This is a genomic window from Flavobacterium adhaerens (genome assembly GCF_040045115.1).
Lineage (GTDB): Bacteria > Bacteroidota > Bacteroidia > Flavobacteriales > Flavobacteriaceae > Flavobacterium > Flavobacterium adhaerens.
Window position 1 is genome coordinate 1 of the sequence record NZ_JBDLZX010000009.1, and the last position, 57,671, is coordinate 57,671.

General features: G+C 33.8%; 40 protein-coding genes (1 of these 40 running past the window's edge). 28 read left to right on the top strand and 12 right to left on the bottom strand.

Features of this window, described 5'->3' with window-relative positions; genetic code table 11:
* Positions 1–190: 190 nt before the first annotated feature.
* Together ABEB18_RS12955 and ABEB18_RS12960 are read right to left on the bottom strand one after the other, a co-directional pair.
* Entirely contained in the window at positions 191–673 is a 483-nt protein-coding gene (locus ABEB18_RS12955; RefSeq protein WP_348799730.1) for a dihydrofolate reductase, read from the bottom strand.
* A gap of 8 nt (positions 674–681) precedes the next feature.
* The gene (locus tag ABEB18_RS12960) at positions 682–1,014 is read right to left on the bottom strand and encodes a 2TM domain-containing protein (protein WP_348799731.1); all 333 of its coding nucleotides are present in this window, start codon (positions 1,012–1,014) and stop codon (positions 682–684) included.
* A gap of 234 nt (positions 1,015–1,248) precedes the next feature.
* Between ABEB18_RS12960 and ABEB18_RS12965 the strand changes: the two genes are divergently transcribed.
* Positions 1,249–1,545 carry an isoamylase early set domain-containing protein gene (locus tag ABEB18_RS12965; protein WP_348799732.1) on the top strand — a complete coding sequence of 99 codons (297 nt, stop codon included), beginning with the start codon at positions 1,249–1,251 and terminating at the stop codon, positions 1,543–1,545.
* Positions 1,546–1,574: 29 nt separating this feature from the next.
* On the opposite strand, the gene ABEB18_RS12970 is transcribed toward ABEB18_RS12965, so the two are convergent.
* The 4 genes from ABEB18_RS12970 to ABEB18_RS12985 form a co-directional block, all read right to left on the bottom strand.
* Positions 1,575–2,426 carry a thymidylate synthase gene (locus ABEB18_RS12970; protein ID WP_348799733.1) on the bottom strand — a complete coding sequence of 284 codons (852 nt, stop codon included), beginning with the start codon at positions 2,424–2,426 and terminating at the stop codon, positions 1,575–1,577.
* Between the two features lie 53 nt (positions 2,427–2,479).
* Positions 2,480–3,097 (bottom strand): bifunctional nuclease domain-containing protein, encoded by a 618-nt coding sequence (locus tag ABEB18_RS12975; protein ID WP_348799734.1) that lies wholly within the window; start codon positions 3,095–3,097, stop codon positions 2,480–2,482.
* 165 nt (positions 3,098–3,262) lie between these two features.
* Positions 3,263–4,231: an electron transfer flavoprotein subunit alpha/FixB family protein gene (locus ABEB18_RS12980; protein WP_348799735.1), complete on the bottom strand. Its 969-nt coding sequence runs from the start codon at positions 4,229–4,231 to the stop codon at positions 3,263–3,265.
* Between the two features lie 80 nt (positions 4,232–4,311).
* Entirely contained in the window at positions 4,312–5,058 is a 747-nt protein-coding gene (locus ABEB18_RS12985) for an electron transfer flavoprotein subunit beta/FixA family protein (protein ID WP_348799736.1), read from the bottom strand.
* 200 nt (positions 5,059–5,258) lie between these two features.
* Between ABEB18_RS12985 and ABEB18_RS12990 the strand changes: the two genes are divergently transcribed.
* From ABEB18_RS12990 to ABEB18_RS13040, 11 genes are all read left to right on the top strand, one after another.
* A complete protein-coding gene (locus tag ABEB18_RS12990; protein WP_348799737.1) occupies positions 5,259–6,530 on the top strand; it encodes a hypothetical protein in 1,272 nt (423 codons plus the stop codon).
* A gap of 83 nt (positions 6,531–6,613) precedes the next feature.
* Positions 6,614–8,062 (top strand): hypothetical protein, encoded by a 1,449-nt coding sequence (locus ABEB18_RS12995; protein ID WP_348799738.1) that lies wholly within the window; start codon positions 6,614–6,616, stop codon positions 8,060–8,062.
* 70 nt (positions 8,063–8,132) lie between these two features.
* Entirely contained in the window at positions 8,133–13,022 is a 4,890-nt protein-coding gene (locus ABEB18_RS13000; protein WP_348799739.1) for a tetratricopeptide repeat protein, read from the top strand.
* A 32-nt stretch (positions 13,023–13,054) separates the two neighbouring features.
* Positions 13,055–14,740 (top strand): hypothetical protein, encoded by a 1,686-nt coding sequence (locus ABEB18_RS13005; RefSeq protein ID WP_348799740.1) that lies wholly within the window; start codon positions 13,055–13,057, stop codon positions 14,738–14,740.
* 36 nt (positions 14,741–14,776) lie between these two features.
* On the top strand, positions 14,777–15,580 hold the full coding sequence (locus tag ABEB18_RS13010) for a hypothetical protein (RefSeq protein ID WP_348799741.1): 804 nt from the start codon (positions 14,777–14,779) through the stop codon (positions 15,578–15,580).
* 41 nt (positions 15,581–15,621) lie between these two features.
* Positions 15,622–17,331 (top strand): leucine-rich repeat domain-containing protein, encoded by a 1,710-nt coding sequence (locus tag ABEB18_RS13015; protein ID WP_348799742.1) that lies wholly within the window; start codon positions 15,622–15,624, stop codon positions 17,329–17,331.
* 26 nt (positions 17,332–17,357) lie between these two features.
* Complete coding sequence (locus ABEB18_RS13020) at positions 17,358–19,271, top strand: hypothetical protein (protein WP_348799743.1); 1,914 nt, start codon at positions 17,358–17,360, stop codon at positions 19,269–19,271.
* 4 nt (positions 19,272–19,275) lie between these two features.
* Complete coding sequence (locus tag ABEB18_RS13025; protein WP_348799744.1) at positions 19,276–20,436, top strand: hypothetical protein; 1,161 nt, start codon at positions 19,276–19,278, stop codon at positions 20,434–20,436.
* A gap of 170 nt (positions 20,437–20,606) precedes the next feature.
* Complete coding sequence (locus tag ABEB18_RS13030) at positions 20,607–21,797, top strand: hypothetical protein (protein ID WP_348799745.1); 1,191 nt, start codon at positions 20,607–20,609, stop codon at positions 21,795–21,797.
* Between the two features lie 6 nt (positions 21,798–21,803).
* Entirely contained in the window at positions 21,804–22,382 is a 579-nt protein-coding gene (locus ABEB18_RS13035; RefSeq protein WP_348799746.1) for a hypothetical protein, read from the top strand.
* Positions 22,383–22,412: 30 nt separating this feature from the next.
* Complete coding sequence (locus ABEB18_RS13040) at positions 22,413–23,672, top strand: hypothetical protein (RefSeq protein WP_348799747.1); 1,260 nt, start codon at positions 22,413–22,415, stop codon at positions 23,670–23,672.
* Positions 23,673–23,789: 117 nt separating this feature from the next.
* On the opposite strand, the gene ABEB18_RS13045 is transcribed toward ABEB18_RS13040, so the two are convergent.
* Both ABEB18_RS13045 and ABEB18_RS13050 read right to left on the bottom strand, forming a co-directional pair.
* Entirely contained in the window at positions 23,790–24,575 is a 786-nt protein-coding gene (locus tag ABEB18_RS13045; protein WP_348799748.1) for a hypothetical protein, read from the bottom strand.
* Between the two features lie 81 nt (positions 24,576–24,656).
* Positions 24,657–25,025, bottom strand: a complete 369-nt coding sequence (locus ABEB18_RS13050; protein ID WP_348799749.1) for a macro domain-containing protein — start codon at positions 25,023–25,025, stop codon at positions 24,657–24,659.
* A 351-nt stretch (positions 25,026–25,376) separates the two neighbouring features.
* On the opposite strand from ABEB18_RS13050, the gene ABEB18_RS13055 reads away from it, so the two are divergent.
* From ABEB18_RS13055 to ABEB18_RS13095, 9 genes are all read left to right on the top strand, one after another.
* Positions 25,377–27,923 carry a tetratricopeptide repeat protein gene (locus tag ABEB18_RS13055; protein WP_348799750.1) on the top strand — a complete coding sequence of 849 codons (2,547 nt, stop codon included), beginning with the start codon at positions 25,377–25,379 and terminating at the stop codon, positions 27,921–27,923.
* Between the two features lie 21 nt (positions 27,924–27,944).
* Positions 27,945–28,625, top strand: a complete 681-nt coding sequence (locus ABEB18_RS13060) for a DUF1266 domain-containing protein (protein WP_348799751.1) — start codon at positions 27,945–27,947, stop codon at positions 28,623–28,625.
* Positions 28,626–29,037: 412 nt separating this feature from the next.
* The gene (locus tag ABEB18_RS13065; RefSeq protein WP_348799752.1) at positions 29,038–30,168 is read left to right on the top strand and encodes a WG repeat-containing protein; all 1,131 of its coding nucleotides are present in this window, start codon (positions 29,038–29,040) and stop codon (positions 30,166–30,168) included.
* 21 nt (positions 30,169–30,189) lie between these two features.
* On the top strand, positions 30,190–31,071 hold the full coding sequence (locus ABEB18_RS13070) for a hypothetical protein (RefSeq protein ID WP_348799753.1): 882 nt from the start codon (positions 30,190–30,192) through the stop codon (positions 31,069–31,071).
* An 85-nt stretch (positions 31,072–31,156) separates the two neighbouring features.
* Entirely contained in the window at positions 31,157–31,549 is a 393-nt protein-coding gene (locus tag ABEB18_RS13075) for a hypothetical protein (protein ID WP_348799754.1), read from the top strand.
* A 1-nt stretch (position 31,550) separates the two neighbouring features.
* Complete coding sequence (locus tag ABEB18_RS13080; protein WP_348799755.1) at positions 31,551–32,213, top strand: hypothetical protein; 663 nt, start codon at positions 31,551–31,553, stop codon at positions 32,211–32,213.
* 165 nt (positions 32,214–32,378) lie between these two features.
* Positions 32,379–33,422: a hypothetical protein gene (locus ABEB18_RS13085; protein ID WP_348799756.1), complete on the top strand. Its 1,044-nt coding sequence runs from the start codon at positions 32,379–32,381 to the stop codon at positions 33,420–33,422.
* A 175-nt stretch (positions 33,423–33,597) separates the two neighbouring features.
* Positions 33,598–40,350 carry an HYR domain-containing protein gene (locus ABEB18_RS13090; RefSeq protein ID WP_348799757.1) on the top strand — a complete coding sequence of 2,251 codons (6,753 nt, stop codon included), beginning with the start codon at positions 33,598–33,600 and terminating at the stop codon, positions 40,348–40,350.
* 3 nt (positions 40,351–40,353) lie between these two features.
* A complete protein-coding gene (locus tag ABEB18_RS13095; RefSeq protein ID WP_348799758.1) occupies positions 40,354–41,271 on the top strand; it encodes a PorP/SprF family type IX secretion system membrane protein in 918 nt (305 codons plus the stop codon).
* 100 nt (positions 41,272–41,371) lie between these two features.
* Here ABEB18_RS13095 and ABEB18_RS13100 read toward each other — a convergent pair whose 3' ends face one another.
* Complete coding sequence (locus ABEB18_RS13100; RefSeq protein WP_348799759.1) at positions 41,372–42,013, bottom strand: response regulator; 642 nt, start codon at positions 42,011–42,013, stop codon at positions 41,372–41,374.
* 35 nt (positions 42,014–42,048) lie between these two features.
* Positions 42,049–44,202 carry an ATP-binding protein gene (locus ABEB18_RS13105; protein WP_348799760.1) on the bottom strand — a complete coding sequence of 718 codons (2,154 nt, stop codon included), beginning with the start codon at positions 44,200–44,202 and terminating at the stop codon, positions 42,049–42,051.
* 309 nt (positions 44,203–44,511) lie between these two features.
* On the opposite strand from ABEB18_RS13105, the gene ABEB18_RS13110 reads away from it, so the two are divergent.
* The 5 genes from ABEB18_RS13110 to ABEB18_RS13130 all read left to right on the top strand — a co-directional run bounded on the left by ABEB18_RS13110 (position 44,512) and on the right by ABEB18_RS13130 (position 52,190).
* On the top strand, positions 44,512–45,489 hold the full coding sequence (locus ABEB18_RS13110; protein WP_348799761.1) for a pyruvate dehydrogenase complex E1 component subunit beta: 978 nt from the start codon (positions 44,512–44,514) through the stop codon (positions 45,487–45,489).
* Between the two features lie 68 nt (positions 45,490–45,557).
* A complete protein-coding gene (locus ABEB18_RS13115) occupies positions 45,558–48,059 on the top strand; it encodes a DUF5686 and carboxypeptidase-like regulatory domain-containing protein (protein WP_348799762.1) in 2,502 nt (833 codons plus the stop codon).
* Positions 48,060–48,245: 186 nt separating this feature from the next.
* Entirely contained in the window at positions 48,246–48,848 is a 603-nt protein-coding gene (locus ABEB18_RS13120; protein WP_348799763.1) for a DNA-3-methyladenine glycosylase family protein, read from the top strand.
* Positions 48,849–48,961: 113 nt separating this feature from the next.
* Positions 48,962–49,492, top strand: a complete 531-nt coding sequence (locus ABEB18_RS13125; RefSeq protein WP_348799764.1) for an inorganic diphosphatase — start codon at positions 48,962–48,964, stop codon at positions 49,490–49,492.
* 109 nt (positions 49,493–49,601) lie between these two features.
* Positions 49,602–52,190 (top strand): sodium-translocating pyrophosphatase, encoded by a 2,589-nt coding sequence (locus ABEB18_RS13130; protein WP_348799765.1) that lies wholly within the window; start codon positions 49,602–49,604, stop codon positions 52,188–52,190.
* A 69-nt stretch (positions 52,191–52,259) separates the two neighbouring features.
* On the opposite strand, the gene ABEB18_RS13135 is transcribed toward ABEB18_RS13130, so the two are convergent.
* Positions 52,260–52,874: a deoxynucleoside kinase gene (locus ABEB18_RS13135; RefSeq protein WP_348799766.1), complete on the bottom strand. Its 615-nt coding sequence runs from the start codon at positions 52,872–52,874 to the stop codon at positions 52,260–52,262.
* 564 nt (positions 52,875–53,438) lie between these two features.
* Between ABEB18_RS13135 and ABEB18_RS13140 the strand changes: the two genes are divergently transcribed.
* The gene (locus ABEB18_RS13140) at positions 53,439–54,317 is read left to right on the top strand and encodes a GLPGLI family protein (RefSeq protein WP_348799767.1); all 879 of its coding nucleotides are present in this window, start codon (positions 53,439–53,441) and stop codon (positions 54,315–54,317) included.
* A 92-nt stretch (positions 54,318–54,409) separates the two neighbouring features.
* Complete coding sequence (locus ABEB18_RS13145; protein WP_348799868.1) at positions 54,410–57,067, top strand: carboxypeptidase regulatory-like domain-containing protein; 2,658 nt, start codon at positions 54,410–54,412, stop codon at positions 57,065–57,067.
* Between the two features lie 232 nt (positions 57,068–57,299).
* Here the strand turns inward: ABEB18_RS13145 and ABEB18_RS13150 are convergent, their stop codons facing one another.
* Positions 57,300–57,671, bottom strand: partial view of a BamA/TamA family outer membrane protein gene (locus ABEB18_RS13150; RefSeq protein ID WP_348799768.1) — the end only. It continues 690 nt past the right edge of the window; 372 of the gene's 1,062 nt are visible here — the last part of the coding sequence; its start codon lies off the right edge, out of view; it ends in the stop codon at positions 57,300–57,302.

A 57,671-nucleotide genomic window follows, 5' to 3' on the forward strand; every position in this document is an offset into this window, starting at 1 on the left:
GACGGTATTTTGGAGACAAACTCTTTGACAGACTAGTAATTGCGAATATAACAGGTGCATAAACGGATAATCAGATTATGTTATCAAATTATCGTACAAGACTAGGTCATTCTGCTAATCATTAAAAAAAAGCTTCTCAATTTTGAGAAGCTTTTTTTTGTTTTGCGAATTTGTCTAAACTAACAAATCTCTATATTTTAATATATGTTTTGTAAGTATAGGCAAACTTATGATTATCGTCTGTTGGGTTAAATTCGGATTGCACTTCTTTCCATTGTTTAGGATCAATTTCCGGGAAAAAGGCATCGGCTTCAAAACTATGATGAACTTTTGTAATGTCAAGCTGATCTGCATAAGGAAGTCCTAATCTATAAATTTCTCCTCCGCCAATTATAAACGATCTTTCGTTTTTAGGACATGCGGCAATTGCTTTTTCCATGCTATCAACAACAATACAGTCTTTTGGTTGGTAGTCCTTTTGTCTGGTTATTATGATGTGAGTTCTGTTAGGTAATGGTTTAGGGAAACTTTCGAAAGTTTTTCTTCCCATAATAATATGATGTCCAGTTGTTACGGATTTGAATCGTTTAAAATCATTTGGTAAATACCAAACTAAATCATTGTCTTTCCCAAGAGCGTTGTTTTCTGCAATTGCAGCAATTATAATAAGCATAATCTGGTTTATTTAGGGTTGTTTTCCTCAATTTTAGATTGTAATTGAGCAATTTTTTTTTGTTGTAAAGCTACAAGCCTATCTATTTGATCTCTTTCCCAAGATTTGTTCATAAAGCGATCAGTAATAAAAACTTTGATGAAATGTAATATGAAAAGGAACAGCCATATCGTAATTGCCCAAATGCATAGATTGATATTTATTCCTGTTTCAAAAAAATACACAGCAATAAATAAAAAAATACTGCAAAGTGAAAAAAAAACAAAATGATAATACAATCGTTTTTTTTGTTTAATGCGTCTTCTAGCATATTCGTATTGTTCGTGTAATTCCTTTTCCATAAAAGTTGAATTTTGTTTATAAAGATAGAATTTATTTTTAAATGTTACTATTTTCACTATCCAATCTTGATTTGTAAATCCTTGAATTAAATCGAATGTATTTTTTTTTCAACTTTATTTTTTTTTACAATAAAAAAACACTCTTTTTTTTGCTAATATACTAAAAATGAGGCTGCTTGTGTAAGGGTTGAAAATATTTGCTTAACTTGTTATACCATTAAAAACGAAATAGTTATGTCTGTAAAAAAACAATTTGTAAAAACAAAGCCAGTTTGTAAAGTTACATTTTCTGTTCCGGCAAAAGAGGCTAATCAAGTTTCTGTAATTGGAGATTTTAACAATTGGAAAATTGATGAAGGTGTATTGAGTAAATTAAAAAACGGTACTTTCAAAGGGACTTTTGAAATAGGAAAAGATTCTACATACGAATATAAGTATGTGGTTGATGGGAATTATGTGAATGAACCTGAGGCTGATTCATTTAAATGGAATGATTATGCTGGTGCAGAAAACAGTGTATTGGTAGTATAGTATAAAAAAATCCGCAACTGCGGATTTTTTTATACTGCTACATTTCCTTTGATAAGGTCATGAGGTTCGTAGTTTTCTAATGTAAAATCATCAAAGTCAAAATCGAAGATGTTTTTTATATTAGGATTTAAGATCATTTTTGGTAACGGTCGAGGTTCGCGAGAGAGTTGTAATTCTAACTGCTCAAAATGATTGTTGTATATATGAGCGTCGCCAAAAGTATGTATAAACTCGCCTACATCAAGATCACAAACTTGTGCAATCATCATCGTTAGTAAAGCATACGATGCTATATTGAAAGGTACTCCCAAAAAGATATCTGCACTACGCTGGTACAATTGACATGAAAGTTTGCCTTTGGTTTCGCCTTTAGTTTCATCTGGAGATGCTACATAAAACTGAAAAAAAGCATGACATGGCGGTAGTGCAGCTTTGTTATTTGCTACATTTTCCGCAAAGGATTTTGATGTATTTGGTAAAACAGATGGATTCCACGCCGAAACTAACATTCTTCGGCTATTTGGATTTGTTTTTAATTCATTAATAAGTTCCGAAATTTGATCGATTTCTTCGCTATTCCAATTGCGCCATTGATGACCGTAAACTGGGCCTAAATCGCCATTACTATCTGCCCAAGCATCCCAAATTTTAACTCCTTTTTCTTGTAGGTATTTGATATTGGTATCGCCTTTTAAAAACCAAAGCAATTCGTAAATAATAGATTTTAGGTGTAATTTTTTGGTAGTTACCATTGGGAAACCCTCACTTAAATCAAAACGCATTTGATAGCCAAAAACACTTTTTGTCCCAGTTCCAGTTCGATCACCTTTTTGGCAACCATTTTCCATTACATGTTGTACTAAGTCAAGATATTGTTTCATAATAGTATTACTCTGTTGCTTGTTTAACCGTTTTATCGATTTAATGATTGGTATTATCTTTTAGAAATTTCATCTCGAATCTTAGCTGCTTTTTCATAGTCCTCTTGCTCTACAGCTTGTCCTAATAATTCGTTTAACTCTTGTAAGCTGTGATTAGAATAGGTGTTGCCTGATTCGTTGCTTTCGGCAGAGCCAAATGTTTCGGGATTCGAAAGGATGTCTTCTATTTCATTAGAAGGGTCGTTTTCAAGAGGATTCGCTTTTAAATATATACCTGCCTTATCTAAAATGTTTTTGTAAGTAAAAATAGGTGCGTTAAAACGTATTGCCAATGCTATTGCATCAGAAGTTCTGGCATCAATAATTTCTTCGATTTTATCTCTTTCGCAAATAATACTTGAATAAAAAACACCGTCAACAAGTTTGTGAATAATGACTTGCTTTACGATGATATCGAAACGTTCTGCAAAATTTTTGAATAAATCATGAGTCAAAGGACGAGGAGGTTTAATTTCTTTTTCTAGTGCAATTGCAATAGATTGTGCTTCGAATGCTCCGATAACAATAGGCAGTTTTCTTTCCCCTTCAACCTCATTTAGGATTAATGCATATGCACCATTTTGAGTTTGACTGTATGAAATTCCTTTTATAGATAGTTTAACTAAGCTCATGTTGGTTTGGTGAAAGTACTAAAGTACTTTATGTTATAGTGTGTCTTAATTTTGTTTGAAATATAGTGCAATTTTAATCAAAATATATGGAACAAAAAAGCTACCTAAAACAAAGATACAATTATCTTATTTTTGGGTAGCTTAATTTATTGTAGAAATTAAATTTTAGGCTTGTTGTTCTTTAAAAGCTTTGAATTTGGCTATTAATTGAGGTACAATTTCGAATGCATCTCCTACAATTCCATAATCGGCAACTTTAAAGAATGGTGCTTCAGGATCGTTATTGATAACCACTTTTACTTTTGAAGAGTTGATTCCTGCAATATGTTGAATGGCTCCAGAGATCCCGATGGCTATATACAAGTTAGTTGCAACAGGTTTTCCAGTTTGCCCTACGTGTTCACCGTGAGGTCTCCATCCTAAATCGGATACTGGTTTTGAACAAGCTGTTGCAGCACCCAATACACTTGCAAGATCTTCTATAATGCCCCAATTTTCAGGACCTTTTAGGCCACGCCCTCCCGAAACTACTATATCGGCATCGGCAATAGAAACTTTGCCAGAACCTTTTTCGACTGAGGTCACTTTTACACCAAAATCAGCGTCACTAATAGTTGGGGTAAAATCTTCTTCGGTAAGTGATGAAGGGTTTTCAAAAATACCATATGAGTTTTTTCCAATTGATAATACTTTTACATCAGTGTTGATTTCGGTGATGTTGAAAGCTTTGTTAGAAAAAGCATTTCTTTTTACTTGAAATGGAGAAGTACTAACAGGTAATCCAACAACATTTGATGCATAACCAGCTTCCAAACCAACAGCAACTAACGATGCCATATAGATACTATCTGTTGTAGAAGATAGTAAAACCACTTTTGTAGCTTCCTTTTGGGCAGCTTGTTTGATGACATCAGCGTATGCTTTGGCTGTAAAACCACTTAATTTGTCATTGCTTACTTTTAGTACTTTATCAACCCCGTATTTTGCTAATTCAGAAACATCTCCTGCATTTACGGTTACAGCTGTTACTGTAGTTCCTAAAGATTCGGCAACCTTTTTAGCATAAGAAGCTAATTCTAATGCCACTTTTTTAAATTTTCCTTCTGCTGATTCAGCGTATATTAATATTGACATGATGTTTAGGATTTAATGATGGAAAAATTGAAAGATTTAAAAAATTCAAAATTTCGTAATTCATAATTATTAATTCGTAATTAAATTACTTTTGCTTCGTTGTGTAACAAATTGATTAATTCATCAAGATTGTCAGCCGAAATTAATTTAACTGCTGATTTTGGAGCAGGTTTTTCAAACTTTACCGCTTTTGTATTTATTGATGCTGCTACAGGTTCAAGTACGGTTAGTGCTTTTGTTCTGGCAGTCATAATGCCTCTCATGTTTGGAATACGTAAGTCTTTTTCTTCAACTAATCCTTTTTGAGCTCCAATAATCAATGGCAAAGAGGTAGATACAGTTTCTTTTCCTCCATCAATTTCGCGTACTGCTGTTACATTAGTACCATCTACAGTAAGGGCTGTGCACGAATTTAAAAAGTTATAACCCAAAATTCCAGCTATCATTCCAGGAACCATTCCGCCGTTATAATCCAATGATTCTTTTCCAGCAATTACAATATCATACCCTCCATTTTTGATTACTTCTGCCAATTGTTTGGCTACAAAAAAACCATCAGTAGGGTTGGCATTTATTCGAATTGCTTCGTTGGCACCAATAGCTAATGCCTTTCTTAAAGTTGGTTCAGTATCTGATCCTCCAACATTAACTACCGTTACTGTAGCTCCTTGTTGCTCTTGAAACCAAATGGCACGTGTCAATCCGAATTCATCATTTGGATTGATTACATATTGAACTCCATTGGTGTCAAATTCAGTATCTCCGTTAGCGAAGTTAATCTTTGAGGTAGTATCTGGAACATGACTAATGCAAACTAATATTTTCATAATTATATATATTAAATTCTTTTTATCTCAGACAAATTTAAAAAATTAATCGAATAAAATATTATGCGTGCATAATATTTTATATAACTATTACGATTTCGTAATTAAAATAGTATTGTAATGTGTTTTTATTTAAAAAAATATAATTAATGAATTGAATTTTGTGAATAATAACAATTTATAAAAATTGTCGACAGAAAGTGAAATCACTATTTTTAGTGAGAAGCATTACTGTCATTGGTTTTATTTTTGAAAAAAAAGAACCCATGTTAGCACTCTCATTACAAGCAACCAATCTACAGGAAGTATTTGAAAATTCGCATCGTGTAGAAATTATGTCTGTTACAAGAACTGATACAAGTTGCCTTGCATTGTTAAATGTTTGGAAAACTGATAAATATGCTTCTATAGAACAAGAAATTGTTTGTTTTGATGGAATTGAAATTGTTGACATATTAGCTGGTATTACCGAAAAAGAAACACGCTGGCAATGTATTTACGGTCTTGAAAACAAAAAATTTTGGATAGGAAGTACTTATAAAGATTATACAAATCCTGCAAAATTATTTTTGTTCGAGAAAGAAAAACTCATAAAGTCTCTATTTTTTGACAAAGGCTATAGCACCGAAATAATAAATATTGAACCAAGTCTCGATGAATCACTTTTAATTGTAGGCAATTGGTATGAATTGGTAAAATCAGGCAGCCATGACGATTTTTGGCCTCAACGATGGGAAACTAAAATCACTAAGGAAGGGGAAGATTATATCGAAAATGAGAGACCTTCAATTTATCGAAACTATCTTCCTGATATTATTTCAGATCCAACTTCAAATACTTTTTATGCCATTGAGAACTATGGTGTTTCTAAATATACCTCAGATGAGAAATTGCTTTGGAACCAAGGTTTAGGACATGTTCAACAAGAAGGTTTGATGCCAATAAATAAAATGGCTCTCTTTTATAGGACTCAAAATGGAGAAATCTTCTCCGATGGTGTTTGGTTTTCGGGAATGGATCATACTATAATTGATCGATCAGCAAGAAACCCTTTTTTTGGGCGAGTTACAGCTGGTGGAACAATTCTATCATTCACTCATTTGTTAAATGACTTTCCTGAGATTCATAAAATACACAAAATCATATCTGGCAAGGATAATAATTGTTTATTAATTGGGGAAACCTTACATATTGGTAGAGGGAAGAGTATGTTTCTACTATATATTCAGTATTCGAATGGGGCTTTTGCTAAACAAATCAAGTATCTCAATTTTTGCACTAATGATTTACAACTTTCTATTGGAGATTTCCCTTGGTTTGAGGGGCATTATTTGGAAGTAAAACAGATTTATCCTAATAGCTCTCACCTAGAAGATTTGAAAGAGATTATCATTTTTGGGAATGTATCTCATTTGAAAAATAGAGACAAGGGAATGGTTTGGTCTGTAAAAATGAAAAGAAAATTGATTTAGCAAAAAAGTATTTTAATTTTTTGGAGTTACTTTATTTAAAAGGAAGCGCCTGTTTTTCAAAGTAATAATTGGTAAAAACATAAATGAAAAACTATAGTATTTATAAAAAGACAACACCAGTATATTTTAGTGGAGAGATTGCTTATCCACTAGGGTTTGTACTGTTGGCATCGATTGTTAGTTATGGTTTGTTCTATATTTTCGGAGTAGGGTTGGCCATTGCTTTCAATATCGTTGTTTCGTTTTGTGTCTATTTTTATCTGTTTTATTATGGAAAATCGAATACCAAGATAACCCTAGCTTTTGTCATTGGGTTTCTACTCATCCTTTCGGTATTATTGTTTGTAGATTATGGCGTTTATTTGTTGGTTTTATACCAAAAGACAGGAGTTTTTAATGACTTGTATTTTCAAATGTGGTTGGCAACCTTATTAGGAATTCCTGCTTTTTATTACGGTTTTCAGTATGGGCGCTATTATTTTTTAGAATGGCGAATGGCCGAAAATTATCTAAGAGTCTCTCTTGATATCGATTATGACCGAGAATTACTAACGTATATTGATGCTATTGAGTTTGCAAACACTTCAAAACATAGAAGATCAAATATAAAATTAGACCGACCTCCTTGTTTCTATTCGGAAACAGAATTAGCGGAAATGGAAAGTTGTAGAGTACGAAATTATAATTTAGAAAAGAGTGCTTTTAGCGAAACCATACACATTCCGTTTGCAGCCAATAGACTCAAATTGTCCTGGTATTCATTAATTGAAGATGAATATTATGATATAGAATTGGATTTCCCTTTTGAGAAATTAATACTCGAAAAACAGAAATATCCAACCAATGTTATGAGTGCATTGAGAGGAAAAAAAACCAAACCATTGACACTTCATATTTATATAAAAGGAGGAGTGCGCATTTTTAATTCTGATACCATTTTGATCGATCATTCTAAAAGCAGCCCAATTTATATTGCAGAAACAGAGCGTCATAATAAAATAGTACTGCATCGCAATTCGCATGAATTTTATAGTAATCCCGAAGCGTTTTTGAATTTGATACAAAATATTAGAAGCAGCGGTAGAATCGAAGAGCGATTTTTAATCAAAAACAAATTATTTTGTTGGGGAATGCAGGTTTCGGGTTTTGATACTGCTAATTTTTTTGAAATTTCGGATGTTTCTTGTAATGAATTTCGAAGCGAAATAAACGGTTTAGAAACTTCAGAGCCAAGATTCCTGCCTAATAAAATAGAAGTTGTTTATCCGGGCAATACTTTATTTCGTTGGCTGGTTTTGCGGATCAATTCTCAAAGACTCTTTCATTCTATCAAAGAAATGGTGAATGAAAATGAAGAAACTCCTATTCAATTTGAGTTATCGTTTTTTGAAATTTTAGGCAAAACAGAGTTGCAATTTACAATCCGTTGCAATGAAAAGGCTATAATTTTTACCGATTGGGAAATTCAAATTGACAAAGCTCGAAAACAAAGCATGAATGCTCATGTTTTGCAAAAAGGAAACGGTAACTAAGCAATTATCAGTTGGTAGAGTCGTCACTTTTTTTAGAAAAAAGAGAATATAAATTTTAGAAAATTATAGTATGCTAGAATTAAAATTACAGTCAAAAATTGAAAATGAATTAAAGGGTATTCTTCACGATGCCATAGTATCTGAGAATATCAAACCAGATTCTTTACGGATGGTAATTTTATCGTTTGATTCTTCTTTTGAAAGATTGAATGTGTATGCTTTGAACGAGTGGAAAAATTATTTTCTAGAGAAAGAACATTCAATAATTGGCACAATAAACATTGCACAATGGCTTGATGTGGCTGATTATGTTTTTGAAAATAAATATTTGATAGACTCTTCCTGTGATGAACTTTCTAAAACATTCGAAAAAAAATATTTAGAAACGCCACCAGTAATTACCTTCAAACATTTGACTACTGTTGATGAATTATATACTTCATTTTTAGTTTGCCTAAGAGAAGAGTTGTTAATTCAAATAGAGAATGCTATTGCAAACGTGGCTACTACTTTTTCGCAAGAACATTTTCGCCATGTTGTTGGGTTTTTTACTCATAATATGAGATACAATTTAGAGGATAAGATATTTCTTCAAGCCTTCAATAACCCAAATGGGAGTGGCACATTCTATAAAGTTGAACTTACGTTGCCAGATTATAAATTTTCAAATCATTATTTACATTTTATCGAAAATGGATTTCAATTATATTGTCCAGAAGGAACGTATTTTGAAAAATCAACTACAGAAACAGAAGTATATAGTTATGATGTAAATGACATTGCTTTTATATATGAAAGAGATAACGAAATACATTTAAGATTACAGGATGAATTTCAAGACTGGAAATTAGAACCTCGAGGTGGAAACATCGCGATAGGAGAAAAGTCTGTAAAAGAATTTTTGATAGCATTCAAGGAATTTTTTGAGAAGTTCCCTGAAAAGGTTTTTGATTTAAAAAATATTCCTAATCCACAAATAGACCAAGAAGCATTTGCTCGTTGGGTAAGCATCGTTTTAGAATACAATATAGCAATTCGCAACAAAGAATTTGAACAAATTTTTGCATTTGGAGAAGAATATTATACCTCTTTTTTCCAGTCACTTCCAATAACCGCCGTACAATACGAGCCAGCGTTGCGATTTCTTGTTAGTAAACTGTTTTATGTAAAACGATTTCAGGAGTCCGTAACTTTATTTGATACAATAAAAAGACCCGCAAATTTTAATAAACTAGAATACCTCTGTGCATTATTTTTATTGCATCAAAAAGAGCATTATGATAGGGTGTCTTCGACCATAGAGTTTGACTCAAAAAAAGAAATCCTTAGAGTATTAGATATTCTATGGCAGCTTCGTACACCTTTAGATGCTGAGGTTTTAGAAGGGTTTAAAAAAGAACTTAAAGAATTGTTACACGTTTCCAAAAAAAACGAAACACTTCCTTTAATCTCTGTAGCATTAACAAAAATATATACTTTACAAAATAATACATCAAAAGCTTTCTTACACCTTCAATGGGTACCTACTCACGAAACTGCTGAGCGAATTTTATTAGAAATCGAATTAGCACAGTACGATTACATTTTAAATGCATTTAAAAAACAAGCTCAAAAGGAACAGGAAAGAGTCGCTTTTGACAAACAGATTAAAAATAATTCCTTAAATACCGAAGAGAAAAAGAAAATTGTAAGAGAAAAAAAATCATATCCAGACAGCTATTATGTACAAAATAAAATCGCAATAAACGATTACAAATGGGTTTATCCGCTGGATGCCAAAAACTTTATAGCGGTTCAAAAAGGGGATGGGTATGAACTAGTTTTAGCCCAAATTAAGAATGGAACTTCTGTAGAAATACTTCAGGCTATTACACTTTCAGACACTCAAAGAGAGGCTTCTTGTGCTTATTACAATGGTGTTGTTTATATTGTTGATACAAAAGCTGGTGTTGTTACATATAGAGTTTCGGAAGAAACTATTGAACGGAATTCGCTTGTTTATAAAAACGAAAAAGCAAAATCAAATTATCAAAATCTTACCATAGCCGATGGCTATTTGTATGTTAGCAACAATAGTTATTTAGAGATTTATGATTTAAATGTGCTGGATAACAATCTTATTTCGGACTCTCTTTATGTTAATAGCGGTTATTATTTATTTGTTCGTGATAATTTACTGGTTGTTGGGGCAGGAGCAGGACTGGTAATTTTAGCTGACATATCTGATAAAACCAATCCAGTTTGTTTGTCAACCCTACAAGAAGATTCTACACCGGGCAATATGCACGTTGCCTTTATCGACAATTATATGCTGAGTCGTTCCTTGTACGATATTAGCGATCCAACAACACCTGTCTGGATCAGTGCGGTACAAGAAGATTTGGCACCAACCTATTATTTTGCTCCAAAACCTGAAGTACCTATTATAAGTACGGGTGAAGAATTTTTGTTGACAACTATACTATTTGAAAACAATCAAGCTGTTTATACCAACTGGTTTGAAAGTCTAAATAAAGACAATTGGTGCTACGAACGTGCTCTTAAAAATTTAGCAACTGCTTATTTTGATGATACACTTATCACCTATTCTTACTATGATATTGTTTTATGGGAAAAAGGGAAAAGTCCAATTCCTGAAAAAATAGATGTTCATGAGGAAATCGAAAAAATGGTACACGATTGTTTCTATTATATAGTCAAGGAGCATCCAACTTTTTGTATCGGAAAAGTAGTCTTGGAACAGGATAAAATGTATCAGCACATCAATATTTCATTTCATCAATGTTCGAGTTTGGCCATTTTAAACGATAACAATGTCTTACATGAACTGCCAATTATATCTAGCACATTTATATTAGACGATTATTGTAGGGAAGTTTTTGGGCACCATTACAGTCCAGTAAAAACGCAATTTGTTTATGATGCCAATAGTATTATCGAGCAATTACAGCATCGTAAATTCGAACAAATGGCTTCTCGTCATTTATTAATAAAGATAGATGAAAAAGTTACCTACATACAAAAACCGACTAGCCCTTGGAATCCATTTCGATTAGAATTTGTTTCTGATGAAAATCCTGAAAATGAAGATCAACAAATTACAGTTGAAAGTGTATTATTGGGTCAAGATGAAAATCTTAAACAGCAACTGGTACAAAAAATAGATCAGAATATTTCATCTTTAAATGAATTGTTGACAATTCTCAATATGCCTATTTATTTTCCAAAATGTGATGAAGATATAGCCGAAGAGTTTGAATCGGAGATGGAAAATCTAGATGTAGAGGAGGAGTGCAATGCTTTACCAGATTATATCATTGGTCCACATTGTTGGCCTCGTATCTCTAAAGAAAAAGAATATGAAGATGAGGAAGATGAGTATGAAGATGAATATGAATATGATGAAGAGTTTGATGTTCCTTCGGGATATTTGCCCAATACCAATAAAAGTTTTGAACTAAAAGCCAAAGCTCTTGAACTTCTTAGCACCCTTACCGACAAGGAACTTTTAAAAACGATTCTGCTAAATGGTATGAAATATGGATACCTGCATTACAGTTTGAAAGATATTCCCGATTATAGATTTATCAATCAAGATTTGACAGCCAAAGTAGTGCACAACACTTATGGTTTATGGGATTCAGTAGGGAAAGACAGCGAGATTACAAGTTTTTTAATGACTCATTTAGTCTATTTTGATGATGATAATTTGCAACTCAATATTGTATATAAATGCGGGCATCTCAGCCACCCTTTTGTATCCAATTTTATTCAAAATACTATAAATGAAGGAATTAATTATTATACCTACAAAGGATATAATTCGGGTATTAATTTTTATTTGTTACCAATAGAAGTGCTTAAACCATTTGAAGCACTATTATTAGAAAAATCCAACTATTTAGAAAATAGCGATGATTTTATGGTTCAATTGGAAGCGGAAGAACAGTTGGTTTACTACTATGAATTACTAACAAAAATGGGCCATGAAAAAATGCCAACATTAGTAGAGAAAAAGCTAAATAAAGCCGTAAAAGAGCATGAACAATATGGGACTATGACATCAGATGATGATGGCTACGATAGCGAAACGGATTTCTTAGTAAACTTATACAGAAATACAAAAGTCAAGAGATTACTAGAATATTATTCTGTTGATTCCACTTCATTATGGCCTTTGGAAGAACCACTTGAGCAGTTTGATGAATCCTGGCAGAAAACCATTGATACACTATTAGAAAAAGGTACTGAAACTTTTGGAAACGATTTTAGCAAGAATTATATCAAAAAACTCACGAGTCATATTACGGTTGATGAAAGTTATGCAAATGATCGAGTTCTAGCCTCTCATCTGATACAATTTGTATTTAAAAACATTCAACAAAAAACCGAAATGGCAACTTTGATAGAGCCTCTCGTACAGGTTGTTTTAGAAAATAAGAATTTATTTTCGGATCAAATAGATATCAAGACTTTGCTAAACGAAAGCAAATATACCTTATTACAAGCAGCATGGAACGATATTAAAAATCAGGATTTGGACGTGGCCGAACAAAAAGCAAATACAATACTGGCTATAGATGCTGGTATGTCTCAAGTGTATTTCCTTAAAGCACGATTGTTATGGCTGCGTAAGGGTATTTCAGCATATTTAGAGCAACAGCAATCTTTTGTTGAAAAAGTGTATCATGATGCTACCGCTGTAGCACAATTGTATAATTTGACAGGTTGCGCACTCGATGCTGAAAAACGCTACGAAGAGGCATTGTCTTATTTCAAAAAAGCAGCACAGAGTGCACCTTCCAATGCTATGTATGTTGCCAATATGGCCGAGTTGTATTATAAATTAGGAAAACCCGAAGAGGCTGTAAAATATGCCAAAACTGCTCTAGCTAACGGAAATCAAGGGGATATTTTAAAAGAGATTATAGAAAATAAAGGTCTGTTGTTACATTCATAAGTCAATTAGCTAACATTAAAAAAACAATTGCAATGTCCGAGAAATATAAAATAATAATAGAACGAGAGGGTGTAAACCATGTAAAAGTGTTTAAACATAACGGAGAAGGCTATACAAACGATTGGAATTTTCTGTTGAAAGGAGATGATGAGCCGATAGTGTTTTCAGAATTTTTTTCGGAAACAAAATTTATTCTAATCAATTGGAACGGTTGGATTCGTGTCTATGATGCCGATTCTAGGGAAACCCTTTTTGACAAAAAATTGGATGGAGATACAGATGCAAAAGCTGTTTTTTCGTTAGATAAAAAACAATTATATGTCGTATGTGTAAATGATTCTTCTCAAACCATTTTGACCATTGTTTCTTTGGATTCGTTTGCCATTCAAACAAAAGAATTGAACGTAAAATACGGTAACAATTTAGCCATTAGAAAAGACGGAAATCTACTGTTCTATAAACACGATTATAAGCGTATCGATGAGCAAAAAATATATGAGCATTTTTATTCAGTTTTGGATATGACTCGTTTTGAAGTAGAAAAATTCGAGTTGCCTTTTGCACCACCTTATTCGTATAATGAGTTCATACCAGTAGTCGATTTTGAAAACAACACCGTCATTATGCCTGCCTATGCTGATGTGCCATCTAAAACAACCGAATCTGGCGAAAGGATTTTTGAGTACCGAATCGTATTGTTCGATGCGAACACATTTGAAGTCTTAAAAGTACTATCAGTAAGAGATTTCCAAAAAAACCAATTGAGTTATTATCCCAATGATGGAGATAGAATTACCGAACTATTTCTTAACCCCGAAAGAAACAAAAAATATAGAGATGAGCAAAGAGAATTTTATGATAATCTAAATACAATTAAGTTAGTAGCCAATGGGATGTGGTTGTGTTTTAGAGGTGGAATTCTGCGAAAAGTACATACTGATTTTACAGTATCTCCATTGCTTGTAACGGCCTCATTGCGCAATTCATCTGATGGAATGTTCCAATATCCTTATTTTCATTCTCATTTGTATCAAATTGATGAAAAATCAATTGTTTTGGCAGAAGCCTTAGATTTTTATATCTCAGATATGCCCTCGCTTGTCAATGTCGATTCTAAAATTCCAATTGCATTGGCATTTGTGCCAGCCACTCAGGAGGAAATCTATAAGATGAGTTATACAGCCGAACAAGAAATCGAGCTGGAGTATCATGATTTTTTTCCGATTGAGGTTACAGATCTTTCTACCCATACTGGTTTAGAAGAAGCACTTTTTCAAATAGAGAATATTGTGTCGGATTTGGAAGCAGCAGGAGTTGGTTCTGTATTGAAATTTATTTTTAAAGACGCATCAGGAAATACAATTCACGAACCCGATTTTTTTGAAAAAACTACTCCACAAAATCCTGCAATAGTACAAAAACTAATAGAAAAGTTGATTCAGAATCCGAAGCTGAAATATGTTTATAGAAATGCTGAAGAAACAGCTTTATGTTATGCCGTATATGAATTGGCCAAGCAAGACGAGTCTTACCTAACAACCATTATCAAATACCTTTCGGCTATAGATATGGATCATGATGTGTTTAATAGAGAAAATCTACTTCCGCTGTTAGAAGAAAGATATACCCATAAAGTTCTTTCTGAAAAAATTAAAGTTGTTTCCTCAAAGTTTGCTGAATGGTATGGCTATTATTGCGAAGAAATGTACGAGGGATAAAAGTTCAATACTAAAAAAATAATAATACAGATAAATATGAATCAGGATTTTATGGAAATAGCGGTTATGCTCATCATTTGTGTACTCATCATTGCTGGTGTACAATGGTTTTTATTACGATTTACGCATTGGTCTGTAGCGTTGGGAGCAACAATTTTTATATCTCTTTTAATAAGCGGTTTGTACGTAGGTTATAGTAACGCTACACCCAATGGAGGCAACAGACAAATTCCTATTTCGGAGTATATCAATCCAATGTTGGTTGTTTTTATTTCTTTACTCCTAGGGCTGCTTGTTGTGGCTTATCTATCCAAAACGGTAATGCCAAAAGCGGTGTTTTTGTATGTAGTAGCTATAACTGCTTTTTTTGTAGTTACAAGATTTGTTTATCAGTATATCGATAGTGCGACCGTTTATCAAAGAATTTTTAGCATATCTACGATTACAGTTGAGAATAATTCAGAGGAGCAATTGATAACGGAAATTGTTTTTAAAAACACTTCAAGCTCTCTCGTAAGTTGCTTTAATCCAAAGGATAGCCAACCACCTTCTTCAAACATTCCCAGAGGGACAGATCAAATTTTATTTAGAGGATATTCAAAAACTAAAGGGATGTTTTATCATGAATTCCCTTTTGATTACAGTTTATGTAAAGAAAAAAATGGTGGTATCATAGGACTTTGTTTCTGGCTCCGCTACAAGGTGATTTTACCAATTAAGATAGTAATTCATCCTCATAATAAAATTGATTTGTATATTGATAATCAATTGGTGAATCAATATAAGTTAAAATCTGATGGCTTGTCAGATTTGATAAAGCACAAAGGTAAGTACCAATGATTATGAATAAGTGATTTGATATTTTTTTTTAAGTGATAAGAATGCTAAAGTTATATATATTCATTCCAGTTTTATTGGTAGGTTTTTTCCTTTTGGCGCAAACCCCAAAAAAGTCTAAATACAAACATATATTTCGAAACAGCCTATTAAGTCAGTCCACCAAATACGAGCTGGCTCCAATATTTCGTGGGCGAGTATATTACCCAAGGTATTTTTTTATTCCATCATTAAAGCAATATTTGGTTTATTCTAGTGTAGATGTAACGGGTGATTATAACATATATGCAAACGCCATATCAAATGGTCTTACCTATGCGATTATAGACGAAAAGGGTATCAAACGCTCGTCATTCGAAACCAGTTTGCGTTTTTCATCTCGAAGTGGCTGTTTTTATGGGCCTCATACCTATATCCCTTTTTTGGAGACAGGCAAAATCGATGCTATTTCGTATGATTTTATTCATAATAAAAATTTGGATTTAAGCGAAATTGAATTCGAAAAAATATTTAAAGAATTGTATGCAACTGCTGATTATGTAGAGTTTATAAATCTCCGTGCTTCACAAGATAATATTCACCAAGCGGGAGTTATTTTTAAAGGTAATGGGAAAGTCGGAATTTTGCTTTCGGGTTTGCAAGAAAGTTGTAATATGTCCAGAAACTCGAATGAAGATCCTAAAACCAATACGTATTATGAAGATTATTATCTGCCCAAAATACGGGAGTACCAAAAGTTTCCACAATCCCCTGCATCTATAGAAATGATTCCGCTCGAAACGAAAAACACGAAACCGTTTCGATTCGTTAGAACTAGATTTAATAGCGAATTTTCAATAAAAAAATATCAAAAAGAAAGTGCAACGGGTTGGAATGGTATTATGGAATTAGGACCAATTCCTATTTATGTTCCGGGTGAAAGTTCTGGTACTACTTATGTCGATTTTAAAACCAAAGGCGAAATTTTCAAATTAAAATTTTTAGACATCATCAAAGCCGATTTTCAGCCTGTGTATTCCCTGGGATTGCACACTTTTGAATTGCCCGAAAAATCAGGCACCGAAAACTCATTGGTTTTTTTGGAGTATGTTCAAGATGCTGGCGGAAACAAGTTGGGCGGCGGAGTATATGTAGTGCGTCCTGCCACTACAAATAATCCATCGGCCGATATTCCAGCCGATATGACTGAGGAAAAATTCAATACTTTGCCTGTTTCGTTACAAGTAGCATTGTTAGACCCGGAACATGCCACTCTTTTGACATTTAATGAGCCCAATTGTTCTATTTGGGTTTCAGAAATAGAACGACTAAAGAATCTTACGGATCTTAGGTTAGCTTCAGCTATGACCGAAATTCCAGATAACATCGCAAATTTTACCAAATTAGAATCCTTGAACATGGCCGAAAATAAGGTTCAAACCATTTCCCCAAAAATAGCCGAACTCCAAGAATTAAAAGACTTAAACCTCTCTTCAAATAAATTAACTGAATTTCCAAAGGTTATTTTGGAACTTAAAAATTTAAAAAGATTGAATATTAACTTTAATACAATTTCAAGCTTGCCTGATGAAATGAATCAATTATCGCAGTTGCAAAATTTGGATATGATTAGTACCAATATTACTTCATTACCCAGTTCGATGATTGAAATGGAACAGCTTTACATTTATGATGGTCGTGTACTGGAAAATAAATTACCGTCCGAGTACAAGCATTTATTTGATTATAAAAAAACAATTCCAAATGAGAATTAATTTTAATTGCAAAGAAATCAGATCCTATGTATATTGTAAAAATAAATAAAGAGACCGAAACCTGGATTGTAGCCATTTGCCAGATTGAAGAAGATGCGATTAACTATCTCAAAACACTTCCTGACGAAATACAATTAGCTGCAACTTTGTTTGAAATTCCTATTGAATATTATCCATTTATTCTTATTGAGAACACACAACTCTCACACGATCAAGAATCTTATTTTGAATATTGTGATTTCGAAAAACTTCAAAATCGCTTGGAGGTTGCACGAAAGAATAGACAAGTTTCGGAAGAACATATTTATTTCAAATATTTTTATATAGCCGAACCGTATGGTCAAATGGTTTCGGATAAAAATTTCATGCAATATCTAAACCCTACTTCGGTTACTAATTTTGAATTGGATGAGCCCTATCCGATCGATTTTTTTCATGAAGAAATTAAGCGAAATGTTCGCCATTATGATATTGATAAATTAGATCAACTTTTTGAACATACCAAGACCAACTTCAATTCTGATCTCGAAAAAAAGGATCTTGCCTTAAATGGTTATGACGGTCTATTTTGGGAAATGAATTACGATTATGCTTGCGGAAAACTTACTGATTCCGGGATAAGTTTTTTGATTCCGATGATCGAAAAGATGGAAATTTTATTGGGTGAAAAAAAGTGGCAGCATCGCAGTTTTGCCCAACATATTTTGCTGGAACAGGCGTGCCAGAAAGAATCCAAAACAGCTAAGGCAGTCCTAAAAGATACTGTCGAAGCGTTCGAGAATTACGTAACGGTTCATCCTGAAGAAAAATTAGAAATTCATCGTTTGCTTTCGTTGGCCTATCGATGGATGATGCCTGTTGAACCCAAAAATGGTTTATTGTATTGGGAGTTGGCTATTTCTGAAATGAAAAAAGCAATCAATTTTTCGCCAGAAAAAGCCTCCTGGTCTTCATTACTGGAATTGATGTTTATTGATCTTGCCGATGACGGAAAATTAACCGGCGAACAAATAGCGTTGCAAACCGAAATGCAAACCGAAATGCAAACTTTAGAAAATCAATTCGCAATCGAGTATCCCATTGCAAAAGCCTATCAAGAACTCAAAGAATTCTTGGAGTGGAATGCTATCGAGTATCGTTTTCCTACCGAACAGGCTTTGTATTGGGCAGAAAAAAGTTTGGCCTACACTCCCATAGAGGCAAACCGAATTGATTTGCTCGAAAGTGCCGAATTTTTTCACAAAATAGGCTTGCAAACCAAACGTTTTGATTTTCTAGAAAAGGCAGTTTCAATTTACCAATATAGTATAGAATATACAGAAGACGGGGCACTAGAGGTGCATTTAATAAGCAATATTTTAAAACAGATTGCCGAAATGCATTTGCAAAATGGAGCTCGAGAAGTAGCTAATAGTTCTATAGAAAAGGCAAGAGAGATTTATGAAAAAAATTTAGCAGCAATCAAATCTAATAAATCTTCCTTTATACATTATACTGAGTTTTTAGAATTTTGTTATGCATCTGGAGAGTACTATATAAAGCCAACAATACAAGAGCTAAAAAAACTTGCTCTAGAATTAGAAATAGAATCTGAAGGGGTCATTAGCTATCCGTATGTGTTATTGATGCGAATTGCACTTGATGAAAATAATGAGCAACAGGCTATTGTAGAACTTACAAAAATGTTGATTTTATTTGAATTATGTGTCGATGCGGAGTTTGAATCTTTGATTGAAGAATTGAAAAATTCGAACCATAATCAAGTAAAAGCTTTTTTAAGAGAGTCAAACTTGTTCATGAATGAAGTAAGCGAGAATTATTATTATGATCCTAAAATCGAGTGGAAAAAATTGAGAACAATGTCTTCAGATGAACTGTTACAGTATTGGAAAAATAGAAAAGTTGCAATAAAAAACAGACCCTCTTTTGAAATAGAATAACATTATGAAGGATTCTTTATTCGCCAAAATACAGGAGGAATTTAACGCAATTGCTGAAAATTTTGACCAAAAAGCCAAAACCGTTTTATCAAATGAAGAGTTAATCACGATTCAATCCAAATACAATTTGTTCGAGATTCAACCTTATTTTTCGCATTTAGTCAATCAAGTTTTAACATCGGATCTAAAATTGACAATCGACTCCGACGAAGATTTTAATCCCGAAATGGATACTTTGATCGAATATAAAATCAATTTAGCCAACAGAAAAGCCCATTTTAAAAGAGAATATTTAGGTGGCGAAAATTTCTATTCTACCATTTATGAATACACAGAGGCGTATCACAAAAGTTTTTCGGTTTACCAAAGTAACGGAACAGCAAGGGAAATAAACCTGAGTTATCTTTATTTTAAAAACGGACTTCCGCATCAGTTTATAGAATGCACACCGTATGGAATTTCGCTAAAAACCTATATTTGCGAAGGCGATTTTATAAAAAAATACAAGTTAGAATGGCCTAATTATAATCATCATTGTATTGGCGAATTGGTTTTTGATACCGAAAATAACTTACAAACCATTACCGAAACTGCATCTGATGGTCGAGTTCGGCTTTTATTCGATGCCCGTAATGCTGCTAAAAACGTAACAAACGTTTTGGCCGAAATAGAAGATTTTTTGGTAGAAAACATAACCGATCAAATTCTGGATAAAATAAAAATAGAGGAATCTGTTTATTGTTTGTTGTTTGAGTACAGTATGCACGAACCTTTTCCGCCAACTTTAGGTTTTGGAGTAGAGTCGGACTTAGAGGCTAATGTTGAAGATTATGAATTGTGGGAGCTATATTCCGCAGCAGATATGCGCTATTTTTCAGAAAATGATGCTCCTAATCCAATTACTATTGATTTTTATCCAATCGAAATACAATCTAATTATTTGATGGTGAGTTCCTACGGAAAAAAAATTCCATGGCAGGATGAAGAAGCCAATAACAAATGGAAGCAACAAATATTTGATACTTATCTAAGGGTTTGCAAGCGACTGATGCATTTCGATTTTTCAAAATCATTTACAAAATCAGAAAAGTTTTTGGTAATGGCTCGTGATTATGAAGAATGTAATGAAGAGGAATTCTATAAAAACATCTTAGAATATAAATAATTCATCAACAGAAATCATGCTTCTTTGTGCCTATTAGAGGTATTCTCCAGCTTGATCTTTTATAAAAGCTTCCTGCTCAGGAATGAGATTTATTAAACTAAAAAATTGGAATGGATTTAACGGAGAAAAGTAAATCTCTGTTTCATTTTTAATTATAATTAACGCCTTTCATGAATAAAAGAGTTAAGGAACGAATTAAACAGATCCAGGAGGAATACGAAAATTTTCATGCTGTTTTTGATAACATGAAAAATGCTGTATTACAAAAAGAAAACCTCATTACCCGCAAGGCAAGGCATCCGTTGTTTGAAATTGAACCTTTTGAAGCATTGATAAGAAACGAGTTCATTACAGAAGACGAACGTTATGCATTATTTCTTCAGGAAACAGATCAGATTAATCCAGAATCTGAGAAGCTGTATACTTTTGTCATTGATCCTGAAAACAATCAGATAGTGCATCGCATTCGCTACGATGAAAACAACAATTGTTATGAAACTATTTTCTGGTATGAAGACAACTGCCACAAAAGTATGCAACGGTATATTCATACTAAACATCCTTATCATCATGGTATTATCTGTTACACATTTTTCAAAAATGGATTGCCTGATTTGTATCTGAAATGCCAATATTCTAAAGTTCTTTCTAAGAAATATAAAATTGAAGATGGCCGCATTACGGGTTATCGGCAACAGCATACTTTTTTTTCATACACCAGCGATGTAACTTTCAAATATGACGCTTCGGGTGCTATTGATGTTATAAAAGAATCTGGAAAAGATGCAGGTATTCTAAGAGAAAGACCTGAAATTTTATTTAAGCGGCCAGAGCACAATCAGACAATTGAAAACACTTTTAAGAGAATAGAAGATTTTTTGTTTCAACGCATATCCAGACAAATACTGAAGCAGGTACAAATTGAAGAGAAAGTCTATTGTCTGATGCTGGAATATACTATGCCCGAAGCTTTTCCTCCCGAACTGGCTATTGGCGTTTCCAAAGATCCTGAAGATTCTAATGAAACTTTAAAATCGCACCAGTGGTACACTACTAATCTGCGGTATTTGTATGACGAGTATACGATTGATTTGCACGATGAACAGATGCAGTATATTTATCTGTTTTATTACCGTGCGTACGATTTTAAAGAACATAAAAGAGAAACTTTTGAATATTGGAATGACCAGATTAGGCAGGTATATGTAAATGTCTGCAGACGGCTTATGGATGTAGATTTTTCAACATGTTTCAATATATCTGAAGATTATCTGGTCATCGCCCGTGGTGACGTTTATGATGATTCCGAGTACTATTATAAGCAGATGAAAGAATATAAAAACGTTAAAAAAACACTCTAAAATTTTATGGGTCAGTACGCTCCAATAATATTAGGCGAAATAGAAGGATTAAAAATTGGTTTAGACACTGATAGCGATCTATGGCAACTAACCCAAAATCTGGATTATGACAAACTCGAAGGAGAATGGCTGATTGGTTTTGGTGTTGGATTTACTAAAAGCAAAAGTCTTAGAAATCAAATCCGAAAAAATGCTTTGCCAGAAGTTTTTTCAGAAAGAATACATGCAGTTTTGAGATTTCTTGAAGTAAAGTGTTATTCGGTTTTCACCTCTTCAATAGACTCCTACATTGCACATATTGACAACTGGAATTATAAAAATTTGCCATATACAGTTGTTCTAAAAACGGAGATACTATTAGAATCAAATAAAATTCAGCAGGCGTTGCAGACAATTATAGAATATTATGAAAAGAACTTTGTACTGATTGATTTAATGAATTTTGAAAAAATAGCCGACGAGCTGAAAAAATTAAGAAGAAACAAACAACAGAAACGGATAACAGCAATACAGCACAATGATAAAAAACAACAAATTGCAACGGATTTAAAACACTGGATTGATCTGCGTGCTGACAAGCAATAAATCGATATCTGAATTAAACAAAATATAAATATGCCAAATAAAAAATATTCGTTTCCGGCTGAAAACACAAATGGGAATGTAGCAATTGCTGGTAACAAAATACGCTGTGAAGGAAATTCCTATTTTTACAATAGTGAAGTGACAATTGATCAAATTCAATATGTGTACGTAATTGTAAATGCAAATAAGGAATCATTTCTGTTTATATTCGATCATCATCAGCATACTATACCCACAGCCAGCATTGGTTTTGAAGCAGTTTATACAGAACTTTCCAAACGTTTTTTGTTTGATGATATCTTGTTTTTTGAAACAATTTCTAAACAGGAACAGGCAAAAAAACAAATCTGGAGACGTACCTACGAACCTACTTATGAGATCCTTCAGACACAATATAAAGATTATCATTTGGGTTTTGAAATTTTGTCACCTGAGCCTCAATTTATTTCCTGGGACATAAGCTTTGCAGCTTTAGAAGAAAATGATGCTGTATATCGGGCGACTTCTCCGTATGACCAAACACTGCTCAAATACAAATATCCCATTCGTATCGGGAATATTAAACTTTCTGATGTTGCATCCTATTTTGATAAAGTTCGGATGGATGCACCTGTGATTGAATTTCATACAGATTGTTTCGATCAAAAAGGCACTGATAAAAGTTATAATGATATCAAAGAAATATTAATCCGTGATCTTGGAGCCGATGCAAACAAAGCAGGTTACGAACGCACCGATCAGAAAAATATTTATTTCGATGTTCATAACATGAGCGTATCTATTTGCTACACCTATGATTCCGCACACATGTACAACGGCGGATATACTTCCTTTACTATACAAAACCGGAGGTCATATCCGGAACTGCTTATTGATACTGCCTACGAAAACCGACTGGCAGTGAATTCTTTTTTGCTAATAGACGGAAACGTTGGTATGCCTAATGATTATAAAAAGAATGAAAAAATAAAAAGACGTCCACCCAAAATTGCCGATGAATTTAAAGACAAAACGATCATATGGATGGATAATGTAAATGATAAGATTGGATTTGCATGTGGTAATTTTTCACAGGTTTATTCCAAGGAAGAAATAAAAGCATTCAGCATACAAAATACATTGCCGGCAAGAGGCAGGGGAGGTAGCTCTCTGATACTTATTATAGAACAAGATGTGAATCATTATGAAATATTTTCAGGGGAATGTTATTTTTTTGACGGTCTTGCACAAAAAATTATGCAGCTGACAAATAAGGAATTAACCTTTGAGCAGGAATATTATGATTGTTAATATAAACAAAACCAAAATAGGAATAATAGTATATCAATAACGTCAACTAACACATTTATGAGTTAAAACATACAATAAATAAATAAAACTTTGTGGATTCTAACAGCTGGTTGCGATTTATCCTATTATAAATTCTGAATCCACAATTTTTAATACAATTGGATTTCCTGTTGGATAATTTTCATCAAAGCCACCAATAAACCCAGTTTGAACGCAATACTTTTGAATAAGTAAATCCATACTGTCTTCTAATGCAGGGATATCTACCTTTTGTTTCGGTTTCAACCCGGTTCCCTGACGGCCATTCGTAAAAAACAACATCAGATTGTATCGGTCACCGCATTTCTTTTCCTTATAAAACACTACATGAATATTGGCTGCATAGGTAACATTCAGGATTTCATTCAAAAAATTATCCTTTTTATTATCCTCAATATTACAATCAAAGCGAATATAGGAAGTCTCTGCATTATGTTTCATCAGTGAAGAACCAACTAGACTAAAATATTTTCTCTTTGGCCATATTATTTTGCTTTTGTCATTAAAAAATTTAACCAGTTCGGCATCTTTAGGCAAGTTATGTGTTGCTTTCTTAGCCTTTTTGTCTTTTAGAATCTCTTCAGCTTTCAGGGCTATCTCAAACTCATAATCGTGCATGTTATAGCTGCCTGTACCGATCTGCAGATATTTTCCTGACTTATAGATATAAATAAAAGCATCCGCATGTTCATTTACAAGCTGTCGGAGCGCTTCTATAATTCCGTCTGGATCATCCGTTTCTATAATTGCCTCCAATTGTGCAGGGGCATCTGCATGTCCGCCGAGCCCTTTACGATAAGTAAAAAAATCATACGAATAAAGTTCATACGGAAAATCAAAATACCAGTAAACCCCTAAAACCATTTCTTTAAGTTATGAATTATAAATTATAGATTATAAAATGAGTGAAAAGCACTTTACTGCAACCACAAAATAACTGATTCATTACTCCCGGATTTTATTCAAATACGACTGAAAATTTTCATAACCATTCTTTGCCGGATTTTCTATGTCAATCATGGCATTCAGTGAAGTGTCAAAAATCTGCCAGTCATGCTTTTTAGCAACGATTACTAATTCGTACAAAGCATTTTCTCCATACAGGCTTATCATTTTATTGCTAACCGGTTCTTCATCGGTGTAATAATCTATAGAATAGTCTTTACCATTGCTTTCGATTGAATCCTCTTTTGCCTGTCCGAAATAGGTATTTAGGACTTTACAGAAATCAGTTTCTATAAACATGCTTTCATCAACCTCTTCAATCGAATTTATTTTTTGTGATGAACTAAACAATACAACATCCCAACTCATTTGTGTTTAATTTTAATTTGTGTCAGCAGCCACAGTTTATATTTTCTTAGGAAACCATAGCCTTATTAAAACATGTTTTATTAATATTCTTTTTCAGATATTTAAATTGCTTTTCAAAATTACAGCTTCTTTCCGTTAAACAGCTAAATCTAATTGTATGTTTACCTGTAAAACCAAAATTTCATTATAAATAGTGACTGGGGTAAAACAACCATAATTTATATTTGTCCGACTTGTTATAAAAGACGGCGTACATTTTATAATGATTTCGTTTTTATAAAAACAAATTATGTCTTTTTTGGAGACATGACTATTATAACTTCTGAAAAGAATAAAAATAAAAACCTTACCATGACAGACCAGCAGCTTTTAGGAGTATCTACATCATCCAACACATTGGAAATTAAAAATGCCTTAGTAAAAAAAATCTCTGATTTGGATTTTGAAATTGACATAGAGAAAATTTTTAGTTATATACATTGCTCACAGCGACTTATTCAAAAAAAGAATACTACAATTACAACAGATGAGGTGCTAATTGATGAGAAGGATAGAAGCCTAATCAATGAGATAATAAATAAAGCAGACTTTGATAGCCCTTCGGAATTTATTAATCATTTAAGTTTTTTATACCATAATTTAGAGATACGATTTAATACATCATTGTGGAAATCCGCATTTGAATCTTTGAGAAAGTTTGATAAAAACGAACTTGAAATTTACGTAAAACCAGTAGTTGATTTCCTGAAAGAACATCCATTTCTGAAGTCGGAAGTATTGCTTTTGGTAAGACAGCATTTACCATTACAAAATTTCTTTAATAAAAGCCCATACGACGATAATAAAGAATTCTGGCAGCAGTATGAATTTATTTATGGCTTGTTAAGAATGGGGAATTTTATATTTGATCTTCATGCAGAGGAACTCAATACGGGACAATTTTCCTCCAAAGAGCTTGATGAGATTTATGATAGACTATTGATGTCATCCCAGTATTATAGAAACAATAAGTTGCCACAAGCTTTCAATGTTTTGTCTGATTTACAAATTGTAGATTCAAAACCTCTTTTACTTTGGCACAGAGAAATAAACATTCTATTCAAGGCTTTTGTAATTGAAAAGAATCAGGAAGTTGAGAGTATTTTTATAAACACTTTAAACAATGCATTAAATGCGTTTCCTTATGATGATTATCTTTTATATGTAAGAGCCAAATATGCTTTTCAAATATATGAGCCAAAAGATTTCTTAGTAGAAATTATTGCAACTCTTAAGAGTAATCCGGATCATCAAAAAAGTTTATTTCTGTTAGGACAATGTTATTTGCAATTGGGTATTTCAAGAGCGGCTTTGATTGTTTTCGAAAATTTGAAAAAATTAAATCCCTTAAACATGCAATATGTCACAGCTGCAGCCTTGGCCAGTAGAGCCTATATAGATTTTTGTATAAAAGAATATGAGCTGGGAGAAAATAATGATCAGTATTACATCAATACGATTATGACACTTATCGATCAGGAAATGTTTGATGAAGTCGCTGCATTTGCTGCCAAAGCGTCTCAAGACAATCTTGATATTAAGGCTTTGGTACTTTTTTCTAATGCTGTAGCAACCAGTTACGTAAGCGGGAGTACGGATAAAAAAGCACTTAGTGAGGCGTTGTCTTGCGCAAAGGACAAGACAATAATTCAGAAAATAAAAGAGCATTATTTAAAAAATCCAGGTACTTGGGATGCTATCAAAGCCGAAAAGAGTTTCATACTTGATTACTACAAAGAATATCCAAATGATTCGAATGCCAATTACGAGCTGGGGATGTTGTATTATGCCCAAACCGATTACGAAAAGGCCTATGACTATTTGCTAAAAGCAAAAGAAATCGATCCATCCAATATTGAAAATTATTACAATCTGGCCAGAGTTGCTGCTTTGGTAGAGCTTCATACAGAAGCGATAGAATACATTTCGGTCTATTTGAATTACAACCGATATAATGTTGTTGCCAATGATGTGTATTGTTGTAGTGCTTATAGCTTAAAAAACTATTTAGAAGCCCATAATAGTGCCAAATGGATATTGAGCATCTGTCGTGAAAATGAATTTGATTCCAAATATTTCTTTTACCTGACTGCCAGCTTATGGTTTCATATTGAAAAGTTAGAAGCAGAAAACCTTAATTCGGCAAACATCATTAACCTTTTAGAATTGTACGACCAGTACCCTAAGCCGTCTAATTTTTGGACTAATGATAATGGTTCAAAATCAATGTATTGGGCAGCAAAAATATGTCATAAAATTAGGGAGTATGATAAAGCAATTGAATATCTTGAAACGATTTTGCAAAATGTCAAAGAATACGATTGGGGACTCATGGAAAATTGTTTCTTTAACTTACTGCCCGAATGTTTATTTGCCTTGAAAGAATATGAAAAGTTGATTCAGGATGTTGAGAAACCAACACTGGAAAGACTCGAAAAAAAATCATTCGATGGTTCTCTTGGTCAGGTCAGTTTACATATTTCGTATGCCTATTATGAACTGGGTGATAATGAAACTAGAATGAAGTGGGCTTTGACATGTGCGCGTTGTTACATGAATTGGGCAAATCCGCCTATTGACTGGGTAGGGCAGTTTCTTTTTAATCATTTTAGAATTTGTCTCGAGCTAGAACTCTATCAACATGCTATTCTTTTTGGAAAAGAGTACTTCGAATTTATTAAAAACATAAGCGATAATCATGTTTGGCTCGCTCATAATCTGGCGAATTGTTATACAGCTATTGAGCGACAAGATGAAGCATTAAAGTACCATCGTTACTGTATTGAGCTTGGGGAAGCAGTGTTTCTAAAGAGTCCGGAAGTTATTAATTCTAAAGAGTTTGTCAACACGTTTAATTAAGGAGTTATTAAAACAAAAAAAATGAGTACTACTACAAAATATCATAAATTCGAGAATCCAACTAATTTAACCCAATCACAACTTTGGCTCATTGCAACCTCGGCAATGTTAACCGAAATGAACAAAGAATTTCATGATACCTTATTGCCTCACCATATTTATGGAACACCTGAACTATTAGCCGAAAGCAAACAAAGTCTTTTGCGAGATTGGGAAACAAAGGATTTCCCCGACTTAAAAGGGACTATAGATTATTTGTATAGCAAAAATACCTTTGGTGCAACACTAAATGCTTGGGAATTTTTGACGGAATCTGAATTTGACAAAGTGCAACAAGTTGGTATTAAGGAAAAAGGCTTAAGAAACGAGTTAGATATGGTTCGAAATTATCAATTCGATTTAGAAAACAGTGATCTTGGCTGGCATTACGGGCGCTGTTCCTGGATTATCAGACATGGTTTTTACAATGGATTTATGACCGAAGAAGAAGCTTGGAGCTTGCTGGAAACAAACGGTAAATTGATAAAAAAATCTTTTGACTCTTGGGAAAGCTTTGGATTGTCTTACCTTGTTGGATCACAATATTGGAAATTAAATAATTACAATGAAGCGACCATGAAATTGACTAAAAAAAATATTATGTATTTGCTAACCAATTCTAATTCGCCTTGGCTCAATATCGATTGGAATGACTTTGAGTAATATGTTACCAAGTTTTTTGTTTGATGATTTGTATGTTTATTATCAAATTGCATTTGGTTGCTTTTTGCTTACGGTTATAGTGCTGTTTTCTAAGTTTTCAGAATCAATAGTAATCAAATCGGGAATCATCTTGTTTTCTATCGGCTTAGTAATAAGTTTTTTGCTTTCTTTTTATACAGATAGGTATTGGTTTTTTATCTTGCATTGGATACTTTCATCAATAGCATTTTTTCTGTTTTGGTATCTGTCGATCTATATTTGCGAAGAATATGGCAATCCGTATTCTGGCGAAGGCGCAATGATAATAGTGTTGCCGGTTTATTTTTTGTTTTTTATGATTATAAGTTCAATGGTTATGAACGGAATTGGTTTTTTGCTTCGGTATTTTAATTCTTAAAAAGAGATTGACAAAATGAGAATGTATCTCCTGCTTTTTTTTCTAATCAACACCAATCTATTACTCTCTCAAACAGGAAATGAGGATTGGATACGATTTGAAGATAAAAAAACATTCTTAATGGGGTATAAAAACACAAAGGGAGAAATTAAAATTAAACCCAAATTTACCTTCATCACCAATGCTATCGTCTTTAAAAACATCATGTCGGTTTTTGAAGAAATGAACCCAAAAGACCGAGAAAATTCTAAAATGAAAGCCTATTATTTGCTCAAAAACGGCAGGCAAATTGGATTAGACAGTTTATATGTTCATGATTTTACATTAGACTGTGAACAGGAAAACAAAATCAGATTTAGAGATCCCAAAACAGACAAAGTTGGTTTTTTTGATAGAAATGGCAAAGTGGTAATCCCCGCTATTTATAATGATGCCAAGCCTTTTTACAACGGATTTACAGTAGTGATTACCCAAGGAAAAAGAATATGTTGGGACAACAATCAGGAATTTTCCAAAGAGAACCCTTGCGAACATTGGAGCTGGAAAGGTAATATTCAAATTATAAACGATAAAAATGAAGTCATTGCAGATTCGGTTTCTTACGAGAAATTAAATGCAATCGATTGGTTTTCTGTCAAAGTAAATAGTGCAGAAATTACTTCAAACGAAGTTACTTTTCAATCAAGTAACGGGACTACTTATTCTTTTTTGAGTTATGAAAAACAATTTGAAAACTGGTTTAATAAAGTGTTTTTAAAAGGAGTTTCAGAGAATAATGTAATCGATTTTTTATCTGACACCCTTACTTATGATGTCAATGAAACAGCTGCATTGAATACCAAATTAAAGTTCAAAGATTCTTTTTGGAAACAAGAACCCAAAGAAAAATTTGTACTAAAAAACAAAGATTTTTTAGCACAAACAATAAAAGCATACCGTCAAGGAACCACGCATATAACCGAAGGAATTGCACCGGTTTTGAGTACTTATGAAAATGCTCCAAACTATTTTTCATCTTGTGGAGAATATCAAAATGTTAGGTATCCCTATTTTCAGGTTTATTTACTAGATAAAGACCAAAGAGCTCAAAAAACTCTAGGATTTATAAGAGAGGGAATGGAATTTAAGCTTTTGGAAATGTATTAATAATGCTAATTTTTACTAACAATGTCTAATGCAAAAAATGATTGTAATCAAAAATCAGATCAACTTTGTGAAGCGCAAAGCATTTTTTTTGGGAAGCTGGATTATCATAAAGTTTTTTCAGATAAAAAAGAAGTGATTCGACATTTTATCGAAAGCGAAAATGAAGCCAAAGAATATGTTTTTCAAGGTAAATTCTATCCAATGGCACACTATGAAATTCAGAAAATAGTGAAAACAAAAATGTCAGGCTTTGATGAAAAAGAAATTATACAAACCTTTTATCATTGTCTTCGCCTGGGAAGTTTATACAAAATAGATGAGGTCAATTATCCTTATTTGCAACGAGCAATACAATTGTTGTTGCCAGATTTACAGGAGTCAAAATATCTGGTTTGCAGCATGGACAGACAAGTTATTTATTTGTTGTTTGAAGCCAGAAACGAAAATGATGCCGAAAATATTTTTCAGACTAATTACACAACATATTCAGCAATAAGAGAATTTATTTTGCAGGCTGGGAGCTATAGTCATCTTCCAGGAATGAGGAAAAGCCATAAAAAATTCACCCTTTTTCTGGAGAATAAATTGTTTCTAAATAGAGTTCAAAATGCTGTAATTCTTTTTTCAGAAAACAAATTTCATCAAAAAATTAGCCCTAATTTTTATTTCTACGCCTGTGTACTCTTATTATTATTAAGTGAAGATGAGGAATCCAAAAAGGCTCTTTTACAACTTCACAAGCAACAATTATCCAATCATTTGGTTTGGGTTTTGGGGAGTTTTTACAAAGAATTCCAAAACACTACAGCCAACAAGGAATTACTGAATCACCTTTATAGTACATATCCTTCCAACTGGATAGATGAGTATCAGGAAAAAAAGTACGATTGGGAAAATGCATAAACTTAAAATCATTATTTATAGTGAGATTTAGAAAAAACGACTTAGGTAAATTTGATGTAATTAATAACCAATTAAAAATTTAATCATGGGATTAGCAGAAAAACGTTTAGCAGAAGCCATCAAAGTTGAAAAATTACCTGAATTTGAAGCAAAATTAAAAGACAAAGCAGGATACGATATAAAAGTTGATATCGATTGGAATACTTTTACCGCTTTTAATCAATATCCGCTTGAAAGATTAGATATTGTTTTTGATGATTTAGAATCATTTGTAAAAAAAATATGTACGGATGATATGGGGAAAGAAGCTTTAAAAGAAAAATTGACGACGATTCATTTAACCAATACAGAAAATAATGATGAAGTGAATATGGAGCTTAAAGACAATACTTTGTATTTGACACAGCAGCTTGTACAGGCTTCTTTTAGCTCGCAAACCGATTCTCAAATTGCTAATTACGTAGAAGCATTGTTGTAAAATGATTGAAGCGTACACTAAAAATCTATTTATAGATTTCACTGGCTGGTTTATCAAACTGGCAGACTTTGCACAAAAAGCAGACGATAATTCCAGTTTACCCAAGCTGGAATTATTGCTTCATACAGGTAATACAATCCGAGGGAGTATTATTGGATATGACAGAGCCAGACCCGAAAATGTCTTGATGATTTTGGAAATTTCAGACTTCGATGCCAAAACAAGAGTTACCTTAGTACCAAGTACACAAGTCGTGGCTCTAACTTTTCTAGACGCAATTCAGACCCTAACGACTTTCAAAACGAATGTGATCGTGAGTCCTTTAGAACTGAAACGAACAGCCAAAAAAATAGAAGAAGCATTAGAAAAAACAGTTTCAGAAAAAATCAATTTGGTTCTAGATGCAGACCATTTTTCGGAAGAAAACAGAAGTGTTGTTTTAGAAACAATCGAATTGTTGCCTTTGGTTTTTGAATCGTTAATAGAAGATGATTTAGGACGAAATGCTGTTGTTGAAAATATAAAATCAATCAAGATTTCATCGGCAGAAAGTGATGCCATTACTTTGGAAAATACAGAACTTCATATCCAAAAAAGCCCTTTGGCGGTTTTTCCGAGTAAAGAAAAAGAACGAATCAAAAAAGAGATTGAGAGTGTTTTGTAATTAATATTTTTCAATTTAGTCATAAAAGGCAATTCAGGAATATCTGGATTGCCTTTTAGTTTTTAACAGGACAACAAGTATGTAAATCATTATTTATAGTGATGTGTAAAATTTTATCGGAAGTTATTTTTGTTGCAAATCGAATAGAAATATATAAATAATAATATGAAAACATTAAAGTACTTTTTATTAGCATTGACTTTATCTTTTTTGGGTTATAGTTGCTCCAATGATGATGGCGAAAATACAGACAACCAATCCAAAACAAGAGATATTTATTTTTGTGGTTACGATGATGAAGAAGAATCTATAAAATATTGGAAAAACGGTTTAGAAACTTCACTAACAGATGGACAAAACTATGCTTGGGCTACTGGTATAGCTGTGGTAGGTGATGATGTTTATGTTGCAGGAAACGAAAATAATGATGAAGGGTATGTTGTTGCCAAATACTGGAAAAATGGTGTAGCAACCATACTAAATAAAACTACAAAAGATGCCGAAGTAGCAGCAGTTACTGTGGTAGGAAATGATGTTTACGTTGCTGGTTATAACACTAATGATGATTGGAACTCTGTTGCTTTATATTGGAAAAATGGCACCGAAGTACCGCTTACTGATGGTACAGGTGATGCCGAAGCTACTGCTATAAATGTTATAGGGAATGATGTTTATGTTGCCGGAAATGGATATAATGAGATGGGTGATCCAATTGCTGTATATTGGAAAAATGGTGTAGCAGTACCACTAAGTGATGGGTTAAGGAGAGCTAGAACAACAGGTATAACCGTTGTAGGGAATGATGTTTATGTGTCAGGATATGAATACAATGAAGATTATGTTTATGTGGCTAAATATTGGAAAAATGGTATCGCAATACCTCTTACAGATGGAACAAAGAGAGCTAGAGCAACAGCGATAACTGTTATTGAGAATGATGTTTATGTTGCAGGATATGAATACAACGATGATGGTATTTATGTGGCGAAATACTGGAAAAACGGTACTGTAACATCGCTAACCGACGGAACGAGATATGCAGAGGCCAATGCCATACAAATTATAGGCAATGATGTTTATGTAGCAGGTTATGAAGAAGATAGTAATTACAATAGCGATGCTAAATATTGGAAAAATGGTACAGGAATAAAAGTCGGAACAGGAAACCATTATTCATTTATTACCGGAATTTGTATAGTGGAAAAATAGCACTCTTTATAATTTAGTATCCAAAGACAATTTAGAAGTTATATTTCTAAATTGTCTTTTTTTATTTTGTTTAATACGAAACAAACTACTTAAATCATTATTTATAGTGATGTGCGAAATTTTATCGAAGGCTATTTTTGCTATTTAAATGAAGTTTAAATTATAGTAAAATAGAATGAATAACTTTAAAGCTACTTTTATCAGAATAATCAAAATTTGTATCATTTTTTATCTGTTTGCAGGAGTTACAGAATTGTATAGCCAGGACAAAAAGCTGACAATTTCAAAACCAGTTTTAGTAAAATCGTCTGCGGAAGGGAATATTTATAAAGAATCCGATAATGCTTCAGTGGTTACTTTAAGCAAAAAGGTTGTTCATACTAAAACCCAAACGGCAAAGACGGCTCAAACGGCAAAGATGGCTGCAGACACCCAACCTCCAAGCATAATTTGCCCCCCTAACAAACAATTACAATGCGGTACGTTAGTGCCTAATTACCTAAGCGAGTTGGTTGTTACTGATGATTCAGGAGGAGATATTTATCTTACGCAATCTACCGCTGGAACTAAGTTTTATGACGGGATGACAATTGTGTTTACTGCAGAAGACGAAACAGGAAACCAAAGTAGCTGTTCTATAACAATTTCAGCCACAAGCCCTGATGTTACACCTCCCACATTTACGTGTCCAACAGGATTGACTTTAAATATCGGCGATAAACTCCCAAATTATGCTGAAGATCCAATGTTGAATCTTGATGATGATTGCAGCAGTAATGTAAGTTATGTAATGACTCCCGCTGCTGGTACCGATTTTTATGACGGTATTCCTGTAAAAATAAAATATACTGATTCTGCAGGAAATAGTGCCACGTGTAATTTTACCGTTTCGGCAATTGATACTGCACCGCCTACGATAACTTGTCCAACCAGTGCAGAATTATATGCCGATTCAACACTGCCTAATTATGTGTCTTTTTTAACCGCAGTTAGTGATGATGTTACCGATGGATTTGATTTGACTTTTACGCAAACACCTCCCCAAGGAACACTATTTACACAAGATACTGATGTAACAATATCAGTAAAAGATAAGACAGGTAAAAGCAACAGCTGTACTTTTAAAGTAAAACTAAAAACCACTACACAAACAATAGATTGTAAAACCAACATATTTAATGTTGACAATATAGACGGAATAAACGGATTTAAGATTTTTGGCGAAAAAACTACGCGTGAAGCTGGATTTAGCGTAAACAGTGCTGGCGATGTTAATAATGACGGGATTGATGATTTCATCATTGGAGCGCCTGATAATTATAACCCATGGTATGGTCCTGCTAAAATATACAAAATAATCCATGGAGCAGCTTTTGTGGTATTTGGTCGCGCATCAGGATTCCCACCCAATATTGATTTGGGTTTATTAAACGGCACCAATGGTTTTATCGTTAGAAACGATACCCCAACAACTAATTTTCCAAAAACAGGTTACGATGTGAGCAGTGCAGGAGATGTGAATGGTGACGGGATTGACGACTTTATGATTAGCGATCCAACTCGTCATTCTCCCTCTACAACATCTACCTTTTATAATCAGGAATTAGGACATACGTATGTGATTTTTGGTAAAAGTAGTGGGTTTACACCTGAGTTTAATTTGTCCTCATTAGATGGAACAAACGGTTTTGTGCTCATCGGAAATGCTAATTTCGAAAATGCTGGTGAGAGTATAGCTCCATTAGGAGATATAAATGGAGATGGTTATGATGATATTGCTATAATAACAAGAGGTTCGGGCAGTGTTAATGGAAAGTGTTATGTGATTTATGGTAAAAATGGCAACTTTCCTGCAGCAATAAAAGTGGCAGATATAAACGGTACGAACGGATTTGTAATTCATGGAGATGCAACCGCTGGAAAAATTGGCCAAAAAGTAGCTGCACTAGGGGATGTTAACGGCGATGGAATTCCGGATATAGGATTGGGAAGTTATTATTCTTCTCAGTATAAAAAGTTTGTTATTTTCGGACGCAATACTAATTTTCCTGCAAGCTTTAGTGTTTCGCAACTCAATGGGACCAATGGTTTTGTAATTGAAAATTCAGAAACTAACTTAAGTTCTCATTTAGGAGTTGCAAAAGCGGGAGACATTAATAATGATGGGTTTAATGATATAGCCATTACCAAAGATTATATATTATTTGGTAAATCAACTTTTTCACCCCTAGTTGATTTAAAAGATTTAGACGGTACCAACGGATTTAAAATTTTAAATGGAGGTTACGGAGAAAGTTTCGGTTACGGAGGCGATTTTAACGATGATGGTATTGATGACTATGTTTTTAATGGTAGTGCTAATAGTACGTATCTTCTATTCGGAAAAGGGAATTGGGGGGCAACTGCTGATTTGTTTACGTTACCAAAAAATGAGTTTTTAAGAATCCAAAGACCTTATGGTGATGACTCTTCTGTAAATTTTGCAGGCGATATCAATAAAGACGGTATTAGTGATTTGATTATTGGAAATAGTTTTAATTCTAGTCATACTAGTCTTAAAGTAAATCGTAATCCAGGTTCTGCTTATGTGCTTTATGGTAAAAAAATAGCCGATACCGAAAAACCAGTAATTGCTAATTGTCCGACTGAAAAAGTTCTAGGCATTGGTGATCCAATCCCAGATTACAAAACAATTGTCACCATAACAGATAATTGTGACATTAAACCTGTGTTCACCCAGACACCCGCTGCAGGGATAATTTATACTGGAGCCGAATCAGAAATTAAATTAACAGCTACCGATGCCAGCGGAAATGAAGCAGTTTGTACATTCAATCTAATAATCGCAGCAGACGAACCTCCTGTTATGGAATGCCCTGTTAATCAAGAATTATACGCCAATTCTATGTTGCCTAATTATGTGCATTTTTTAAAAACAATCACAGATGATACCACGCAATTAAATAAATTGACTTTTACACAAACACCTGCCGCAGGAACTTTATTTACTTCGGATACAGATGTTACGATTACAGTAAAAGATAAAGCAGGGAATACCACTTCATGTACTTTTACAGTCAAATTAAAAACAGGCGGTTTTGATATAGATTGTAAAACAACTACTATTGATATAAATCAACTCAATGGTACTAATGGATTTACAATTTTAGGGGAGGAACCTGGTACAAGAACAGGTTTCAGTACCACTAGAATTGGTGATGTTAACGGAGATGGCATAACCGATTTTATTATTGGAGCTCCTGGAGATTGGGGTTTTGGACGAGCTTATGTCGTTTTTGGGACAAAAACAGGTTTTCCAGCAAGTTTAAATGTAGCCAACTTAAATGGGTTAAACGGATTTAAAATTATTGACAGTGATTTAACTCCGCCAAGAAGAACTGGCTTTGACGTGAATGATGCGGGCGATATTAATGGTGATGGCATTAATGATTTAATGCTCAGCGACCCTAATAAATATACCGAAGGAATATTTCACGCAGGAAGAGTTTATATAATTTATGGAAGGGCCACTGCTTTCCCTGCTCAATTTGATGTAGCTACCTTAAATGGTTCTAATGGCTTTACTATTTTAGGTAAAACGAAAGATGAAGTTTTAGGTTATGGAATTGCTAATGTTGGTGATTTCAACAATGATTCTTTTGATGATATTGGTATCGTTTCCCATAATGAAGGTTCTGGAAGTATAAAAAAATGCTATATTCTATTTGGACGAAGCACTAATTTTCCTTCTATTGTAGATATAGAAAGTATAAATTCCTCTAATTCTTTTATTGTTGAAGGAGATATTGGGAAAAATTTAGCTGGTATAGGAGATGTTAATGGCGATGGTATTTCTGATGTGGCTATTAGCGGTGATAATGAATTTAGATATGTAGTCTATGGATCTGCCAGCCTACCGGCAAAAATAAATACAACAGGTCTAAACGGCTCCAATGGTTTCAAAATTCAAAATTCTACCAGTCCACTCAAAACATCTTATTATTTTGAAGTTAGAAGTGCTGGGGATTTAAATGGAGATTCATTTAATGACATCGGTATTAATAATTTTGTGCTGTTTGGAAAAAGTGCTACACCAGCAGTAGTTGACTTAAAAGATTTGGATGGAACAAATGGTTTTAAAATGAATGGAAGCGAGTTTGAATACTTGCATTCCTATAATTCTTTTGGAGATTTTAATAACGACGGTTTTGATGATTATCTTTTGCCTTATCAATTCTCTAAAATCTATGTAATTTATGGGAAAGCAAATTGGAATCCCTTATTGGATATCTTCTCGCTCAATTCTTCCGAAGCTTTAGTAATAAACACACCTTATACATCTAAATATAGTTTAAGTTATTTAGGAGATGTTAATGGTGATGCTATAGACGACATTGCTATAGGAGCAACAAAAACGGTTTATAATTGGGTACCCAATGGAGATACGGGAAGAGTTCAGGTAATTTTTGGAAAAAAAGTTGAGGACAATGAAAAACCAAGTATTGCCAATTGTCCAACAAATCAAACCATGGTATCAGGAGATTTAATTCCAGATTACAAAACAACTATTACCGTAACGGATAATTGCGATAGCGCTCCTGTTGTAGTGCAAACACCCGCTGCGGGAACCATTTATGCAGGTGGAACACAAGAAATAAAAATAACCGCTACCGATGCCAGCGGAAATGAAGCGGTTTGTAGTTTCAATATTATTGATAATCCAGATACGGAAAAACCAGTTATCACCTGTCTTTCGGATCAAGTAGTCGTTTGCGGCACAACGGTTATTCCGGATTATACTTCGCAGGTTACAGTAACCGATAATATGGATGCGAATCCAACCCTTACCCAAAGCCCAATAGCGGGAACCGCATTTATAAACGGAATGGAAATAACCCTAACCGCAACCGATGCGAGCAACAATGCCAATTCGTGTACTTTCAAAATAAATAAAGAAGCAGATGTTACAGCACCAACGCTAACGTGTATCGGCAACCAATTAGTGGCTTCGGGAGCAGTTTTACCCGATTACGTTTCACAAATTGTAGTTTTAGATAATTGCGATGCGAGTCCGATAATTACACAAAGTCCAGTAGCAGGAACAGCAGTTACCGATGGTATGACCCTTGTTTTTACAGCAAAAGATGCTAGCGAAAACGAGAATAGCTGTTCGATAATCGTAAATATTGAAGTAATTCCAGATACGGAAAAACCAGTTATCACCTGTCTTTCGGATCAAGTTGTCGTTTGCGGCACAACGGTTATTCCGGATTATACTTCGCAGGTTACAGTAACCGATAATATGGATGCGAATCCAACCCTTACCCAAAGCCCAATAGCGGGAACCGCATTTATAAACGGAATGGAAATAACCCTAACCGCAACCGATGCGAGCAACAATGCCAATTCGTGTACTTTCAAAATAAATAAAGAAGCAGATGTTACAGCACCAACGCTAACGTGTATTGGCAACCAATTAGTGGCTTCGGGAGCAGTTTTACCCGATTACGTTTCACAAATTGTAGTTTCAGATAATTGCGATGCGAGTCCGATAATTACACAAAGTCCAGTAGCAGGAACAGCAGTTACCGATGGCATGACCGTTGTTTTTACAGCAAAAGATGCTAGCGAAAACGAGAATAGCTGTTCGATAATCGTAAATATTGAAACGATTCCAGATACCGAAAAACCAGTTATCACTTGTCTTTCGGATCAAGTAGTCGTTTGCGGCACAACGGTTATTCCGGATTATACTTCGCAGGTTACAGTAACCGATAATATGGATGCGAATCCAACCCTTACCCAAAGCCCAATAGCGGGAACCGCATTTATAAACGGAATGGAAATAACCCTAACCGCAACCGATGCGAGCAACAATGCCAATTCGTGTACTTTCAAAATAAATAAAGAAGCAGATGTTACAGCACCAACGCTAACGTGTATCGGCAACCAATTAGTGGCTTCGGGAGCAGTTTTACCCGATTACGTTTCACAAATTGTAGTTTCAGATAATTGCGATGCGAGTCCGATAATTACACAAAGTCCAGTAGCAGGAACAGCAGTTACCGATGGTATGACCCTTGTTTTTACAGCAAAAGATGCTAGCGAAAACGAAAACAGCTGTTCGATAATCGTAAATATTGAAGTAATTCCAGATACGGAAAAACCAGTTATCACCTGTCTTTCGGATCAAGTTGTCGTTTGCGGCACAACGGTTATTCCGGATTACACATCTCAGGTTACAGTAACCGATAATATGGATGCGAATCCAACCCTTACCCAAAGCCCAATAGCGGGAACCGCATTTATAAACGGAATGGAAATAACCTTGACGGCCAAAGACGCCTCGAGCAACGAATCGACTTGTGTTTTCAAAGTGGACTCAAATATTATTCTTGTTGATGCAGGAAAAGATGCCGAAATAAAACAAGGCGAAGTTATACAGTTAGAAGCTATTGCACTAGAAGAGGGTGCTTTTAAATGGAGTCCAGCAGAAGGGGTAAACAATGCACTTGTTTCGAATCCAATTTTTTCCCCTGAAGTAACGACCACTTATACCGTTACGTTTACCAATAAAGGAGGGTGCGAGGTGAGTGACTCAGTTGTCATTTTGGTAGCACCAAATGAAAAGGATGAAACTAAATATGGTTTTTCTCCAAACAGTGATGGTATCAATGATTTTTGGTTAATTGATGGTATTGCAGACTACCCAGAAAATGAAGTTATGATCTATAATAGTTGGGGAGATTTGGTTTTTCAGATCTCAGGCTATAATAACACAACAAATGTCTTTAACGGAATTGCTAACAGAAAAAGAAAACTTGGAGCGGATGAACTTCCAGAAGGGACTTACTTTTTCGAAATCAATCCAAATTCACCTACTCATCATTTCAAAAAACTAAAGGGATACCTTGTTTTAAAACGATAATTAATGAAAAATAAAATCATAATTCTTTTTACAATAGTACTTTTAACAATGTGTTATACTTCTGCTGAAGCACAACAAACACCTGTTTTTTCCAGTTATAACTACAATGCAGTTCTGATAAATCCAGCTCATGCAGGATATTATGAAAATACGGATGTTACTCTGACGGCCAATGGTTATTTTAATTCTGTTGAAGGGAGTCCTAAAAACATAGATGTTTCGGTTAATACTCTGACGCGTTCAGAAAAAATAGGTTTGGCTGGAGGAATTGCCCACAGTCAGATTGGAGTTACCAATACCACTAATTTTTTTGCTTCCTATTCGTATAAGATTTTCTTTCATGAAGATTATAGTTACGGAAAATGGTGGGCTTATAATCCTAATATCATTTCATTCGGGATCACTGCAGGGGCTCAAATTTATGATGAAAATCTAACGAAATTGGGAATCGAAAACGATCCAGAGTTTCAGGAAAACGTACACAGTTTTGCACCAACTCTTGGGGCAGGATTTTTATACAACCGAGACAGAATTTATTTTGGGGTATCGGCTCCCAACTTGTTAAGCGGTACTTTTGATTCTCAAAACAACACCAAATTAAAGAATGTATATTATGCGTATTTTGGTTATCGAATGTTTACCGATTTGTTTGAAGATATATTAATAAATCCTAGTTTTTTAACCAAATACGTCGAAGGAGCTCCTATGCAAATTGATTTGAATTTGTTGGTGAATTATAAAAATAAGGTTGAATTTGGTGGAGGATATCGTTCATCGAAAATAGTAAATTTGCTCGCTGGATTTCATTTGTCAAAAAATTCGAGATTGATTTTTACATATAATAAATCGTTTGAAAGTGTCGTGCTTCCAGATAGCTATGGAGTTGTTTTTAACTACCGATTTGGTAATGGTTTTGAATAAAGGGAGATGGAAAAATGGTGTTACCGAAGAGTTAGAAGGTGCTACAACAAATTCATCAACGGCAACAGCAATATTTGTTGATTCTAATTAATTATCATAACTAATCAACATAGCCGTTTTCAATGGCATATTTGACCAAGCCAACCAAGTTTTTGGCATTGAGTTTTGAAAGCAGATTTTGACGATGTGTATTTACGGTATTAAGACTTATAAATGCTTTTTCGGCAATTTCAGCCGCTGTAAATCCTTGGGCAACAAGTGTTAGTATTTCTTTTTCTCGATTACTCAATTCGACCGTTTCGGTTGTTTGTTTTTCGAGTTGAATACAATTGTTCAAATGTTTCTCGGAAATCTCATCAGCAAAATAATTTTTATCTGCAACAATTTCGTGAATGGCTTGTAGAAAAATGACTGCATCTGTGTTTTTAAGTAAATAGCCGTTTATGCCAAGCCTCATCAATCTTGAAATAATTTGAGTATTAGAGTGAGTGCTTACTACCAAAGTCTTGATGTTAGGATATTTCTTTTGAATGTTTTTTACCAATTCAACACCGTCCATTTCGGGCATGCTTAAATCTAATATGACTAAATCAGTTTCGGTTGTTTCTAGTATTTGTAATGCTTTAATGCCATTTTCGGCTTTGCCTATTATCTCAATATCTTTTTCTTTTTCTAGTAATGAAGCTATTCCATCCAAAAAGATGGTGTGATCGTCGGCAATTAAAATTTTTATTTTTCTCATTTTTTACAAAAATATATTCTAATGAAAATGGAGCTTTACATGTTTTTTGTTAATTCGTACAAATCTTTTTCAAAATTTATTTTCTCATTTGATTGCAATATAGGGATTTCAATATTTACAATTGTGCCTCTCTTTATTTTAGAATCGATTTCCATTGCTCCGCCTAAACCCTTTAGTCTGTTTTCAAGATTATGCAGTCCGATTCCTTTTTTGACATCAAGGATGTTAAATCCTTTTCCGTTATCTTCAAAAAGAAGGTTTAGATGGTTTTCGATTAAATTCAGTTGTAAGTCTATTTTTGTGGCTTCAGCATGTTTTATGGTGTTGGCCAGAAGTTCTTGAATAATCGAGAAAGCTTCAAGCTGAATAGTTTCATCTAATCGGTTTATGGCTTCTTTGGGGTAAAAATTAGATTCGATTATAATTTTACTTACGTCTTTTATCGAATTTAGATAGTCCTCTATAACCAAGCAAAATTGATTTTGACTGAACTTTTTTGGAACTAAATTGTGGGATAAATTTCTAACTTGTTGGTAGGTTTCGTCCAATTGCGATGTAATGTTTTGCATATAACTTATATTCGAGTTTTTGCTAATAGCATTAACTTGTAATTTTATCGCAGCCAAATTGCCACCAATACTGTCGTGTAATTCCTGTGCTATGCGTTGTCTCTCTTTGTCTTGCCCAGCAACAGAGGCTTTGATGAGCTTTAATTCTTGTTCTTTTAAAATTGTTTCCAGTTTTTGTGTGGTTACTTCGTGTTGTTTTTTGTTCAAAATACGCTCTGCTTTTAGTCGCTTGTAGTATTGAAACAATGATCCAATTATCAGAAGAAATAAAAAAGAAAAAGCAATAATAATGAGATTTCTAGTTTTCTTTTCTTGTTCAATCTCTAATGCTTTTAGTTGCTTTTGTTTTTTAAGCAAGGCAATTTCGCTGAGTTTTTTTTGAGCTAAATTTTTAGCAACTTCTTTTTGTAAATTCAAATTGAGTATTGCTTCCTCTTGGTTTTTGAGTTTTAGCTGTGAAGTTTCGTTTTCAAATTGCAGGGTTCTTATTTCTTTTTCTTTTTGAAGGGTGTTGAATTTGATTTCGAGTTCAGCAATATCTTTTTTGTTTTGTATTCGATTGATAGAGTCCTTTAGTGTTTCTCTTTTATCAGAAAGCATCAGGGCATCTTTGTAATTATTTTGATTGACAGCAATTTTGGTCAATTGATCATAGATGTTGATCCGCTCTTGTAATAAGCCTAAAATATAAGTTTTTTCTAAAGCTGCCGTAAGTAATAGTTTAGCGTTTTCATATTGTCCTTGATTGTAATGAATTTGAGCAATGGCAACCCTAGAATCCAAAGATATTTGTTGATAGTTATTGGTATCTCCAGTTTTTAGGGCAATTAGATAGTAATTAAGGGCAGTGTCCATCTGTTTTTGTTCCATATAATTAGCTCCCAAACTAATGGCAACAATGGCAGTGCAGTAACTGTTTTGTTCTTTATCACATAAGGCCGCTGCTTTCTTCAAATATTGATTGGAAAGCTCGTAGTTTTTTTGGGCTGCATAAATATCTCCGATATTGATATAGCTGCCATAAATCATTTCTGGGTCTTCCTTATAAGTCAAACAGTCTTTAAAGAGCTGAAGCGCTTTAGTGTATTTTCCTTCTTGACTATAGATAAGAGCCAAACCGTGTTTGTGGTTAAAGTACAATTGTTGTTCGTTGTACTTTAATGCGGTTTCCATCCCTTTTATACGGTATTTTTTGCTCTCGGCAAGCAATCCTTTTCGAAGATAAACCGATGCCATCAAATTATAACCCAAAGTGACAAGTCTATTTCTAAGCGAATCATTACTGTTCGAGTTTGATTGTAATGCTCTTTTGGTATAAAATAAGGTAGAATCCAGTGAGGATTGTTTTTGGAAATAATAAGCAATTAGTAAGTTTGCATCTGAAATGGTTTTGGGGTATTTCGCTTTTTGTATAAGTCGATGTGCTTTTTTATAGGCTAATTTTTCTTCTCCTTTATTATAGATTGCATATAAGGATTTGATTTGTTTTTCTTCGTTGGCTTTCAGGTTGTTTACCGGTTGAAAGCTTATTTTGGTTTTTAAATTCTCGTTTTGAGCCTCAATACAAAATGATGACAAGAGCAAAAGCCCTAAAAAGATATTTCGAAAAAAACACATCATAAAAAATTAAGGTTAAGTTTTAAAACGGATTTGCTAGACTTGATAAAGAGGCCATTTACAAGAAAAGTTGTTTGAAGGCTAAAGTACTATATAAAAGCGTTTTAATGTGTTATGAATTTAAATATAAATAGTAAAATTGTGAAAAATACTATTTTTATTTCAATGAATAACTTTCGTTATTTTGTGAATACTGTTAGAATTTACACAATATAAACAACGGAAAGGGTTATTTAAAACTAAAATTATGCTTTTAAGTAATTTAAAATAATTATTTTTGCGATTCAAAAATTACACACAGACAATATAAATATGAGAACGATACAATTTAGAGAGGCCATTTGCGAAGCGATGAGTGAAGAAATGCGTCGCGATGAGTCCATATACTTAATGGGTGAAGAGGTAGCAGAATACAACGGTGCCTATAAAGCATCAAAAGGGATGCTTGCCGAATTTGGTGAAAAAAGAGTAATTGATACCCCAATTGCAGAATTAGGATTTACAGGAATTGCTGTAGGATCTGCAATGAATGGTTGTCGCCCAATTGTTGAGTATATGACTTTCAACTTTTGTTTAGTTGGGATTGATCAAATTATAAATAACGCTGCCAAAATCCGTCAAATGACCGGTGGGCAGTTCAATGTGCCTATCGTTTTCCGTGGGCCAACAGCTTCAGCGGGACAGTTGGGAGCAACACACTCACAAGCTATCGAAAACTGGTTTGCAAACACTCCAGGACTAAAAGTGGTAGTTCCTTCTAATGTTTATGACGCAAAAGGGTTATTGAAATCAGCTATTCGTGATAATGATCCAGTTATTTTCATGGAGTCTGAGCAAATGTATGGTGATAAAGGGGAAGTGCCAGATGGAGAATATACAATTCCACTAGGCGTTGCAGACATCAAACGTGAAGGTACAGATGTTACTATTGTTTCTTTTGGAAAAATTATCAAAGAAGCTTATATTGCAGCTGACGAATTGGCTAAAGAGGGAATTTCATGCGAAATCATCGACTTAAGAACGGTTCGTCCAATGGACAAAGAAGCAATTTTTACGTCGGTTAAAAAGACAAATAGATTGGTAATACTTGAAGAAGCTTGGCCATTTGCTAGTGTTTCTTCTGAAATTGCTTATCTTGTTCAAGAGCAAGCTTTTGATTTTCTTGATGCACCAATACAACGTATCACAACCGCAGATACTCCAGCACCATATTCTCCAGTTTTATTGAAAGAATGGTTGCCTAATGCAGCTGATGTTGTAAAAGCAGTTAAGAAAGTTTTATATAAATAATTAGAGCATCAATAATTTAAAAGGCTTCATCAAAAAAGAATCTTGATGAAGCTTTTTTTATAACCAACATGAAGAAAATTGTAGTTTTTATCGTATTGTTTTTTAGTGTAGCAACTTACTCTGTTTTTGGTCAAACAAAAGTGAGCGGTATTGTTGTAGATGTTAACAAACAACCTGTTCCTTACGCCAACGTGGTTTTTAAAAATTCCAGTATAGGAACCGTTACTAACGAAGATGGGCGATTTTATTTAGAATCGCCACAAACTTTTTCTACACTAATAATTACTTCGGTTGGGTTTTCAGATAAAGAAATCGAACTCACCAAAGCAATTAACTATAATTTTACGATAGAATTAAAAGAACAACAAGAATTAAAAGAAGTTGTTATTTATACAGGAAAAACCTCAAAGAAAAATAATCCAGCACTAGATATTTTGCGTAAAATTTGGGAGAAAAAGAAGAAAAATGGTCTGTACCAATTCGCCCAATATCAAATGGAGAAATACGAAAAGGTTGAGTTCGATATCAATTCTATTGACAGTGCTTACAAAAAGCAGCGTATTTTTAAGGGCATGGAGTTTATTTTTAATCATGTAGATACTTCAAAAGTAACTGGAAAAACTTATTTGCCTATTTTCATCAACGAAGCACTTATAGATGTTTATGGCGATAACAAAATGTCTAAAGTAAAAGAAATTACTAAAGCCAATAAAACTTCTGGTTTCGATGGGAATCAGCAAATTTTGTCGTTTATAAAAGATCTGTATTCAGACTATAATATTTATAATAATTATATCGAACTGTTTGACAAAAGTTTCACGAGTCCACTTTCTAGAACGGGAATAGATGTTTATAATTATGTATTAAAAGACACAGCTTATATTGATAATAAATTGTGTTTCAATATTGTTTTTTATCCAAGACGTAAAAGCGAATTAACTTTCAAAGGAGATTTTTGGGTAAACGATACCACATTTGCCATCAAAAAAATTAATATGGCCGTGACCAAAAGCGCCAATATAAACTGGGTAAAAGACATTTATGTAGAGCAGGAATTTGAGGTTTTGAACGATTCTGTTTTTCTTTTAACTAAGGATTATTTGATGTCTGATTTTGCATTCAATAAAAAAGATAAATCAAAAGGAGTTTACGGAAAACGTACAACCTTTTACCAAAACCATAAATTCGATATTCCAAAGCCGGCTAGTTTTTACAAAGAAGACGTTAATTATGTTGACAAGTCAATTTACAAAAAGAGCGATGAATATTGGGAAGAGCATCGTTTTGAAAAACTAAGCAAAGACGAGTTGGGGGTTTATAAAATGCTCGATACTCTAAAAACCGTCCCAGCCTTTAAGCAAATGACCGATGTGGTAACGATTCTTGCCAGCGGTTACATCAATTACAATAACTTTGATATAGGGCCTCTTTTTTCTACTTTCGGATATAACGAAGTCGAAGGTTTTAGAACCAGAATAGGAGGAAGAACCTATTTTGGGCCAGATGACCCTTGGCGTGTACAAGGATTCTTGGCATATGGAGCCAATGATAATAAATTTAAATATGGTTTTGCTGGAAAATGGATGATCGATAAGAAAAACAGAATTATCATCTCAGGAGGAAATAGACGCGATATAGAACAATTGGGATCACAACTAACAACTTCCAATGATATTTTGGCTAGAAATTATGGCTCGTCGGCATTTTTTACAACAGGATCCAATGGAAAGCTTACCAGTATAAGTTTGACCAATGCCTATATTTCTATAGAACCTTTAAAAAATTTGACCTTTCAAACAGGGATAACTTACAAAAAATTAGAGTCGGCATCCCCAGTTTTTAGTATCGATTATTACACCACTTTGCCAACAGCTGCCAATCCTTCGGGAGTAATAAAAAGTACAACAACACAATCCGAATTTAATATTCAGGCAGAGTTTACCCCCAATCGAAGAACAATTGCCTATGGAGTAGAAAGAAGTGTAGCCAATACACCCTATTCTACAATCTATGTCAACTTTAGTCAAGGATATAAAGGAATTTGGAATAGTGATTTTAATTATAAAAAATTAGAACTTTATTACAAACAACCCATTACTATCGGGCCACTAGGTCGAACCAATTTGATTTTCGAACTCGGTAAAACCTTTGGGACAGTCCCTTTAGGGCTTATGAGTGTTATACCAGGAAACCAAACCTTTTTTACCGTAGAAAATGCTTTTAGTAACCTCAATTATTACGAATTTGTGACTGATACTTACGCAACCATGCAGTGGTACCACGATTTTAACGGAAGACTTTTTGCAAGAGTTCCTTTTTTACGAAAACTCAACTGGAGAGAAATTATAGGAATAAAAGGAGCATACGGAACGGTTTCTGATGCTAATAGAGCCATAAATGCTTCGGGAGTAGAGTACCTAGCACCCGAAGATATCTATTGGGAATACAATGCGGGAATTGGTAATATTTTCAAGATATTCCGTTTAGATTTCTCCTGGAGAGGAAGCTATCGCGATATGCCAAACATTAACAAATTTGCTGTAAAAGCATCAGTAGGATTCTATTTTTAGGAGCTATTTCCAGCTTTCGTTACAATTTTTTGTCAAAATACTTTATTTTCAATTGCCAAAAAGGAGCTTTCGTTGGTCGCTCTTTTAGGCAAGAAAATAATAGTATTCTATCCTGCAAAATTTTCACTATAATCTGGGCTAGGGCATTAAGAATCTAACAAGATTTGTTTTTATAAATTCAAAATTATGCAACAAGCTCTCGATTATCTTTTTGAAAAAAATCCAATATTCCAAGAAATAGTAAGTTTATACGGATTGCCTACCATTCCTAAACGACCACAAGGATTCGAAACATTAGTGCTGCTGATTTTAGAGCAACAAGTCTCGATAGATTCGGCCAAAGCAACTTTTTTAAAATTAAAAGATCAACATAATATTTTAAAACCAGAAACATTGGTAGTTGTTACCGATGAACAGTTCAGAGTTTTTGGTGTAAGCAGACAAAAGGCTACTTATATAAAAGCCCTATCATCGGCAATTTTAAATAAAGAAATAGATTTAGAAAGTTTACCTCATAAATCATCACAACAAGTGCGAGAAGAGATGATTAAAATTAAAGGAATAGGAAACTGGACAATCGATATTTATCTTATGTTTTGTTTACAAGACCCCGATTTATTGCCATTAGGTGATATTGCCGTTGTAAATACAATAAAAGAATTGCTCAATGTTCATGACAAACAAGAGATGCAAATTCTAACGGAACAATGGAGTCCTTACAAGTCTTATGCAACCTATTTGCTCTGGCATTATTATTTAAGAAAACGAAACAGGACAATTGTCTATTAATGACATCATTTAGCGAAAAAAGTTATAACTATAATATTACTTTTTTTATTGGATAAAAGTATTGTTTGATTACTTTTGCAATCGTTAATAAATTATGAAAATATAAAAGAATAATGACTGCAGACAAATTAAAAACTTTTGATGTATTAATCGAAATACCAAGAGGGAGTAGAAATAAATACGAGTACGATTTTGAAATAAAAAGAATGCGTTTTGATAGAATGTTATTCTCTTCTATGATGTACCCAGCGGATTATGGTTTTATTCCAGAAACCTTAGCAATGGATGGAGACCCACTAGATGTTTTGGTATTGGTAAACGAACCAACTTTCCCAGGTTGTGTAATGGAAGTAAAACCTATTGGAGTTTTTCATATGGCTGATGATAAAGGACCAGACGAAAAAATTATCTGTGTACCAGTTTCAGATCCAATCTGGAACAAACTAAACGATTTAGGCGATATTAATCCTCACTTATTAAAAGAAATCGAGCATTTCTTCCAGGTTTATAAAGACTTAGAAAACAAAAAAGTTGATGTAGAAGGTTGGGGAGACGTAAACGAAGCATTCGATATCATCAAAGAATGTACTAAACGTTTTAATGATATTCCAAATAAACCAGAAGGATTATTTAGTATTAGATAATAGTTTACCGTAAATTTTGTAAAAAAAGCAACACCCCGTTAAGAGTGTTGCTTTTTTCGTTAAATTGCCTGAGATTACTTTTTTATTAACCAACCAAAATAACTATTTTATGAATTCAATTATGATTTATGTGCCTATTATTATGGCGATAATAGGACTTATTTTTATGGCCATCAAAAGAGCTTGGGTGCTGAAACAAGATCCTGGAGATGGCAAAATGAAAGAGATATCAGATTATATCTATGAAGGAGCTTTGGCTTTCTTAAAGGCAGAATACAAATTGTTGGCTGTCTTTGTTATAATCGCAAGTGTTGTATTGGCAGGTATCACTTTTATTCCAGGTGTCAAAACAAATATATTAATCGTAATTGCATTTATTTTCGGGGCTTTTTTCTCTGCGTTAGCTGGTAATATGGGAATGAAAATTGCAACCAAAACCAATGTTAGAACCACACAGGCTGCTCGCACAAGTTTGCCCCAAGCCTTGAAAGTATCTTTTGGAGGAGGAACCGTAATGGGATTAGGAGTAGCTGGTTTAGCTGTTTTAGGTTTAACGGGTTTTTTTATTGTCTTTTTTAAAATTTTCATGAACGGGCAATGGACTTCTACCGAGGATATGACAGTGGTGCTTGAAACCTTAGCGGGATTTTCTCTAGGCGCCGAATCAATCGCTTTGTTCGCTCGTGTAGGAGGAGGAATTTACACTAAAGCAGCCGATGTTGGAGCCGATCTGGTGGGCAAAGTTGAAGCAGGAATTCCTGAAGATGATCCTCGTAACCCTGCTACAATTGCAGACAATGTTGGAGACAATGTTGGGGATGTTGCAGGTATGGGAGCCGATTTGTTTGGTTCTTATGTAGCGACTGTTCTTGCTGCAATGGTACTAGGGAATTATGTAATAAAGGATATGGGAGGAAATATTCAAGATGCTTTTGGAGGGATAGGTCCAGTTTTGTTACCAATGGCAATCGCAGGATTTGGAATTTTATTTTCGATTATAGGAACAATGCTTGTTAAAATAACAGATGAAAATGCCAAAGAAGCTCAAGTTCAAAAAGCTTTGAATATTGGAAATTGGATTTCGATTATTTTAACCGCAATTTCATGTTATTTCTTAGTGCAGTATATGTTGCCAGAAACTATGACGATGTCTTTTTTTGGTGAAGGAAGCAAAGAAATTTCTTCTATGCACGTGTTTTATGCTACTATTATAGGTTTGATTGTTGGTGGAGCAATTTCGTCTGTGACCGAATATTATACTGGTTTAGGAACCAAACCAGTGTTGGCAATTGTTCAAAAGTCAAGTACTGGAGCGGGAACCAATGTAATTGCAGGTTTGGCAACAGGAATGATTTCTACTTTTCCAACGGTATTGTTATTTGCAATAGCAATCTGGTCTTCTTATGTTTTAGCTGGATTTTATGGTGTGGCATTGGCGGCTTCGGCTATGATGGCGACTACTGCTATGCAATTGGCAATCGATGCTTTTGGACCAATATCTGATAATGCTGGTGGAATTGCCGAAATGAGCGAATTACCAAAAGAAGTGCGTACTCGTACAGATATTTTAGATTCTGTTGGTAATACAACAGCAGCAACTGGAAAAGGTTTTGCTATTGCTTCTGCTGCTTTAACATCATTAGCGTTATTCGCGGCTTATGTTACATTTACCGGAATTGATGGGATTAATATTTTCAAAGCACCTGTATTAGCAATGTTATTTGTGGGCGGAATGATACCAGTTGTTTTTTCTGCTTTGGCAATGAATTCTGTTGGTAAAGCGGCTATGGATATGGTGTATGAAGTTCGTCGCCAGTTTAAAGAAATTGCGGGTATCATGGAAGGAACTGGAAAACCCGAATACGGAAAGTGTGTCGAAATTTCTACTAAGGCAGCTTTACGTGAAATGATGTTGCCTGGTGTTCTAACAATAGGTTTCCCAATTGCCATTGTACTTTTAGGAAAATTAGTGTATGGTGATAATAATCAATTAATTGCTGAGATGCTGGGAGGTTACATGGCGGGTGTTACCGTTTCGGGTGTACTTTGGGCAGTGTTTCAAAACAATGCTGGGGGCGCTTGGGATAATGCTAAAAAATCTTTTGAAGCCGGAGTGATGATTAATGGAGAAATGACCTATAAAGGTTCGGATGCACACAAGGCGGCTGTAACTGGAGATACAGTAGGGGATCCGTTCAAAGATACTTCTGGCCCATCAATGAATATCTTAATCAAACTAACTTGTTTAATAGGATTAGTGATGGCACCAATTTTAGGTAACGGAAGTGCAACCATAAGTAAAGATGACTGTTGTGCAAAGAAAGAGATAAAAATGGAGCAATGTTCGATGCACAAGGATAAGGTGATGAACGGGAAATGCGACATGACCAAATGTGCTAAAATGACCAAAGAGGAATGTGCCAAAATGTGTGACAGTTTGGGTTGTACTCCTGAGCAAAAAGAAATGTGTTTGTCTCATTTTGATAAAAACGGGAAATTTGTAGCACCAAAAGGGAAATCCTGTTGTGCCAAGAAACCAGTGAAAAAGGAAGTCTATAATCAGTTTAGAATTGAGAAAATTAAAAACAATGGGAAAGTGACGGCAACCGTTACTACGACTGTAGATGGAATGACTGTTGTAAAAAAGTTTGAAGGAACCGAAGCCGAAGTTGATGCTCAAATTGAAGCTTTAGAATAAAAGTATAAGTTTTATAACAAAAAATGCCTCGAAAATTTCGAGGCATTTTTTTGTTTGTATATCTAAAAGTTAGAATAATCCGTTCAGTTCAGCATCTATTCGATTGATGATATTTCCTAAATCTTCAGGATTGTCAACGAAATTAATATTGTCAACATCAATAATCATTATTTTTCCCTTGTTGTAAGTTTGTACCCAAGCTTCATAACGTTCGTTAAGTCGGCTTAAATAATCAATAGAAATGGTGTTTTCATATTCACGACCTCGTTTGTGAATTTGTCCCACTAAGTTTGGGATAGAACTTCTCAGGTAAATCAACAAATCAGGAGCTTTTACCAAAGATTCCATCAATTCAAAAAGAGATGAATAATTTTCAAAATCGCGATTTGTCATCAATCCCATTGCATATAGATTGGGAGCAAAAATATGAGCATCTTCATAAATGGTTCTATCTTGGATAATTTTTTTACCACTTTCACGAATTTGCATCACTTGACGAAAACGACTATTCAAGAAATAGATTTGTAGATTAAATGACCATCTTTCCATTTGATGATAAAAATCGTCTAGATAGGGATTGTCAACAACTTCCTCAAAATGGGGCTCCCATTTAAAATGTTTGGCTAACAAACGTGTTAAAGTTGTTTTTCCTGACCCTATGTTTCCAGCTATAGCTATGTGCATTACGATATTGGGATTTAAAAATTCATATTTTCTAAGTTTGTAAAAATAGGTAAAATTTGTTTCTAGAAAAGGGATTTATATTATGATTTTGAAATATTAATTGTAGGCTTTGAGCAATTTCAAAAATAAAATGTCTGCATCCTAAAAAGGGAATAATAAATGGAGTAGCTCTTTTTTAAAATTTCAATTTGATGTTTAATGCATTATGTGATTTGTGATTGTATTTTTATAGTACAAATAAGTTAATTCTTTAGTCAGGAAATAAGCTGAATTTATCTTGAAATAATAGCAGTTTGTATATTCGATTTTTTGGAGAGCAACATTGGTTTTATCTTTGAAATGTAATTCTTTGACAGTTTTTTTGACCTTGAATTATAAAAACAGTTAGAATTTTTTGGTTGAAATTCTAATAAAATTATTTTTGGTTGTTATTCCTAACAGGCTTTAAAACCTGTTAGGGATATTATTTCTTTAGCAACGCAATTTTAATTGATAATAAGACAGTTGTTTTAGTAACAAACCGATACACTCACAAGACAAATTGTCAAACGAAAACATCAAATTATGAGAAAATTATTTTTTGCTTTTAACATGATAGCCTTAACGATACAGTTACAGGCACAAGAATTTCAAGGTATGGCAGTTTATGAATCCAAAACCAGTACTGCGGATTTTAAAAACAGAATGCCAGCAAACAGAGATATTACTCCAGAGATGCAAAAAAACATGGAGGAGCGAATGAAAAAAATGTTCGAAAAGACATTTATTCTAAATTTTGATAAATCAGCATCCACTTACAAAGAAGAAGAAAAACTCGATACACCAGGGCAAGAAGGTGGTGGTATGCGTATGATGAATTCTATGATGGGTGGCGGAGGAACTTTTTACAAGAATGTAAAAGACAAATCCTATACAGTAGATAAGGAATTTATGGGAAAAGAATTTTTAATCAAAGATTCGTTACCTAATTTAAATTGGAAACTTGAATCTGAAACCAGAATTATTGGAGGATATAACTGTTTTAAAGCAACAGCAGTTCGAGCAACAAGCAAAACCGATTTTAGAAATTTCAGACCTAAAGACGAAAAAAAGGAAGAATCAAAATCTGATGATAAAGACAAAAAGACGTCATTGATGGCGAACATTGAAATGCCAAAGGAAACTATAGTTACTGCTTGGTACACACCCGAAATACCAGTCAGTCAAGGGCCTGAAAATTACTGGGGTTTGCCAGGTTTGATTTTAGAAATTAATGACGGAAGAACAACTATATTGTGCTCAAAAGTGGTTCTGAATGTGAAAGATAAAGTTGCCATAAAAGCTGCTACAAACGGAAAAGTGGTTACGCAAAATCAGTACGATGAGATTGTGGTTAAAAAAATGGAGGAATTTAGAGAGATGGGCGATAGAAATAGAGGAGGAATGCCGCCACCAATGCGTTAACAGACACCAATCTAAAATTAATTTTTTTTTAAACAACAAACACTTAAGTGAAAAGGTTACTCAGCTTTATTTTGATACTGTTTACAACCGCAATGGTTTCTCAGAACATTAGGTTCGACGGAACTGTTACGGATAACACCAATAAGCCCCTCGAAATGGCCAATGTTATGGCGGTAAACACCGAAACCAAAACGATGGATTCGTATGCCATTACAAATGATAAAGGAAAGTTTGTATTGAATTTAAAACCCAATTCGAATTATTCGATCAAGCTAAGTTTTTTGGGAATGAGAAATAAAGAATTTACTCTGGTTACTACGGCTCAAAATATCACCCAAAGTATCGTGATGGATTCTGGTGGAATTGAGCTCGAAGGGATCGAAATAGTGAGAGAAATGCCTGTTTCTATCAAAGGGGATACTATTGTTTATAATGCTGATTCTTTCAAATCTGGAACCGAAAGAAAACTGGAAGATGTGTTGAAAAAATTACCTGGAGTCGAGGTAAATTCCGATGGAGAGATTGAAGTTGAGGGGAAAAAAGTGTCTAAATTAATGGTAGAGGGTAAAGATTTTTTTGATGGAGATACCAAGCTTGGCGTAAAAAATATTCCTGCAGATGCAATTGATAAAGTTCAGGTGCTTCGAAATTTTAATGAAATCGGGGCTTTGAAAGGATTGGAAAACAATGAGGAAAATGTTGCCATGAATATCAAACTCAAAGAAGGAAAGAAAAACTTTTGGTTTGGAGATGTCAATGCCGGTATTGGTGTTGCTGAGTTAGATAGTCGCTATGTTGTTAATCCGAAATTGTTTTATTACAATCCGAAATACAGTGTCAATTTTATTTCCAATTTTAATAATATAGGAGAGTTGCCTTTGACAATTCAGGATTATTTTAAATTCACAGGTGGTTTTAGAAACATGATGAAAAAAGGAGGAAGCAGTTTTAACGTTTCGTCTAATGATTTAGGAATTTCACTCATGAAAAACAATAAAGCCAAAGAAATTGACACCAAATTTGGCGCAACCAATTTTGCCTATAATGTTACTAAATCTTGGAGCCTAAGCGGTTTTGCTATTCTGTCAGAATCAAAAACAGAGTTGGAGACCATCTCTCAAACAAAGGTTCTTGATCCAAATTCGACCGAAGTTTTTTCTACAGAAAACAGATCCGAAAACACAGATCAAAAAAGCCATTTGGGTTTGTTTAAATTGAGTTCTAGTTACAAACCGAATTCTCAATTTCAGTTCGATTATGATTTTTTGTCTAAATTATCAAAACAAGATGAATACAGTACCATTGTGAGCCAGTCAATAGACGAGTCTGGAACACAAAGTCAAGATATTAATACCAACAAAATTCAGAACCCAACAGCGTATAATCAAAATCTAAGTTTGTATTATACGCAAAGTGAGAAAAATATTTTCGCTCTCGAAATGCAACATTTATACCAAGAGGAAGATCCTTTTTACAATGCCATTTCACAGTATCAACCATTTGTATTGCCAGGATATGTTGAGGGACAAAATAGTAATGATATCAATCAAAATCGTTTTGTAAAGACCAACAAAGTAGATACTAAATTAGATTATTATTATATGGTAACGCCTAAGAGCAATCTTAATTTTACTTTTGGGAATACATACTCGTACCAAAATTTTAATTCCAGTATGTTTCAAATTTTAGACAATGGAGATACAAATAAATTACTTGACGCAGCAGATAATAATAGCGTAACGTATCGTTTTACCGATGCTTTTGTGGGTTTGCATTATAAAATTTTGGCAGGAAAATTTACAATCACTCCAGGGGTGAGTTTTCATTATTACGACATGACCAATGCTCAACTCGGCGTAAGCAACACTAATAGTTTTACAAAAGTGTTGCCTGATTTTTATACATTGTATCAAATCAAAAAGTCTGAAACATTGACCTATAATATGACTTTTACAAATGACTTTACCGACATCAATAAATTAGCCGAAGGGTATGTGTTAAATAATTATAATAGCTTATTTAGCGGAAACAGTAATTTGTCTAATGCTACTTCTCAGGTGCATTCGTTGCGTTATTTCAAATACAATATGTTTAATTTCGAAAATATTTTTGCCAATGTTACTTATACAAGAGTAATGGATGCAATAAAATCTAATGTCATTTTTGATGGAATTAATCAAACGGCAACTCCTTATAATTCGACTGATTTAGATCAATCAATTTCGGGAAATGGTAGCTACGGACGTTCTTTTTTAAAGAATTATAAAGCTTCGGCAAGTTTGAGTTTAAATTGGTCTAAATACCACAATATTCAAAATAGCGAATTGGCCGTATCCGAAAGTTTTACCCAAAGTTATACGGTAAAAGCATCAACCAATTATAAAAAATTACCCAATCTAGAAATAGGTTATAATAAGATGATTAATGATTTTGGAAGCGATACTTTTTATACCGATAAGCCTTTTGCAAAATTAGATTATTATTTTTTGAATGGTTTTTCGTTTGTGACCGAATACGAGTATTATCACTATTACAACCATTCCGAATCGGTTAATAATGAGTATGATTTTTTAAATGCGAGTTTGATTTATCAAAAAAAGGATAGTAAATGGGAGTATAAAATTTCAGGAACGAATATTTTGAATACTGTTTCTCTCAATGATGATAGTTTTTCTCAATTCTCTACAAAAGTTTCAAGATACACAGTGCAACCCAGGTATATTATTTTTTCATTAAAATATAATATATGATGAATAGAAGTTGATACCACTTTTTGAGTGAAGTGTTTATTTTATTTAGTGTTTAAAATTGTTTGTTTAACTCAAAAACAATTTCTATTCAAAAAAAGGGACTGTCCAAAAAGACATAATCTTGTCGAGCTGAACTTGTTTCAGCTTCTTTAGACGCTTGATTATCATTTGTTTTTTAGATTCCGAGATAAATTCGGAATGACAAAACAAGACTTTTAGGACGGTCTCTTTTTTAAAACGCTTCCGAGACTCTAAAATACAATCCCCAATCTCCTTTTCCTGCTGCAATATCAAAACCTGCGTTCATTTTTCGTTTTGGGATAATCATATATCGAGCACCCAATCCAGCAGCAGGTAAGAGCCCTGAACCGTCAAAAGCTCCTGCAATCCCTGCAAATCCTACAGCACCCCATTTTTTGTAAATATGATAGCGGTATTCAGTTTGTATTGCTAAAACCATGTCGCTTCTGTAATCTCCACTAGAATATCCTCTCAGGTCTTTTCCTCCAATTGTTTTTTCACCTATAAAAGGGACTGTTCCTAGACCAGCATAATAATATAAACGAGATGCTAAAACACCATTTTCATTAATACGTTGGTAATT

Excerpts from the sequence above, each read along its gene's own strand:
- ABEB18_RS12955 (WP_348799730.1), bottom strand. The coding sequence starts at position 673 with ATGCTTATTATAATTGCTGCAATTGCAGAAAACAACGCTCTTGGGAAA.
- ABEB18_RS12960 (WP_348799731.1), bottom strand. The coding sequence starts at position 1,014 with ATGGAAAAGGAATTACACGAACAATACGAATATGCTAGAAGACGCATT.
- ABEB18_RS12965 (WP_348799732.1), top strand. The coding sequence starts at position 1,249 with ATGTCTGTAAAAAAACAATTTGTAAAAACAAAGCCAGTTTGTAAAGTT.
- ABEB18_RS12970 (WP_348799733.1), bottom strand. The coding sequence starts at position 2,426 with ATGAAACAATATCTTGACTTAGTACAACATGTAATGGAAAATGGTTGC.
- ABEB18_RS12975 (WP_348799734.1), bottom strand. The coding sequence starts at position 3,097 with ATGAGCTTAGTTAAACTATCTATAAAAGGAATTTCATACAGTCAAACT.
- ABEB18_RS12980 (WP_348799735.1), bottom strand. The coding sequence starts at position 4,231 with ATGTCAATATTAATATACGCTGAATCAGCAGAAGGAAAATTTAAAAAA.
- ABEB18_RS12985 (WP_348799736.1), bottom strand. The coding sequence starts at position 5,058 with ATGAAAATATTAGTTTGCATTAGTCATGTTCCAGATACTACCTCAAAG.
- ABEB18_RS12995 (WP_348799738.1), top strand. The coding sequence starts at position 6,614 with ATGAAAAACTATAGTATTTATAAAAAGACAACACCAGTATATTTTAGT.
- ABEB18_RS13000 (WP_348799739.1), top strand. The coding sequence starts at position 8,133 with ATGCTAGAATTAAAATTACAGTCAAAAATTGAAAATGAATTAAAGGGT.
- ABEB18_RS13005 (WP_348799740.1), top strand. The coding sequence starts at position 13,055 with ATGTCCGAGAAATATAAAATAATAATAGAACGAGAGGGTGTAAACCAT.
- ABEB18_RS13010 (WP_348799741.1), top strand. The coding sequence starts at position 14,777 with ATGAATCAGGATTTTATGGAAATAGCGGTTATGCTCATCATTTGTGTA.
- ABEB18_RS13015 (WP_348799742.1), top strand. The coding sequence starts at position 15,622 with ATGCTAAAGTTATATATATTCATTCCAGTTTTATTGGTAGGTTTTTTC.
- ABEB18_RS13020 (WP_348799743.1), top strand. The coding sequence starts at position 17,358 with ATGTATATTGTAAAAATAAATAAAGAGACCGAAACCTGGATTGTAGCC.
- ABEB18_RS13025 (WP_348799744.1), top strand. The coding sequence starts at position 19,276 with ATGAAGGATTCTTTATTCGCCAAAATACAGGAGGAATTTAACGCAATT.
- ABEB18_RS13030 (WP_348799745.1), top strand. The coding sequence starts at position 20,607 with ATGAATAAAAGAGTTAAGGAACGAATTAAACAGATCCAGGAGGAATAC.
- ABEB18_RS13035 (WP_348799746.1), top strand. The coding sequence starts at position 21,804 with ATGGGTCAGTACGCTCCAATAATATTAGGCGAAATAGAAGGATTAAAA.
- ABEB18_RS13040 (WP_348799747.1), top strand. The coding sequence starts at position 22,413 with ATGCCAAATAAAAAATATTCGTTTCCGGCTGAAAACACAAATGGGAAT.
- ABEB18_RS13045 (WP_348799748.1), bottom strand. The coding sequence starts at position 24,575 with ATGGTTTTAGGGGTTTACTGGTATTTTGATTTTCCGTATGAACTTTAT.
- ABEB18_RS13050 (WP_348799749.1), bottom strand. The coding sequence starts at position 25,025 with ATGAGTTGGGATGTTGTATTGTTTAGTTCATCACAAAAAATAAATTCG.
- ABEB18_RS13055 (WP_348799750.1), top strand. The coding sequence starts at position 25,377 with ATGACAGACCAGCAGCTTTTAGGAGTATCTACATCATCCAACACATTG.
- ABEB18_RS13060 (WP_348799751.1), top strand. The coding sequence starts at position 27,945 with ATGAGTACTACTACAAAATATCATAAATTCGAGAATCCAACTAATTTA.
- ABEB18_RS13065 (WP_348799752.1), top strand. The coding sequence starts at position 29,038 with ATGAGAATGTATCTCCTGCTTTTTTTTCTAATCAACACCAATCTATTA.
- ABEB18_RS13070 (WP_348799753.1), top strand. The coding sequence starts at position 30,190 with ATGTCTAATGCAAAAAATGATTGTAATCAAAAATCAGATCAACTTTGT.
- ABEB18_RS13075 (WP_348799754.1), top strand. The coding sequence starts at position 31,157 with ATGGGATTAGCAGAAAAACGTTTAGCAGAAGCCATCAAAGTTGAAAAA.
- ABEB18_RS13080 (WP_348799755.1), top strand. The coding sequence starts at position 31,551 with ATGATTGAAGCGTACACTAAAAATCTATTTATAGATTTCACTGGCTGG.
- ABEB18_RS13085 (WP_348799756.1), top strand. The coding sequence starts at position 32,379 with ATGAAAACATTAAAGTACTTTTTATTAGCATTGACTTTATCTTTTTTG.
- ABEB18_RS13090 (WP_348799757.1), top strand. The coding sequence starts at position 33,598 with ATGAATAACTTTAAAGCTACTTTTATCAGAATAATCAAAATTTGTATC.
- ABEB18_RS13095 (WP_348799758.1), top strand. The coding sequence starts at position 40,354 with ATGAAAAATAAAATCATAATTCTTTTTACAATAGTACTTTTAACAATG.
- ABEB18_RS13100 (WP_348799759.1), bottom strand. The coding sequence starts at position 42,013 with ATGAGAAAAATAAAAATTTTAATTGCCGACGATCACACCATCTTTTTG.
- ABEB18_RS13105 (WP_348799760.1), bottom strand. The coding sequence starts at position 44,202 with ATGATGTGTTTTTTTCGAAATATCTTTTTAGGGCTTTTGCTCTTGTCA.
- ABEB18_RS13110 (WP_348799761.1), top strand. The coding sequence starts at position 44,512 with ATGAGAACGATACAATTTAGAGAGGCCATTTGCGAAGCGATGAGTGAA.
- ABEB18_RS13115 (WP_348799762.1), top strand. The coding sequence starts at position 45,558 with ATGAAGAAAATTGTAGTTTTTATCGTATTGTTTTTTAGTGTAGCAACT.
- ABEB18_RS13120 (WP_348799763.1), top strand. The coding sequence starts at position 48,246 with ATGCAACAAGCTCTCGATTATCTTTTTGAAAAAAATCCAATATTCCAA.
- ABEB18_RS13125 (WP_348799764.1), top strand. The coding sequence starts at position 48,962 with ATGACTGCAGACAAATTAAAAACTTTTGATGTATTAATCGAAATACCA.
- ABEB18_RS13130 (WP_348799765.1), top strand. The coding sequence starts at position 49,602 with ATGAATTCAATTATGATTTATGTGCCTATTATTATGGCGATAATAGGA.
- ABEB18_RS13135 (WP_348799766.1), bottom strand. The coding sequence starts at position 52,874 with ATGCACATAGCTATAGCTGGAAACATAGGGTCAGGAAAAACAACTTTA.
- ABEB18_RS13140 (WP_348799767.1), top strand. The coding sequence starts at position 53,439 with ATGAGAAAATTATTTTTTGCTTTTAACATGATAGCCTTAACGATACAG.
- ABEB18_RS13145 (WP_348799868.1), top strand. The coding sequence starts at position 54,410 with ATGGTTTCTCAGAACATTAGGTTCGACGGAACTGTTACGGATAACACC.